At 40.1% G+C, this 57671-nt stretch carries 52 protein-coding genes and 1 tRNA gene (2 of these 53 only partly in view); 20 read left to right on the top strand and 33 right to left on the bottom strand.

The window, feature by feature from the left end; all coding sequences use genetic code 11:
• The 19 genes from MTF66_RS17965 to MTF66_RS17875 all read right to left on the bottom strand — a co-directional run.
• On the bottom strand, positions 1-1408 hold the 5' portion of the coding sequence (locus MTF66_RS17965) for a heavy metal translocating P-type ATPase (protein ID WP_138621499.1). The gene continues 833 nt to the left of window position 1, outside the view; only the first 1408 of its 2241 coding nucleotides appear in the window; its start codon is at positions 1406-1408; the stop codon falls past the left edge of the window.
• Positions 1405-1842, bottom strand: a complete 438-nt coding sequence (locus MTF66_RS17960) for a MerR family transcriptional regulator (protein WP_138596719.1) — start codon at positions 1840-1842, stop codon at positions 1405-1407. The genes MTF66_RS17965 and MTF66_RS17960 overlap by 4 nt, the downstream gene beginning before the upstream one ends.
• A 158-nt stretch (positions 1843-2000) precedes the next feature.
• Positions 2001-2495 carry a DUF2059 domain-containing protein gene (locus MTF66_RS17955; RefSeq protein ID WP_055011750.1) on the bottom strand — a complete coding sequence of 165 codons (495 nt, stop codon included), beginning with the start codon at positions 2493-2495 and terminating at the stop codon, positions 2001-2003.
• A 132-nt stretch (positions 2496-2627) separates the two neighbouring features.
• Positions 2628-2960 (bottom strand): Na+/H+ antiporter subunit G, encoded by a 333-nt coding sequence (locus MTF66_RS17950; RefSeq protein ID WP_008114566.1) that lies wholly within the window; start codon positions 2958-2960, stop codon positions 2628-2630.
• Positions 2961-2969: 9 nt separating this feature from the next.
• Positions 2970-3239, bottom strand: a complete 270-nt coding sequence (locus tag MTF66_RS17945; protein WP_008114565.1) for a K+/H+ antiporter subunit F — start codon at positions 3237-3239, stop codon at positions 2970-2972.
• The gene (locus MTF66_RS17940) at positions 3233-3769 is read right to left on the bottom strand and encodes a Na+/H+ antiporter subunit E (protein WP_054202162.1); all 537 of its coding nucleotides are present in this window, start codon (positions 3767-3769) and stop codon (positions 3233-3235) included. Before MTF66_RS17940 ends, MTF66_RS17945 begins: the two co-directional genes overlap by 7 nt.
• Positions 3769-5286, bottom strand: a complete 1518-nt coding sequence (locus tag MTF66_RS17935; protein WP_138621497.1) for a monovalent cation/H+ antiporter subunit D — start codon at positions 5284-5286, stop codon at positions 3769-3771. The genes MTF66_RS17940 and MTF66_RS17935 overlap by 1 nt, the downstream gene beginning before the upstream one ends.
• Positions 5283-5630, bottom strand: coding sequence for a Na+/H+ antiporter subunit C (locus MTF66_RS17930; RefSeq protein ID WP_054202160.1), 348 nt, complete (start codon positions 5628-5630; stop codon positions 5283-5285). Before MTF66_RS17930 ends, MTF66_RS17935 begins: the two co-directional genes overlap by 4 nt.
• Positions 5630-8422: a monovalent cation/H+ antiporter subunit A gene (locus tag MTF66_RS17925; RefSeq protein ID WP_248527723.1), complete on the bottom strand. Its 2793-nt coding sequence runs from the start codon at positions 8420-8422 to the stop codon at positions 5630-5632. Before MTF66_RS17925 ends, MTF66_RS17930 begins: the two co-directional genes overlap by 1 nt.
• 254 nt (positions 8423-8676) lie before the next feature.
• Entirely contained in the window at positions 8677-9816 is a 1140-nt protein-coding gene (locus MTF66_RS17920) for a hypothetical protein (protein ID WP_248527722.1), read from the bottom strand.
• Positions 9800-10672 carry a lipoprotein NlpI gene (nlpI, locus tag MTF66_RS17915; RefSeq protein ID WP_248527721.1) on the bottom strand — a complete coding sequence of 291 codons (873 nt, stop codon included), beginning with the start codon at positions 10670-10672 and terminating at the stop codon, positions 9800-9802. The genes MTF66_RS17920 and nlpI overlap by 17 nt, the downstream gene beginning before the upstream one ends.
• A 348-nt stretch (positions 10673-11020) precedes the next feature.
• Entirely contained in the window at positions 11021-13147 is a 2127-nt protein-coding gene (gene pnp, locus MTF66_RS17910; RefSeq protein WP_138621490.1) for a polyribonucleotide nucleotidyltransferase, read from the bottom strand.
• A 350-nt stretch (positions 13148-13497) separates the two neighbouring features.
• Positions 13498-13767: a 30S ribosomal protein S15 gene (rpsO, locus tag MTF66_RS17905; RefSeq protein ID WP_006793376.1), complete on the bottom strand. Its 270-nt coding sequence runs from the start codon at positions 13765-13767 to the stop codon at positions 13498-13500.
• Between the two features lie 109 nt (positions 13768-13876).
• On the bottom strand, positions 13877-14821 hold the full coding sequence (gene truB / locus MTF66_RS17900; protein WP_054202156.1) for a tRNA pseudouridine(55) synthase TruB: 945 nt from the start codon (positions 14819-14821) through the stop codon (positions 13877-13879).
• Complete coding sequence (gene rbfA, locus MTF66_RS17895) at positions 14821-15228, bottom strand: 30S ribosome-binding factor RbfA (protein WP_008467148.1); 408 nt, start codon at positions 15226-15228, stop codon at positions 14821-14823. The genes truB and rbfA overlap by 1 nt, the downstream gene beginning before the upstream one ends.
• Positions 15229-15385: 157 nt before the next feature.
• Entirely contained in the window at positions 15386-18043 is a 2658-nt protein-coding gene (gene infB / locus MTF66_RS17890; RefSeq protein WP_054202155.1) for a translation initiation factor IF-2, read from the bottom strand.
• A 25-nt stretch (positions 18044-18068) separates the two neighbouring features.
• Positions 18069-19568, bottom strand: coding sequence for a transcription termination factor NusA (nusA, locus tag MTF66_RS17885; protein ID WP_138621488.1), 1500 nt, complete (start codon positions 19566-19568; stop codon positions 18069-18071).
• Positions 19569-19606: 38 nt separating this feature from the next.
• Complete coding sequence (gene rimP / locus MTF66_RS17880; protein ID WP_008114543.1) at positions 19607-20062, bottom strand: ribosome maturation factor RimP; 456 nt, start codon at positions 20060-20062, stop codon at positions 19607-19609.
• A 280-nt stretch (positions 20063-20342) separates the two neighbouring features.
• Positions 20343-20419: transfer RNA gene (locus MTF66_RS17875), tRNA-Met, on the bottom strand.
• A 225-nt stretch (positions 20420-20644) separates the two neighbouring features.
• Between MTF66_RS17875 and MTF66_RS17870 the strand changes: the two genes are divergently transcribed.
• The 4 genes from MTF66_RS17870 to MTF66_RS17855 all read left to right on the top strand — a co-directional run bounded on the left by MTF66_RS17870 (position 20645) and on the right by MTF66_RS17855 (position 25074).
• Positions 20645-22198 carry a cryptochrome/photolyase family protein gene (locus MTF66_RS17870; protein ID WP_138621486.1) on the top strand — a complete coding sequence of 518 codons (1554 nt, stop codon included), beginning with the start codon at positions 20645-20647 and terminating at the stop codon, positions 22196-22198.
• 160 nt (positions 22199-22358) lie between these two features.
• Positions 22359-23372 (top strand): phospholipase, encoded by a 1014-nt coding sequence (locus MTF66_RS17865; RefSeq protein ID WP_010391390.1) that lies wholly within the window; start codon positions 22359-22361, stop codon positions 23370-23372.
• Positions 23372-24562 (top strand): peptidyl-prolyl cis-trans isomerase, encoded by a 1191-nt coding sequence (locus tag MTF66_RS17860; RefSeq protein WP_138621484.1) that lies wholly within the window; start codon positions 23372-23374, stop codon positions 24560-24562. The genes MTF66_RS17865 and MTF66_RS17860 overlap by 1 nt, the downstream gene beginning before the upstream one ends.
• Positions 24559-25074: a hypothetical protein gene (locus tag MTF66_RS17855; RefSeq protein WP_138621482.1), complete on the top strand. Its 516-nt coding sequence runs from the start codon at positions 24559-24561 to the stop codon at positions 25072-25074. Before MTF66_RS17860 ends, MTF66_RS17855 begins: the two co-directional genes overlap by 4 nt.
• A 59-nt stretch (positions 25075-25133) precedes the next feature.
• Here the strand turns inward: MTF66_RS17855 and MTF66_RS17850 are convergent, their stop codons facing one another.
• The gene (locus MTF66_RS17850) at positions 25134-25580 is read right to left on the bottom strand and encodes an Hsp20 family protein (protein ID WP_010391385.1); all 447 of its coding nucleotides are present in this window, start codon (positions 25578-25580) and stop codon (positions 25134-25136) included.
• Positions 25581-25871: 291 nt separating this feature from the next.
• Between MTF66_RS17850 and MTF66_RS17845 the strand changes: the two genes are divergently transcribed.
• Both MTF66_RS17845 and MTF66_RS17840 read left to right on the top strand, forming a co-directional pair.
• On the top strand, positions 25872-26135 hold the full coding sequence (locus MTF66_RS17845) for a GrxA family glutaredoxin (RefSeq protein ID WP_008114535.1): 264 nt from the start codon (positions 25872-25874) through the stop codon (positions 26133-26135).
• Between the two features lie 160 nt (positions 26136-26295).
• Complete coding sequence (locus MTF66_RS17840; protein WP_054202149.1) at positions 26296-28125, top strand: DEAD/DEAH box helicase; 1830 nt, start codon at positions 26296-26298, stop codon at positions 28123-28125.
• A gap of 1052 nt (positions 28126-29177) precedes the next feature.
• Here the strand turns inward: MTF66_RS17840 and MTF66_RS17835 are convergent.
• From MTF66_RS17835 to MTF66_RS17815, 5 genes are all read right to left on the bottom strand, one after another.
• Positions 29178-30737, bottom strand: coding sequence for an AbgT family transporter (locus MTF66_RS17835; protein ID WP_010391381.1), 1560 nt, complete (start codon positions 30735-30737; stop codon positions 29178-29180).
• A 143-nt stretch (positions 30738-30880) separates the two neighbouring features.
• Positions 30881-31156 carry a YfcL family protein gene (locus MTF66_RS17830; RefSeq protein WP_010391380.1) on the bottom strand — a complete coding sequence of 92 codons (276 nt, stop codon included), beginning with the start codon at positions 31154-31156 and terminating at the stop codon, positions 30881-30883.
• Between the two features lie 3 nt (positions 31157-31159).
• The gene (locus MTF66_RS17825; RefSeq protein WP_109875528.1) at positions 31160-32302 is read right to left on the bottom strand and encodes an ATP-NAD kinase family protein; all 1143 of its coding nucleotides are present in this window, start codon (positions 32300-32302) and stop codon (positions 31160-31162) included.
• Complete coding sequence (locus MTF66_RS17820) at positions 32292-32846, bottom strand: elongation factor P hydroxylase (RefSeq protein ID WP_054202145.1); 555 nt, start codon at positions 32844-32846, stop codon at positions 32292-32294. The genes MTF66_RS17825 and MTF66_RS17820 overlap by 11 nt, the downstream gene beginning before the upstream one ends.
• A gap of 165 nt (positions 32847-33011) precedes the next feature.
• Positions 33012-36197, bottom strand: coding sequence for an HD domain-containing phosphohydrolase (locus MTF66_RS17815; RefSeq protein ID WP_138621480.1), 3186 nt, complete (start codon positions 36195-36197; stop codon positions 33012-33014).
• 196 nt (positions 36198-36393) lie between these two features.
• Between MTF66_RS17815 and MTF66_RS17810 the strand changes: the two genes are divergently transcribed.
• On the top strand, positions 36394-37092 hold the full coding sequence (locus MTF66_RS17810; protein ID WP_054202143.1) for a 2'-5' RNA ligase family protein: 699 nt from the start codon (positions 36394-36396) through the stop codon (positions 37090-37092).
• A 45-nt stretch (positions 37093-37137) separates the two neighbouring features.
• On the opposite strand, the gene MTF66_RS17805 is transcribed toward MTF66_RS17810, so the two are convergent.
• Positions 37138-37524 (bottom strand): DUF4112 domain-containing protein, encoded by a 387-nt coding sequence (locus tag MTF66_RS17805; protein WP_010391373.1) that lies wholly within the window; start codon positions 37522-37524, stop codon positions 37138-37140.
• A gap of 290 nt (positions 37525-37814) precedes the next feature.
• Here MTF66_RS17805 and MTF66_RS17800 point away from each other — a divergent pair, with 290 nt between their 5' ends.
• The 5 genes from MTF66_RS17800 (at position 37815) to MTF66_RS17785 (ending at position 40425) form a co-directional block, all read left to right on the top strand.
• Complete coding sequence (locus MTF66_RS17800; RefSeq protein ID WP_248527719.1) at positions 37815-38069, top strand: DUF6795 domain-containing protein; 255 nt, start codon at positions 37815-37817, stop codon at positions 38067-38069.
• Positions 38015-38365, top strand: a complete 351-nt coding sequence (locus MTF66_RS38600) for a DUF6795 domain-containing protein (protein ID WP_308200103.1) — start codon at positions 38015-38017, stop codon at positions 38363-38365. The genes MTF66_RS17800 and MTF66_RS38600 overlap by 55 nt, the downstream gene beginning before the upstream one ends.
• Positions 38362-38571, top strand: coding sequence for a hypothetical protein (locus tag MTF66_RS17795; protein ID WP_138621478.1), 210 nt, complete (start codon positions 38362-38364; stop codon positions 38569-38571). The genes MTF66_RS38600 and MTF66_RS17795 overlap by 4 nt, the downstream gene beginning before the upstream one ends.
• A 71-nt stretch (positions 38572-38642) precedes the next feature.
• Entirely contained in the window at positions 38643-39257 is a 615-nt protein-coding gene (locus MTF66_RS17790) for a DUF6795 domain-containing protein (protein WP_055011736.1), read from the top strand.
• 13 nt (positions 39258-39270) lie between these two features.
• On the top strand, positions 39271-40425 hold the full coding sequence (locus MTF66_RS17785) for a lipase family protein (protein WP_138621476.1): 1155 nt from the start codon (positions 39271-39273) through the stop codon (positions 40423-40425).
• A gap of 62 nt (positions 40426-40487) precedes the next feature.
• Here the strand turns inward: MTF66_RS17785 and aroC are convergent, their stop codons facing one another.
• A complete protein-coding gene (gene aroC / locus MTF66_RS17780; protein ID WP_138621474.1) occupies positions 40488-41585 on the bottom strand; it encodes a chorismate synthase in 1098 nt (365 codons plus the stop codon).
• 91 nt (positions 41586-41676) lie between these two features.
• The gene (gene prmB, locus MTF66_RS17775; RefSeq protein ID WP_076918988.1) at positions 41677-42612 is read right to left on the bottom strand and encodes a 50S ribosomal protein L3 N(5)-glutamine methyltransferase; all 936 of its coding nucleotides are present in this window, start codon (positions 42610-42612) and stop codon (positions 41677-41679) included.
• Between the two features lie 298 nt (positions 42613-42910).
• On the opposite strand from prmB, the gene smrB reads away from it, so the two are divergent.
• Together smrB and MTF66_RS17765 are read left to right on the top strand one after the other, a co-directional pair.
• Positions 42911-43468: an endonuclease SmrB gene (gene smrB / locus MTF66_RS17770; protein WP_138606237.1), complete on the top strand. Its 558-nt coding sequence runs from the start codon at positions 42911-42913 to the stop codon at positions 43466-43468.
• A gap of 17 nt (positions 43469-43485) precedes the next feature.
• Positions 43486-44409: an AEC family transporter gene (locus MTF66_RS17765; protein WP_138606239.1), complete on the top strand. Its 924-nt coding sequence runs from the start codon at positions 43486-43488 to the stop codon at positions 44407-44409.
• A gap of 54 nt (positions 44410-44463) precedes the next feature.
• Here the strand turns inward: MTF66_RS17765 and sixA are convergent, their stop codons facing one another.
• Positions 44464-44940, bottom strand: a complete 477-nt coding sequence (gene sixA / locus MTF66_RS17760) for a phosphohistidine phosphatase SixA (RefSeq protein ID WP_171043249.1) — start codon at positions 44938-44940, stop codon at positions 44464-44466.
• 183 nt (positions 44941-45123) lie between these two features.
• On the opposite strand from sixA, the gene MTF66_RS17755 reads away from it, so the two are divergent.
• Together MTF66_RS17755 and MTF66_RS17750 are read left to right on the top strand one after the other, a co-directional pair.
• Positions 45124-47847 (top strand): insulinase family protein, encoded by a 2724-nt coding sequence (locus MTF66_RS17755; RefSeq protein ID WP_138621472.1) that lies wholly within the window; start codon positions 45124-45126, stop codon positions 47845-47847.
• A 51-nt stretch (positions 47848-47898) separates the two neighbouring features.
• Positions 47899-50139 (top strand): EAL domain-containing protein, encoded by a 2241-nt coding sequence (locus MTF66_RS17750; protein WP_138621470.1) that lies wholly within the window; start codon positions 47899-47901, stop codon positions 50137-50139.
• Here MTF66_RS17750 and MTF66_RS17745 read toward each other — a convergent pair.
• Together MTF66_RS17745 and yeiP are read right to left on the bottom strand one after the other, a co-directional pair.
• Entirely contained in the window at positions 50136-50339 is a 204-nt protein-coding gene (locus tag MTF66_RS17745; RefSeq protein WP_075170587.1) for a hypothetical protein, read from the bottom strand. The two genes, MTF66_RS17750 and MTF66_RS17745, sit on opposite strands and share 4 nt — an antisense overlap.
• Positions 50340-50486: 147 nt before the next feature.
• Positions 50487-51059, bottom strand: coding sequence for an elongation factor P-like protein YeiP (gene yeiP, locus MTF66_RS17740; protein ID WP_010391355.1), 573 nt, complete (start codon positions 51057-51059; stop codon positions 50487-50489).
• Positions 51060-51252: 193 nt separating this feature from the next.
• On the opposite strand from yeiP, the gene MTF66_RS17735 reads away from it, so the two are divergent.
• A complete protein-coding gene (locus MTF66_RS17735; protein ID WP_010391352.1) occupies positions 51253-51639 on the top strand; it encodes an MmcQ/YjbR family DNA-binding protein in 387 nt (128 codons plus the stop codon).
• 87 nt (positions 51640-51726) lie between these two features.
• Here the strand turns inward: MTF66_RS17735 and fadJ are convergent, their stop codons facing one another.
• Positions 51727-53919 (bottom strand): fatty acid oxidation complex subunit alpha FadJ, encoded by a 2193-nt coding sequence (fadJ, locus tag MTF66_RS17730; protein WP_138621468.1) that lies wholly within the window; start codon positions 53917-53919, stop codon positions 51727-51729.
• The gene (gene fadI / locus MTF66_RS17725; protein WP_010391348.1) at positions 53919-55229 is read right to left on the bottom strand and encodes an acetyl-CoA C-acyltransferase FadI; all 1311 of its coding nucleotides are present in this window, start codon (positions 55227-55229) and stop codon (positions 53919-53921) included. Before fadI ends, fadJ begins: the two co-directional genes overlap by 1 nt.
• A 329-nt stretch (positions 55230-55558) precedes the next feature.
• Between fadI and MTF66_RS17720 the strand changes: the two genes are divergently transcribed.
• The 3 genes in view from MTF66_RS17720 to MTF66_RS17710 are tightly spaced (at most 3 nt apart) and all read left to right on the top strand, a layout consistent with a single transcriptional unit that may run on beyond the window.
• The gene (locus tag MTF66_RS17720; RefSeq protein WP_054202134.1) at positions 55559-56515 is read left to right on the top strand and encodes a MoxR family ATPase; all 957 of its coding nucleotides are present in this window, start codon (positions 55559-55561) and stop codon (positions 56513-56515) included.
• A 3-nt stretch (positions 56516-56518) separates the two neighbouring features.
• A complete protein-coding gene (locus tag MTF66_RS17715) occupies positions 56519-57463 on the top strand; it encodes a DUF58 domain-containing protein (RefSeq protein ID WP_054202133.1) in 945 nt (314 codons plus the stop codon).
• Positions 57464-57466: 3 nt separating this feature from the next.
• A protein-coding gene (locus MTF66_RS17710; protein ID WP_138621466.1) for a DUF4381 domain-containing protein crosses the window boundary here: on the top strand, positions 57467-57671 show its start. It continues 230 nt past the right edge of the window; only the first 205 of its 435 coding nucleotides appear in the window; it begins with the start codon at positions 57467-57469; its stop codon lies off the right edge, out of view.

Here is a 57671-nt window from a genome sequence, read left to right as displayed (position 1 = left end):
CAGAACTACTTTCAAGACTAGCTGCTAACTTTAGCACCTCGGTACTGTCGCTTTGGTTGAACGTAACCACATCGGTCACGGTTGGCTTACCAGCGGTTATAGTGCCTGTTTTATCTAAGATCATGGTGGTGATTTTAGCTGTTGTTTGTAGCGCTTCACCGTTACGAATAAGTATACCCGACTGAGCAGCTTTACCTATGCCGACCATAATTGACATCGGTGTAGCTAAACCTAGTGCACACGGGCAAGCAATAATTAAAACTGTAGTTATTGCAACAACCGCATAAGCAATACTCGGCTGTGGGCCAAAGTTAAGCCATGCTAAGCCTGCTAGTACCGCAATAATCATCACTGTGGGTACAAATATGCCTGAAATAACATCAGCTAAGCGTCCAATTGAGGGTTTAGAGTTTTGTGCACGTTTAACCATATTAATAATATTCGCTAAGGTGGTTTCGCTGCCTATATGGGTTGCTTTAAACAACAAAGTACCACTTTTATTAATACTGCCAGCAATAACCTTGTCACCCTCACCCTTATTAACCGGCATCGGTTCACCAGTGAGCATTGATTCATCTAGTGTACTGCTACCTTCAATAACATCTCCATCGACTGAAATTTTCTCTCCAGGGCGGACACGAATCAAGTCACCTTTAATAACTTGGCTTATAGCTACATCTTGCTCTTGGTTATCTCGGATCACCCGTGCCGTTTTAGGCTGTAAACCAATTAAGCGTTTAATCGCCTCAGAGGTTCGCCCTCGCGCCTTTACTTCAAAAGCTAAGCCAAGACTTATTAAGCCTATGATCATTGCTGAGGCTTCAAAATAAACATGTCTAGCCACCTCTGGTAATAGACTTGGCATGAGCACCACCACCATTGAATATAGCCAGGCTGTTCCCGTACCAAGCGCAATCAAGGTATCCATATTAGCCGTATGATTTTTAAATGACTGCCATGCGCCAGTATAAAATTGCTTACCCGACACAATCATTACGACCAATGTCATCATTCCAACAATAAACCAGCCAATACGCTGGGCATTGCTAGTGACACTCATATCAAAGATTAATCCATAAAGCATTAATGGCGCACCCAAACCCAATGCCAATTGCATATTGCGCATAAGTTTTTTGTAGTGCGCGTTATCAGCTTCGGCTTTTTCATCTAGGGCGTCTTGTTGAGAATCACTATTCATAGGTTTAGCTTGATAGCCAATATCAGCGACAGCGTGCATTAGCTCCCCAGCCTTAGCCGAACCTTCTACTTGCACAGTTCGATCGGCAAAGTTCATTTCAACGCGCTGCGCACCCTTTACATTTTTCAGTGCTTTCTCTATTTTAGCCACGCAACTGCCACAATTTGCGCCTTCAATCATAAAGTTTTGCGTGGTGGATTGATTACTCATAACGCTTCCTTAGTATTTTTAACTTCAGAGATTGGATCAACAAAGGTCTCTATTAAGCTACATATATCTGCACTTACAGCCCCATCAGGCGATTTATCCCACTGTTTAACCGCTGCTTGCATTCGCGTGCGTAATTTAAGTGTTTCTTGAAAGTGCTGCTCTGTTTCCTCTAGTCGCTTTGCTATTAATTGTCGTGTGAGCGGACAAGGGCACTGCCCTTGCTCCGACTGTGCAATAATTTGTTGAATATCTTTTATTGAGAAACCGAGTTGACGCGCACTAATAATAAACTTTAAACGTTGCTGATCGGCTGCGGTATACACTTGATAACCATTGCGCTCACCACGAATAGGATTAAGCAGCTTTATTCGCGTGTAATGACGAACTGTGTCTTGGGTCACGCCCATAGTATTGGCTAATTGCTTTACGTACATCATTAAACCTCTGGCTGGCTATGTAATGACAACATAATAAACCTATGTGTAACACATAGGTCAACAATTAATTAAGCATATGGCTGGGAGTGTGGAAGAAAGTTAAGATAAGAGCAGCCACCATAAGTGACTGCTAAATTTGAGAGTTACTGTAGTCCTTAGTTTGCTTTGCTTCGAGATTGCTTAAGTGCTTCACCAAGCTCACCCGCAATTGCTTGAATTTCAGGCATAGCGTCTTGTACTAAGGCTTGTGACATTTGCATTGATTCTTGCATTACTTGTGGCATTTTCTTCAAAATAGCCTGCCCTGACTCTGTCTTATAAAAAGCTAACATGTCGCTAATTTCTTGTTCAGTAAATTGTTTATCGTAGAGGTTAATCATCATCGGCTGCATTTTTTGCCAGCTCATTTTTGTTTTTAATACCTCGGTCATATCAGCATAATATTTGTCGAAAATTGCTTTCTCATCTGGCTTTACGCCCATTTGCACTGACATATTTTGCATCATGCCCTCAACTTGCGCATACATAGAGTCAACCATGGCATCCATGTTCATCACCTCTACCAGCTCATCAATTTTTTGCTGTTTGGCAGTTTGCGCTGCAAGGTTAGTTGAAAAAATTAAAAGTGAAAGCAGTATTACCTTACCCATATTAATATCCTTTTTGTATTTGAATTAGCGTCATAATCACATGTTCAACAAGTGTTGTAAATGGGGACAACCAAAAAACGAAAAAGCCGAATAACAGGTGTTTATTCGGCTTTTAATCGTTTATTCCCAGAACTAATCTTTTTCGATATTATCGAGCCCTTTCGTTCCCTCTTTAGCTTTAAGCTTATGATGAATAGCGGTTTTAATCAGCATATAGCCACTAATAGGTGCAGTGATTAATAGAAATATAGTGATTAATATTTCTTTTACACTTAAGCCACTGACTGAATTAGCAAAAAATACCATAGCAGCGGTAAGTATACTCGCCATACCTAAAGTGGTGGCTTTTGTTGGCCCATGTAAACGCATAAAAAAATCAGGTAATTTAATTAAACCAATTGAGCCAATTAAAATAAATAACCCGCCTAACAGCAGCAATATTGATACGATCCATTCACTTATCATTTTAATACCTTACTCAATTATGTCGCCACGAAGTAAATACTTACATACAGCTACCGTACTTATAAACCCAAGCATGGCAATAAGTAAGGCTGCTTCAAAGTACAGCCCCGTGCCCATACTAATGCTATATAAAATAATCAAGGCAATCACGTTAATGTACATAGTATCGAGCGCTAAAATACGATCCGGTACTGATGGGCCAATAATAAGTCGCCATAGATTAAGTAATAACGACAATCCAACCATTGAAAAAACAATCAGTAATACTGTATCTAACATTGAAATATCTCCTTTAGGGGAGCTTCGTAACGTGCTTTTATTTGTTTAATAAGCGCTTGCTCATCATCTAAATCTAACACGTGAATTAATAAATAACGCTGTACCGGTTCATCGTCTTCATTAAGCGATTTAATCAGCGGGTAAACCTCGGCACTTACCGTACCCGGCGTTAAAGACACGCAGCTTGCTAAAATAGTAATTGGCATTTCATGCATTAAATCTATAGGCACTTTAACAAAGCCTGGACGCAGATTTTTTGAAGGGCCCAGAATTAATAATGCCACTTGCAAGTTAGCCACTATAATATCGTAAAGTACGATTAGTAATTGCTTAAGTGCTAGCCCCGGCTTTAATATCAGCGGTTGCGGGTCTCTAAACGACATACTAAATAACGGTATTAGCAACGCGAGTAGCGCCCCTAATATAATATGCCCTACCGACACACTGTTATTTAACAAGAGCCATACTATAAATAAAAATAGACTACGAAACGGCGTAGGTAACCAACCAAAACGAGCTTGTAAGCGCATTACATACCTCCCTTAAGTACCGCATTAATACCACCACTAATGTCGTGAAGCTGTGTTGCCGCCTCGAGGGCGTACTGTGTTGCCACGTCACCAAAAATAACCAGTAGTATTGAACTTGCCAATAAACCAACTAACACGGTCACTTGTAGCGGGTGGGCATTGGCAGCATCGCTAGCATCACCTGTTTTGTCTTTACGTTCCCAAAACAAACTAGTACCCGCACGTGATATAGCCACAATTAACGCTAAGCTCATAATTAAGTAAACAGGCCAAAATACCAGTGCTTGTTCGCTATTTAAGGTCGTTTTTAAAATCCAAATTTTGCCAACAAAGCCCGAGAAAGGTGGCATACCAATAACGGTTAAACCGGCAATAATAAAACACGCACCTAATAAAAATGGTTGTTTTACTGCACGACCTCCAACTAATCGATCACCAGCTTTACCTCGTTGTGTTGCAATTAAATCAGCAAGTAAAAATAGCGCCGCAGTCACTAACGTTGAATGCACTAAATAGTAAAGCAATGCAGCGGTGGCATTTATGTTTTGGAGTGCGACTAATGCCACCAACGTCCCTACAGAAACCAGTACTAAATTAGCGGTAAGCTTACGTAAATCTTGTGCGGCTAACACCCCTATTGCGCCAATCACTATGGTGGCAATAGCCAGCGCCCATAACCAAGACTGCGCCATATGCTCAAGTTCGCCAGCTTGTTCACCAAAAATAACCGTGTAAACACGTAAGGTCGCATAAACACCAACTTTAGTCATAATCGCAAATAATGCAGCAACCACAGGTGTGGCACTTGAGTAGGCGTTTGGTAACCATAAATGCAATGGTAATAACGCACTTTTAAGTGCAAACACCACCAATAGCAGTAAACCACCTGCCTTCGCTAAATAAACATCATCACCAGTTAGTTGCGGTACTTTATTGGCCATATCAGCAATATTTAAGGTGCCTAATACTCCGTATAAAATACCTAAACCAATTAAAAATACGCTTGAACCAACTAAATTTAAAATAACGTAATGCAGAGCAGCGCGCGTTTTGGGTTTACCGCCACCGTGCATTAACAGCGCATAAGAGGCAATTAATAACACTTCAAAAAATACGAAGACGTTAAATAAATCCCCAGTTAAAAATGCACCATTTACCCCTAGTATTAAAAAATGGATTAAAGGGTGAAAAAAGCTACCTTGTTCATCATCACCAGCACAGCCATATAAAGCCACGCCAACCCCCAAAAAGGCGGTTAAAGTGACTAACAAGGTCGAGAGCATATCTGCAACCAGTACAATACCAAACGGCGCAGACCAGTTACCTATTGCATAAACAATAATACCGTTATCTTTAACCTGAATTAGCAGTAATACTGTGACTGCAAAGGTTAGAATAGCCATTAAACTAGACATAAATCGGCGTGCAAATAAGCTTTTGCCACACGGTGGAAGCAACAAAATAATTGCCGCTAACATTGGCAGTAAAATAGGCAAAGATGCTAAATGCTGAATCATTTTCTCTCCTTGCGTTTATTTTTAGTTAGGGTGCCATCAACATGGTCGTTGCCTAAATCTGCTCGGCCTCGAATAGATAAAATAACCACAAACGCAGTCATCGCAAAGCCAATTACAATGGCTGTTAACACTAAGGCTTGTGGTAGCGGGTCAGCGTAATCAGCGCCAGTCCCTAGTACCACGGCTTTATTAATTGTTAAGCGCCCTGATGAGAATAAAAACAAATTAACCGCGTAAGAAATCATTGTCAGCCCCAGTACCACTGGGAATGTACGCGCTCTTAGCAATAAAAACACGCCACAGGTGACTAACACGCCAACGCAAGATGCGTATAACAGTTCCATTAAATATTTACCTCTTCTTTCTCTGCGTTCGCGGTCATATTACCTAAGCTCGCAAGGATCATCAGCGTAGCGCCAACAACAGTTAAGTACACGCCCAAGTCAAATACAATGGCGCTGGCAAACTCTGTTTTACCAACAAACGGAATATCAAAGTAATCAAACCAGGTAGTTAAAAATGGCTTGTCAAAGAACCAACTTCCCACACCTGTAAACATGGCAATAGCAATACCTGATGCAATAATTTTTCGATAGTTAACATCAAAGCGTTCATTTATCCACGCAGTACCATGCGCCATATATTGTAAAATAAAGGCAATAGAAGTTACGAGGCCTGCTATAAAGCCTCCTCCAGGTAAGTTATGACCGCGTAGGAAAATATAAGCAGACACTAATAGCGCTAATGGCAGTAAGCTTTGAGAAATACAAGCCAATAAAATAGGATGGCGATCTTTAGACCATGGACGCCCTTCACTATCGCTCGCTGGCATATAAAGTGGAATTCTTGATAACAGTTTAAATATGCCCAGTGCGGCAATACCTAGTACGGTAATTTCACCTAAAGTATCAAAGCCCCTAAAATCAACCAAAATAACGTTAACTACATTAGTACCACCACCGCCTGTTTTGGCGTTAGCAATAAAGAACTCAGAAATTGAATCAAGCGGACGAGTCAGTAAGGCGTAACAAATACTGGCAATAATGATCCCCACGGTAGAGGAGATAACCACATCACGTAAAATACGCAATGAGCTTGACTCTCTTGGCGTGCTTTGAGGTAAGAAAAACAGTGCCAACATTAATAGTATAATAGTGGCTACTTCTACAGTAAGTTGCGTTAAGGCCAAGTCAGGCGCTGAAAAACGGGTAAACGCCACCGACACCATTAGTCCCACAATCGACAGCATTAATAACGACACCATTCGAATTCGATGCCAAATAACGGTAGCAATTGCACCTATTATGAGTAGTCCTGCACCAATTGCGTTTTGAATATCAACCGGGGTATTAGGCACGCTACCAGCTAGCTGCTTCATTTCAAATAATGGCCAACCAGAGGCAAGTAATACAACGCCTAACATTATAAATACATAACGTTGTAATGAGCCATTTTCTGTTGATTGGATTTTGTTTTGACACCAATTGACCACTACCGCTAAAAAACGCTCGAAGATTTTTTTAGCGTTAAAAGGAGGTAACGACGCTTGGAACTGGAACAAGTACTTTCGATTAACGTAAATAAATAAACCACCAATTACCGCCATACCACTCATAAGTAGAGGTAAATTAAAACCATGCCAAATAGTCAACTTGTACTCGGGCATAGCTTGACCAAGTACAGCCAGTGACGCGGCTGATAAAATACCGTCAACGACAAAGTGTGGAAAAATACCCACTAAAATACACAGTACCACTAAGATTTCTATAGGCACACGCATATAACGCGGCGCTTCATGAGGGGTACGTGGTAAATCAATTGGCTCACCATTAAAGAACACGTCATGAATAAAGCGTGATGAGTACGCCACCGACAACGCACCCGCTACAGTTGCCAGCACCGGAATTAGCCACGACATAGAGCCAAGCACTTGCTGATGCAGTGTCTCAGCAAAGAACATCTCTTTTGATAAGAAACCATTTAACAACGGTACACCAGCCATAGCGGCAGCAGCCACCATCGCCAAGGTAGCAGTATAAGGTAAGTAGCGCCACATGCCATTGAGTTTGCGCATATCACGAGTCCCGGTTTCATGATCAATAATGCCGGTTGCCATAAATAGCGACGCTTTAAACGTCGCGTGGTTAATAATATGAAAAATAGCGGCAACGGTTGCAAGCTGTGTATCCAGACCAAGTAATAATGTAATTAAACCCAAATGACTAATCGTTGAATAGGCTAACAAACCTTTTAAATCATGTTTGAATAACGCGATATAAGCGCCAAATAATAACGTGGTTAAACCGGTCAAACCGACTAATAAAAACCAAGTATCGGTACCCGCTAATGCGGGATAAAAACGCGCAAGTAAAAAGATACCTGCTTTTACCATGGTGGCAGAGTGTAAATACGCACTTACCGGCGTAGGTGCAGCCATAGCGTGAGGTAACCAAAAATGAAACGGAAATTGTGCAGATTTAGTAAAAGCACCCAGTAAAACTAATACCAGTGCTAATTCATATAAGTTGTGAGATTGAATAATCGCTTTGCTAGCTAAAATGGTGTCTAAGTCGTAGCTTCCAACAATATCGCCTAACAACATTAAACCACCCAGCAAGGCTAAACCACCTGCGCCGGTTACTGCTAATGCCATGCGCGCCCCCTTGCGCGCCTCTGATTTGTGCCACCAGTAACTGATCAACAAGAACGAGCTAATACTGGTTAGCTCCCAAAATACCCATAACTGAATCACATTGTTTGACATAACAATGCCCAGCATGGCGGTCATAAATAACATTAAGTAGCTAAATAGCTTTGGCAGCGAATCATTTTGACTTAGGTAATAACGGGCATACAAAATAACCAGCAGCCCTATTCCTAAAATCATAAATAAAAACAGTAAACTCAAGCCATCTAAGCGTAAGGAAATATCCAGCCCTAAAGCAGGTATCCACTGTGCGCTAAAACGAATGGTTTCTCCCGCGAGAACCGCAGGCGCATGATAAAGTGTAATTGCAAGCGCGGCTAATGGCGCAATAGCCGTTAGGCTCGTTGCCTGATTTCGAGAAAGTTTGCCGGTGCATGCAGAAATAACACTGCCTAATAAGGATAACAGGGGTATCCAGAGCAAAGTCATAATGAAGGGCCTTTTTGAATCATAAAGTTTATCAATTCGCTACTTGTTATTATTAAATACCAAAGTGACTTGGGTATACGTTTTATGTCTGTTTTTTAACAACATTAATACGTACAGTTATACTGATAAACGCAGTTTTTGTCTATAGAAAGCGCCGCTAGCGGGATAATAATCAAACAAAAATGCCTATAAATTCATGAACTGAAGTAAAACAAGCTTAGCTTTTAAACAGTTTACGGCAGAGTCTATAACCACTAAAATCGTACAAATAAATCAGCATTGAGTGCTATATGGGTCTGCCACAAAACACGGTATTGCGCTGATAGCCCTAACTGTTGATATTGCATAATTGACCACTGTGCACTGGGCTTATAAGCAGTGCCACCTTGTTGGCAACTTTGGCTTTTGTGCCACCCTTTGGGAGCAACTGATTTTTTTGCAATAAATAAGTTAGGAGCAACAAACCCATTAAGCTGACATAACCACGCTTGCTTTTTTGCTGGTAAAGCGTACTCATCTTCAAAGCCATTAAAGTGCATTAATTCATGCAAAAAAACCGCGTAGCTAGCCTGTGAATTAATATGCATTAAACCATTTTTTACACTGGCAGTACCTTGCTTAGGCATCATAACAGCAAAATCGAACCCAGTGGGAAGCCGCTTTTTAAGCGATGATTGCTGCCAATCGCACTTCGCACGTTTGGATTCAGTACTATTACAGCTAATTGCATTACCCACATAAACTGGTTTTGAAAAACAAAAGGTATTGGGGCTAGGCTCTGGGTTTTGTAAGTACGCGTTACGAAATCGGTTAAGCCTGTATAATCCATCACGGTGATCGCTCAGCATTAACACATTAAATGTACACTGCTTTTGTATCTCAACTTGCTCGCTTGCAAGTAAAAACCCTAACTTATTCATAAATGATTTACTTAACGTTTCTATGGGTGCTTGTTGCTGTAAATGCAGGTGATAAAAGGTATCGCCTTTAGGAAGCTTATTTTGATTTTTTAATAGCGCTAAATCCTGCCAACGCTGTTGCGAAAATAACGAGTCGGCGAGTTTTTTTTGCTGTGCTCGTGTAATTTTATCCAAACTTGCTTGCCAAAATAGTTTAGCCGTTTCAGTTTGATTATTGCTTAATAATGACAACCCATAGCCATATTGAGCATCCGCTATTTTATTGCGAGCTAAGGTTGCTAAGGCTGTGGTGGGTAATTGTAATATGTGGTTTGTAAAGTAACGAGGGAATTGCCAATAACTGTCAATCACATTGGCCTTGGCATGTAATACTTGCCAAAAGCCAATGCTATTTTGTTTATTACTCGAGCCACTAATAACGCTAGCGCACAGTAATAAAGCACTTAGTTTTAAATAATTAGCCAGCGCTTTCACTGGCCATCAACTCAAGCTCTAAACGCGCATACTTATATTCTATAAATTCATGTACGTTCGTTGCTAGCGCCAATTTAAAGTAATCTGTGGCAATTGAGAGCTCACCTACGGCTTGGTGCTGTTTAGCTAAGTAAAAATAAGCTTCACATAAACGCTGAGCGTATTCTTGTTGTGAACTTACACCATCGGCTATGCCTGAAAAAAAGGCTTGTTCGCTCATATCACCCACATATAAAGCAATAAGTTGGTACGCCCATTCATTCTCATCAAGAGCCGCTGCATTGGCTTTTAACGCAGCAAGTGCCGCGGTTTTATCTTGTGCTGCTTGAGCTAAATAAAGCCACAATACACGGTAAGGATCGTTAGGAGAGCGCTCCAAGAATGTTTTAAAGTCATCCTTTGCAAGCGTGGCTCTATCACCATAGTACAAAGCAATACCACGATTTAAATACGCATATTCATGTTCTTGGTCTAACTCTATGGCTGAATCAAAATACTCGTATGCTTTTTCGTATTGCTGCATCAAGGTATGCTGAATACCCAAAAAGTTATAGACTTCAGCCAAATCAGGCTTAAGTTTAACCGCTCGGTTAAAATCAATTCGCGATAAAGTCGTCATGCCTAAGCTATCAAACAGTACTCCACGGTCATAATAGAGCTTTGCTTGTTGTTCTGTACTCAAGTCCGCTCTGTTTAATAGCTCTGAAAAACGTGCAATGGCAATTTCATTTCTAAAATCTGATGCAAGCGGTGCAGTAAATGGCACATTAATAATAGCAGCGGGTTTAGTAGTAGCCTGACAAGCGCTTAAAGACAAAATAGCAAAAGATGCCAAGGCTAAATGTTTAAGTCTCATTAAAATCCTTAATACCGAGGTAAGTAGCAAATAGATAAGACATAAGCTGTCTTGTAAGGTTCATTCCTGTTATGTGTTATTAATATCAACCGGCATAAATATTTGAACAATTTAACGAATTAAATACCCCTATAACGTTGTTAAAATTCTTTTATTTAGAACAACTAGATATCAAAAATTTTGCCTAGTTATAGAGCAATTTTCTTATCGTTAAAATAAGTCCCATATCCAAGCAGGTTGGTATAAGTATGATGAACACAATTAATTGCTAACATTAAAGCATAAAAAAAGGGGCTAAACAGCCCCTTTTTATACTATCCAGTAATTATCTGGATGAAAGTTTAGCAATTACGCGTCTTTAGACTCGTCAGCTGCAGGTGCTGCTGATTCCATTGCTTCTTTAATACTTAGACGTACACGGCCTTGACGGTCTACTTCTAGTACTTTAACTTTAACTTCTTGACCTTCGCTAAGGTGATCAGCAACGTTGTTAACACGCTCAGTGCTGATTTGTGAGATATGCACTAGGCCATCTTTACCAGGAAGAATGTTTACAAACGCACCGAAATCAACGATACGTACCACTTTACCTTCGTAGATAGTACCTACTTCAAGCTCAGCAGTTAATTGCTCAATACGGCTAATTGCATTTGCTGCACTTTCACCGTCTGTAGCAGCAATCTTGATTGTGCCATCATCACCGATTTCAATCGTAGTACCCGTTTCTTCAGTAAGCTGACGGATAGTTGCGCCACCTTTACCGATAACTTCTGCGATTTTCTTCTGTGGGATTTGCATCGTGTAAATACGCGGAGCAAACATAGATAACTCTTCAGAAGGTGCAGAAATCGCTTCGTCCATTACATTTAGAATGTGTAAACGTGCAGCTTTCGCTTGTTTAAGCGCGATTTGCATGATTTCTTGAGTAATACCTTCAATTTTGATATCCATTTGCAGTGCAGTGATACCGTTAGTTGTACCCGCTACTTTAAAGTCCATATCACCTAAGTGATCTTCATCACCTAAGATATCTGAAAGAACAACAAAGTTTTCTTCTTCTTTAACTAAGCCCATTGCGATACCCGCAACTGAGGCTTTAATTGGAACACCTGCGTTCATAAGCGCTAAAGACGTACCACAAACCGATGCCATTGAAGATGAACCATTTGATTCAGTAATTTCAGATACAACACGGATTGAATATGGGAAGTCAGTCAACGTTGGCATTACAGCTTGGATACCACGCTTAGCTAGGTTACCGTGGCCGATTTCACGACGCTTAGGAGAACCAACAAAACCAGTTTCACCTACACAGAACGGAGGGAAGTTATAGTTAAGCATAAAGTGGTTTTTGTGCGTGCCAGTTAAATCGTCGATTAACTGTGAATCACGTTCTGTACCAAGTGTTGCTGTTACTAATGCTTGCGTTTCACCACGTGTGAAGATTGCAGAGCCGTGAGTACGTGGAAGTACGCCCGTCATTACATCTAGAGCACGGATCATATCTGGTTCACGACCATCGATACGTTTTTCGCCAGCAGCGATACGGCCACGAACGATTTTCTTCTCAAGTGAACCGAATACTTTACCTACTTCTTGCTTATCAAGCGTTTCGCCTTCAGCAAGTTCGCTTGTTAGTGCTTCAACAACCGCATCTTTTGCAGTAGTTAATGCTTCTTTACGCGCTACTTTATCAGTAATACGGTAAGCTTCGCCTACTTTATCAGCAGCAAGAGTTGCTACTTTCTCTTCTAATGCAACGTTTTTCTCAGGTGCAGTCCAATCCCAAGTAGGCTTGCCTGCTTCTGCTTTAAATTCGTTAATTGCATTGATGATAGACTGTGATTGCTCATGGCCGTATACAACCGCGCCTAGCATTACGTCTTCAGCAAGTACGTCTGCTTCTGATTCAACCATAAGTACTGCGTTATCAGTACCAGCAACAACTAAGTCAAGTTGGCTCTCTTCAAGCTCTTTTAGTGTCGGGTTAAGTACGTATTCACCGTTAATGTAACCAACACGTGATGCACCAATTGGACCGCTGAACGGGATACCAGAGATAGCAAGTGCTGCTGATGTACCAATCATCGCAACCATATCAGGTTGGATTTCAGGGTTTACAGAAACAACAGTCGCGATAACTTGTACTTCGTTTACGAAACCATTTGGGAAAAGTGGACGAATTGGACGGTCAATAAGACGTGCAATAAGTGTTTCGCCATCGTTAGGACGACCTTCACGCTTAAGGAAACCACCTGGGATACGACCAGCAGCGTACATACGCTCTTGGTAGTTAACTGTTAGTGGGAAGAAGTCTTGACCTGGTTGAGCTTCACGCTTACCAACAACCGTTACTAGTACTGACGTATCGCCAATGCTTGCTAGTACTGCGCCGTCAGCTTGACGAGCGATAGCACCTGTTTCTAGCGTCACTGTGTGTTGACCTAGTTGAAATTCTTTTATAATTGCTTGCACTTAAAATATTCCTTAAATGTATTTTTAGTATTAATTAAGTTTTCATCAAAGTACCAATTACAGTACATAATTGTATTCAGTTGGAAATCAATTAAGTACTACAATTGGCAATGATGTAAATAACCGTAAATAAACCTTTTTATCTACGCGCCATAGTATATAACAAAGTCAGGTAAAATTGCGAGCTTAGTCCAGAGATAAACGCGTTGCTAAATTATGTACTTTGCTGTTACTTACAATGTGGCTTTTAGCTGATATTTCAAGGGGATTAATCGATGTGGATAGTGGGTATGGGGAAGTTTAGACACAAAAAAAGGAGCTAAAAAGCTCCCCTTTTGATAATCAAGTTCTTAGCGACGTAAGCCAAGCTCTTTGATTAACGCAGTGTAACGCGAGATATCTTTACCTTTAAGGTAATCAAGCAGTTTACGGCGAGTGCTTACTTTACGAAGCAGACCACGACGTGAGTGGAAGTCATGCTTGTGATCAGCAAAGTGACCTTGAAGCTTGTTGATATCAAAAGTAAGTAATGCTACTTGTACTTCAGGTGAACCAGTGTCGCCTTCAGCGCGTGCGAATTTAGCAATGATATCGATTTTTTCTTGATTGCTTAGTGACATAATAACTCCAAAAGTTAAATTTAATAGGTGCTTTAGCCGATCACTAATTCAGCCAAAACGATTAAGCGGGCGTATTCTACCAATTATCAGCATAACTACAAGTTAAACTTTACTCTGGTTGTTGATTAGACAAGCCACGCTTTGATTTTAAATGGCCATCAGGATTACGTTCGCCCGTACCAATAAATATTCCGTCAGCCAGTACCTTTATTGCACCTTCAGGCAGGGCTTTACCCAACACCACAGCTTGACCATGGCTAAATGCCATTCCCTGCTCTTTAGTAATTTCCACAACGGGTAAATCAACTAACGCAGTATCCATTGGCAATAATAATTCGTCAAGGTAAGTGGAAGGCGCAACGTCTTGTTCTTTCGCTTGATTTAATAACGCTTCTAACTGCTCAAGTGTGACCATTTTATCTGCAGGGTAATGCCCTACAGCACTACGATGCAGCATAATCACATGCGCGCCGCAGCCTAAGTTTTCACCTAAGTCATCAACGATAGTACGAATATACGTACCTTTAGATACATGTGCAGTCATTTGTATTTCGTTAGCTTGCTCATCAAACTCATCAAGCGTTAAGCTAAATACGTTAATTTTTCGACATTTGCGAGGAACTTCTATGCCTTCACGCGCATATTTATATAAAGGTTTACCTTCATATTTAAGCGCTGAATACATTGATGGATATTGGTCTGACTCACCTAAAAACTTAGCAATCTCTTCGCTTAGCAATTGGGAAGTAACATTCACATCGCGAGTTTCGACCACTTCGCCATCAGAGTCTGATGTGGTAGTACGTTCACCTAGCTTAGCTCGAACAACATAGGTTTTATCTGTATCGAGTAAAAACTGGGTAAACTTAGTCGCTTCACCAAAACAAATTGGCAGCATGCCGGTCGCAAGCGGATCAAGCGCACCTGTGTGCCCCGCTTTTTGCGCAAAATAAATACCTTTAGCCTGCTGTAATGCCTTGTTTGATGAAATGCCTTCTGGTTTGTTTAACAACAAAATACCATCAACTGGACGGCCTTTACTGCGTCTTGCCATTAGTCTTTAGTGCCTTCTTCGCTATCTGTTTCATCATCAACATGCTTAGCATTATCTTCACGAATGATAGAGTCCACTAAGTTAGAGATGCGCATCCCTTCCATTAATGAGTTATCAACCACAAATTTAAGCTCTGGCATAATACGTGCGCGAATACGTTTACCTAGTAACGAACGGATATAGCCCGTTGCTTCGTTCAGTACTTTTGCACTCTGTTTTGCTGCATTTTCGTCTTCAGTGTTAAACACCGTGATAAAAACTTTGGCATAAGATAAATCGCGTGATACTTCTACCGCAGACACTGTCACCATGCCTAAGCGCGGATCTTTAATTTCGCGTTGTAGAATCACAGCAATTTCTTTTTGAATTTGCTGAGCAACACGATCAGTGCGAGAAAATTCTCTCATTTCACTTTCCTAAAATTATAACTTATTGAAAAACAATAATAAGTTAACTAAATAATGGATACACAAATGGGGGCTGAGCCCCCATTTAAAATCTTAGCATAGGGTATGTTGGGCTATCGAGGTACGACCTTGAATGTCCAACACCACCTAACAACAATTAAAGACTACGTTGTACTTCAACTGTTTCAAATACTTCGATTTGGTCACCAACGCGAACGTCATTGTAGTTCTTAACGCCGATACCACATTCCATGCCGTTACGAACGTCTTGTACGTCATCTTTAAAGCGACGTAATGACTCAAGTTCACCTTCGTAAATAACCACGTTATCACGAAGTACACGAATTGGTGCGCTACGTTTGATAGTACCTTCAGTAACCATACAACCAGCAATTGCGCCAATTTTTGGAGACTTAAATACATCACGTACTTCAGCAAGACCAATGATCTCTTGTTTAAACTCAGGAGCAAGCATACCAGACATGGCTTGCTTAACTTCTTCGATAAGTGCGTAAATTACGCTGTAGTAACGAAGGTCTAAGTTTTCAGAGTCAATCACTTTACGCGCTGATGCATCGGCACGAACGTTAAAGCCAACTACGATTGCGTTAGACGCTGCAGCAAGAGTTGCATCTGTTTCAGTGATACCACCAACACCAGAACCAACAATCTTCACTTTTACTTCATCAGTAGAAAGTTTAGTTAGTGAGTCTGAAATTGCTTCAATTGAACCTTGAACGTCTGCTTTAAGTACTACGTTAACTTCAGACACGTCGCCTTCAGTCATGTTAGTAAACATGTTTTCAAGCTTCGCTTTTTGCTGACGCGCTAATTTAACATCGCGGAATTTACCTTGACGGTAAAGTGCAACTTCACGTGCTTTACGCTCGTCTTTAACTACTGTCGCTTCATCACCTGCAGCTGGAATACCAGAAAGACCTAAAATCTCAACAGGGATAGAAGGACCCGCAGATTTAATGTCTTTACCGTTTTCATCGCGCATTGCACGAACACGGCCATACTCAAGACCACATAATACAATGTCACCTTGGTTAAGCGTACCTGATTGAACAAGAATAGACGCTACTGGACCACGGCCTTTATCAAGACGTGATTCAATAACAACACCTGCAGCCATACCTTCGCTAGGTGCATTTAGTTCTAACAGCTCAGATTGCATTAATACTGCTTCTAAAAGGTCATCAATACCAAGACCTGTTTTAGCTGAGATGTGAACGTATTGCGTATCACCGCCCCAATCTTCTGGGATAACGTCTAGCTGAGCTAGCTCGTTTTTAACACGGTCTGGATCTGCGCCTTCTTTATCCATTTTGTTAACAGCAATGATTAAAGGAACGCCAGCTGCGCGAGCATGCTGTACCGCTTCTTTAGTTTGTGGCATTACACCATCATCGGCTGCAACTACTAGGATTACGATATCAGTCGCTTTTGCACCACGAGCACGCATAGATGTAAATGCGGCGTGACCCGGAGTATCTAGGAAAGTGATCATGTTGCCGTTAGTTTCAACGTGGTATGCACCAATGTGCTGCGTAATACCACCGGCTTCGCCTGAAGCAACTTTAGCTGAACGAATGTAATCAAGCGTTGACGTTTTACCGTGGTCAACGTGACCCATAACAGTTACTACTGGAGCGCGAGGCTCAGACTTACCATCTTCATGGCGGTCGTTAAGTACTGTTTGCTCTAATTCGTTTTCTTTAACGATGATAACCTTATGGCCCATTTCTTCTGCAACAAGTTGCGCAGTTTCTTGGTCAATAACTTGGTTAATCGTAACCATGTCACCCATTTTCATCATTGTTTTTACAACTTCAGCGCCTTTAACAGCCATGCGTGACGCAAGCTCAGCAACTGTAATTGTTTCACTAATACGCACTTCGTTTTTAACATCAGCCGTTGGTTTTTGGAAACCGTGCTGTAATGACGCTGGCGCTTTTAGCTTACCTTTTTTACCTTTAGACGCTGCAAATTTATCTTTTGCTGGCGCTTTTTTCTTTTTCTTCGCACGGCGGGAGCCTTGCTCTTCGCGAGCATCTGCTACATCTTCTGCTTCACGTGCGTAAGTTGAAGTCGTAAGGTGGTGATCCGCGGTTTCTTCGCGTTTCTTACGTTCTTCTTCTTCTTTCTTCCAGCGTGCTGAATTCTCTTCAGCTAGCTTTCTTGCCTCTTCTGCTTGACGTTTCGCTTCTTCTTCAGCTTTCTTCAATGCGGCCTCTTCTGCTTCTTTTTGCAGACGCTCAGCTTCGATGCGATCTTTCTCAGACTTAGCACTTTGCTCAGGGGTCATCTGCTGTTGTTTCGCTTTACGCTCAGCATCTGCTTTGCGTTTAGCTTCTTCTTTGGCTTTACGATCAGCGTCTTCTTTCGCTTTACGTTCTGCCTCTTGTTTCGCTTTCAATTCTGCGGCTTCTTGTTCAGCTTTTTGCTGCTCTTCAAGACGCGCTTTTTCTTCAGCGGCTAGACGTTGCTGTTCTTGCTCTTGCTCAACAGCACTTTTTTTCACGTAAGTGCGGGTTTTGCGAACTTCAACTTGCACAGCCTTTGCTTTACCCGTAGAGCCAGTCACACTTAATGTGCTTTTGCTCTTACGTTGCAATGTCATACGCGCTGGACCTTCAGATCCAGTACCGCCATGTTGCTTGCTTAGGTGATCAAGTAACGTTGCTTTTTCAGCTTCTGTTACATTATCGCCTGCTTGTTTAGTAATACCGGCTTGTGAAAACTGCTGTAGCAATTTATCAACAGTTGTACCTATATCACCGGCTAGTTTTTCAACATTTACTTCTGCCATAGTCTCTAATACCTCCGTTAATAAATTACTCGTCTGCAAACCAACAAATATTACGTGCAGCCATAATTAGCTCGCCCGCTTTCTCTGCAGATAGCTCTGTAATATCTACAAGCTCATCAATGCCTTGCTCAGCTAAGTCTTCAAGTGTTATTACACCCTTGCTTGCCATAACAAATGCTAAATGACGCTCTAAGCCTTCAAGCGCAAGTAAGTCTTCAGCAGGCTCAGCGCCTTCTAAGCTTTCTTCCGTTTTAAGGGCTTTCGTTGTTAATGCATCTTTTGCACGTGAACGTAATACGTCCACTGTTTCTTCATCTAAGCCGTCGATTTCTAAAAACTCAGAAGCAGGTACATACGCAACTTCTTCAAGTGTTGAGAAACCTTCGTTGATAAGTAATGACGCAAACTCGTCATCAATATCTAAGTTTTCAGTAAATAAGTTAATTAACTTATCTGACTCAGCTTCGTTCTTAGCGCGCATTTCATCAACGGTCATTACGTTTAATTCCCAGCCAGTTAACTGGCTTGCTAAACGTACGTTTTGACCATTACGACCAATAGCTTGTGCTAAGTTATCAGCTTCAACAGCAATATCCATTGAGTGAGTGTCTTCATCCATTACGATTGAAGCCACTTCTGCTGGTGCCATTGCGTTAATAACAAACTGTGCTGGGTTGTCATCGTAAAGTACGATATCAACACGCTCACCGCCAAGTTCTGACGATACCGCTTGAACACGTGCGCCACGCATACCAACACACGCACCTACAGGGTCTATACGCTTATCATTAGACTTAACTGCGATTTTAGCGCGTGAACCTGGATCACGAGCTGCGGCACGTAATTCAATCATCTCTTCGCCAATTTCTGGCACCTCAATGCGGAATAATTCCATCAGCATTTCTGGTTTAGAACGGGTTACAAATAACTGTGCACCACGTGCTTCTGGTTTAACTTCATATAGAAGACCACGAATACGATCGCCTGGGCGGAAGTTTTCACGTGGCAGCATGTCGTCACGGTAAATAACCGCTTCTGCGTTATTACCTAAATCAAGTACGATTGCATCACGCGTTGCTTTTTTAACAACACCCGTTACTAGCTCGCCTTGCTGATCTTTGTACGCTTCAACCACTAAGGCACGCTCTGCTTCACGTACTTTTTGTACGATTACTTGCTTAGCCATTTGTGTTGTTATGCGGTCAAATTTAATTGATTCAATCTGCTCTTCTACGTAGTCGCCCATTTTCAAGTCTGGTTCTTCAACTTGAGCAGCTTCTAACGTGATTTCGCTGTATGGATTCTCTAAAGAACCATCTTCTAATACTTCAGCTATTTGCCAGCGACGGAATGTATCGTAATCGCCAGTTTTACGGTCAATTGCAACACGTACATCAATTTCACCATCATGCTTTTTCTTTGTCGCTGTCGCTAATGCGAACTCTAGAGCTTCAAAAATCTTTTCTTTTGGAACCGCTTTCTCATTGGAAACGGCTTCAGCAACCAATAATATCTCTTTTGCCATGGGTAATGCCTCGCTTGCCCTATTCCTTCGCACTCGAATTAAAACTTTGCGATTATGTTCGCACGTTCAATGTTACTAAGCATGATTAAATGCTCTGCACCATCGCTAGATAGTGTGATCATATCGCTGCTAACTGCTATTAAGTCGCCTTTAAAATTACGGCGACCGTCTTGTGGAAGCTTAGTACGCACGCGTACTTCCTCTCCTTGCGCCTGCTCGTAGTGATCTTGTTTGAATAATGGACGATCAACACCAGGAGACGACACTTCCAAATCATATTCGTTTGTAATCGGGTCTTCGACGTCTAAAATCGCACTAATTTGACGACTTGCATCTGCGCAGTTGTCAACTGAAATTCCATCCTCATGAGCAATGTATACTCTTAAGGTAGAATGGCGACCCGCTTGTACAAACTCAAGACCATGTAATTCAAAGCCTAGCATTTCTACCGCAGGCGTTAACATGGTTACTAAATCTTGTTCAAGTTTTGTCACGAAAATCCTCCATACAAACAAAAAAAGGGCTTATAGCCCTAAAATACTGAGTTTAAATTTTGATTTAATCGATAAACATTAAATCAAACGGTGCAGATACAACAACGCCCCGAACCAAGCGGGGCGTCACACCAAAAAACGCAAAAACTGTGTGGCCTAGGGCCAAGCTTGGTTGCGAGTCAGTACCCTGACCAAATTAAACTTCATTAGCTTAAACGCAAAACGCGCATTACTTAGAATGCGCGATATAAAGTAGTAAGTTTAAACCTACTATTAAGATTGGTTGCGGGAGCCGGATTTGAACCAACGACCTTCGGGTTATGAGCCCGACGAGCTACCAGACTGCTCCATCCCGCGCCAATAGATAAAAAGTTAATAACTTAATATCGCTGTTAGTAAATTTTATAACCTACTAAACAATGGCCGCTATTATAAGGATGTGCCACTAAATTAGCAACCATAATAACTAATAAGTTGATAAAAAAAGCAATGCTGTTTATTGCTTTGCTCTATGATTAAAACGACATGTAGAAATCGATCGCTTTTTTAAATACAGCGTATAAAAATAAATTTTGGCTAATTATGAAAAAATACAACACTCTAAAATTGATTTTAGGTGATCAGCTCAACCCTGCTCATTCGTGGTTTAAAGACAAATCAGACGACACCGTATTTGTAATTGCTGAGCTTATGCAAGAAGCACACTATGTAAAACACCATGTGCAAAAAATATCAGCCTTTTTTAAAGGCATGGAAAACTTCGCTAATGCGCTAGAAGATGCTGGCTTCAATGTATTACATCTCACGCTAGATGACACCAAAGACGATGATGACTTACCCGCTCTTTTAACGCGTTTAGCCAAACAGCATGAATGTACCTCTATAGAATATCAATACCCAGATGAGTACCGTTTAAAAACACAACTTCACGAATTCGCGACTAATAGCGAGTTAACGGTGAATGCCTGCGACAGCGAGCACTTTTTATTGGCATTTAACGACATAGACAAACGCTTTAAAAAAGATAAACACGTCACTATGGAGCATTTTTATCGGGCAATGCGTAAGCAGTTCGATATTTTAATGGAGGATGAAAAACCTCACGGCGGTCAATGGAACTTTGATGCAAATAACCGTAATAAGTTCTCAAAAAACGACTTAGCCGATATCCCAAAACCAAAATTATTTAAAAATGATGTTAGCGCCATTATTGAACGTTTAGATAAACATAAAATAAATTACTTTGGACAAATAGAAACTCAGTTAAGCTGGCCAACAACCCGTAAACAAGCTATCAGTACACTTGATCACTTTTGTGCACATTTACTGCCTCGTTTTGGTCAATTTCAAGATGCGATGACAGATCAATGTCCTGATAAAGATACCTTTTATCACAGCCGGTTATCGTTTGCGTTAAATGCCAAAATTTTACACCCTCGCTATGTTATCGACCGTGTTGTTAAAGAGTTCCACCAACGCCAAGATGAAATATCGATTTCTCAGGTTGAAGGCTTTATTCGCCAAGTACTGGGTTGGCGCGAATATGTGCGTGGCGTGTATTGGAAAAACATGCCCGATTACGCCAACAAAAACCAGCTTAATGCAACTCGAGCACTACCGAGTTATTTTTGGAATGGTAAAACAAAAATGAATTGTTTAAGCCACTCATTAACACAAAGCTTAGACAGCGCGTATGCCCATCATATTCAGCGCTTAATGGTAATAGGTAATTTTTGCTTATTAACCGCCATAAATCCTGATGAAGTGGATGAATGGTATTTAGGCGTGTATATCGATGCTATTGAATGGGTAGAAATGCCTAACGCACGAGGGATGAGCCAATTTGCTGACGATGGCATCATTGCCACTAAACCTTATGCGGCCAGCGGCAACTATATAAATAAAATGAGTGACTACTGCAAAAGCTGCCAATACAAAGTGAAAGAAAAAGTGGGTAAAGACGCGTGTCCGCTAAACAGCCTTTACTGGCAGTTTATGCAAAAACACCGAGAGCGACTTGAGAAAAACCCACGAATAGGCATGGTTTATCGTAATTGGGATAAACAAGATGAATCATTACGCCAAGAAACCTTAGAGCAAGCTAACAACTATTTAAATAATATTGAAAAGCTATAAATATAAATGCCGTCAATTGGCGGCGGTATCCTTGATAGTTAATATTAAAGTACCAAAATCAGGTAATATTGTTAATTAAATGTTTAATTTATTTGTCATGTCAGTGTAATGAGCTTATTTTTTAATAGCACCTCTTACTCCAAACTATGATGAGAATAAAATGAAAAAACAATTAATTGCAGCGACACTTTTATTACTCGGTACAAGCCAAGCTCAAGCTTTTAGTCAAGAAACTCACAAACGTATTGTTCTAGATGCCGTAAATTATATGCAGCAACACCCAGCCAGCACCGAATATGCTGCCCTACGTCAGTACGCTGCACAAAACAATCTGACAATCTCTGAATTAGCCGAGCTGCTGGGACAAGCTGCTTATGACGTAGATGACTTTGAAGACACCTTTTTCTGTGGTGCTATTACAGGTTCATGTGTTCAAGCGCCAGTATGGGGAGCAGCGCAAAGTATAGTTAAATATACAAGCTATTGGCATTTTCAAAATCATACCCAAGGTGCAGACCAACATGGAAACGATTTTGGTGGTTATAATTATGAGAAGCTCACCGTTTGGGGCACTATTGATAATCTTGCATCTGCTTGGCTTAAAGGTGACTATCTTGATGATGGTAAAGGGGGGGAAACAGGTTGGTTCAATGCCGACTCTTCAAAATATAACAGTTATGGTGTAACAGAATCTCACTACAGAATCGATAGCAACTCAACCTATTCTATGTACGATGACTTTGAAGAAATGCCATTTCAACCTATCGATAATTTAGGCCAATATTGGTATCAAAGTTACTTACAAAGCGGAAATCCTCAAGTGTTAGGGTTTGTATTTCATACTACTGATTTATTACAACCTCACCACACATGGACCACATCAGACCTTAACCACTCTAGCTGGGAAAGTTGGGTAAAAGATTACTATGATCAAGAGCAGCTCAACGATTTATCACTCGTTACTCAAGCAATGCAAACGTTCTCGCCTTTAGATAAAAATAGCCAAGATGTTCGCCCATTATTAACTCAAGGCGGTTCATTTTCTTATGCACAAGGTGGGATTGTACTCAACTCAGAAGATCATTTTGATCGCCTTAATATAGCTAAGCAAGTAGTGCCCCATGCAATAGCAATGGTGGTGCACTTATTAAACCACGCCATGGTTGCTCGCTAATGAAAAAAATGGCTATTTTAGTGATTACATTACTAGGGGCTTTTTACCACTCCCTAGTAATGGCCTCATTTACACAATACAGTAGTGATGAAGTTAACTTTATGCATCGTGCTTATTTAAAGCACAAACCTGAAATTACAATCAATGAAGTTAGAACTCGTCTGTATGAGAATCAGTTTTTGTTACAACAAGCAGCGCTAAAAACACCTGCAATAATAAAACGACAATCTGCCGTTGGTTTTAGCACTCAATACCATGTTGAACGTTACTTAAAAAATCTGTTCGATTCGCAATTAGCTATAAAGGCACAGTCAAGTCAGGTAAAGCTTGACACTTATGATAGCCAATGGCTTAAACACACATTAGGGCCGTACCCTAAAAATGGTCAATATGTGCAAAGCTTGATTAAAAAAATGCAGCAGATCGATTTAACCCCTATTTTGTATAACTCTATTAATTTATATGAATTTATCGATACACTATCAATGCAGGTACGTTTTAAACTCCATAGAGGAGATAGTGAACTATTCAAAAGTGAATTAATAAAAAAACGGCAATTCAATATAGCGCTTTTAAAAGCCAAACCGATTTTGGCAAAGCAGAATATTGATATTGAACATCTGTATGAAATAGCTAAAGGAGATATTTTGCGACCCTCCATTCAAAGCTGGCTAGGCATAAATACAATGATGCACATGCAGAGCCCCGTTCTTGAAAAGCTAGAGAAACAAGTAAACAAAAGCGAAATTAAAGCGTTTTATCAAGCAAATAAATCGCAGTTTAAATTTTTAAGCCAAGTGAAAGCCCACGGAGCCCAATTTGCTAGTCGAACCAATGCTGTAGACTTTCGCACGTTGGCGGATAACAAATCACTTAAACAAGCATTAGTAATATCAGGAAAACAAGATATATATGCTCAATACAATAGTGAATTAAATCGCAAAAACAAAAGTAGTTGGGTTGTACAACTTGCGTTCACAACTAAAGAAAACACCATTTCTGCTGTTATACGTACACCTAGAGGTGAATGGGTGGTGATACACAGTTATGAGCATCAGTTTGATTACTTTTCGCCAGAAGATGAAACCGTTCGATACCAAGCAACAAAGGCCATCGCAAAACAAAAAGCGGCACAACAGTATGAAAATAACTGGCTCAAGTGGCAAAATAAGACGAGAGTAATTTTATGAGTAAAAAAAATTTCGTTTCTGTCATTGCTTTAGCTTGTGTTGGTATTTACACACTTTTCACTCATTATACTAGCAAACCAACAATAGAGAATATTGATGGTCTTAACCAAGCTAAAAGTGTCAAGCAAATAACGTCCCTTGAACTTACTGCTGCTGACATGACTCAAGAGTTGGAAAGCACGCAATTGAAAACGGTTGCAACTAGTAATACTAGCTCTCAGCCCTTACCAACAATAACCTCTGTGGCCTATTTACCCAACATAGTAAAAAATACTCAGCCAGTGGCTCAGTACAATGGTGATCTAAATAATCACCAGGCATATCAAGATTTCCACCTTGAACAGCAAAGACAGCTCGAACAACGTTTTGTTGTTGCTGCAAAAGCCAAAATATTAAAACTTGAAGACTTACTTGCTAAAGGCCGACAAAAAAAGCTTTCACAAGAACAACTACAAGTTGCAATAGATAAAATTAACGCTTTAAAACAAATGCAAATAGATTTAAAAGACTAACAACGCAAAAAGCCGCCAAATGGCGGCTTTTCACAGGGAAAATACGTGTGCTATCTAAGCTATTTACTTTCTAGCATATTGCCTGAGCCAATTTCAATTTTACGTGGCTTCAGCGCTTCTGGGATCTCACGTTCAAGGTCGATGCTTAGTAAGCCGTTAGCTAGGTCTGCGCCAAGTACTTTAACGTGGTCACCTAACTGGAACTTACGCTCAAAGTTGCGCTCGGCAATGCCTTGATGAATGAATTTACGTTCATCGTTTTGATCTTTACCTGCTTTAGTGCCTGATACAACTAACGTGTTGTTTTCAGATTGCAGGCTTAACTCGTCTTCACTAAATCCAGCAACTGCCATAGTGATACGGTATTTGTCTTTATCAAGTGCTTCGATGTTGTATGGAGGAAAACTTGGCTGCTTGTCAGTTCGTGCAGCGGCATCCATTAATGATGCTAAGTGATCGAAACCAATGAATGAACGGTATAGGGGTGATAAATCTACTGTACGCATAATAATATCCTCATATTTAAGCGATATATTGCTGCCACTTTTCGTTTGAACAAGTAACGGCAAAAATTAATTAATAATATAATTTTCAAATAGTTCTGTTTAAATGAAGACCCATCAGGCGTCCTCAAATAACTATTTATGGGCGGACAATTTTATTTCAAGATTTTTTTATAAAATATTTTTTATTTTTTTTACAGACCCTAAAAAAAGCGAACACAATAATCGTTTTTTTGCACTGTAATAAATAATGAAATTAGTTACACTAGGATCAATTAATTTGAGGAGAGCGTTATGTTAACAGTAATTTTTGGCCGTGAAGGCTGCCCTTTTTGTGTTCGCGCTAAAGATGTTGCAGAGCAACTTGCTAATGACCGCGATGATTTTAAATACCGCTACATCGACATCATCAAAGAAGGTATCAGTAAAGAAGATTTAGAGAAATCTGCAGGCAAACCATGCCCGACTGTGCCACAAATTTTTGTAGACCAAACACACATTGGTGGTTTTACAGAATTTGAAGCCTATGCCAAAGAAAACCTAGGCCTTTACCAGTAAATTTGTAGGTATATTGTTAACCAGCTTAATTAACGCACAACTTGAGCTGGTTAAATTTCGACCAACATCAACCACATATAAATTAGTTGTAATTTATACAAGCATTTGCCTCGTATTTCCTATACAATGCGCGCCTCTTTAAATTCGTTGAGGCGTATTAATGTCAGAACCAGTCACGTTTGAATCTCTAAATCTTTCTCCTGCAATTTTAAAGGCAGTTGAAGAGTTGGGTTACAAGACACCATCTGAAATCCAAGCTCAATGTATACCGTTATTGCTAGAAAGAAAGGACGTACTGGGACTAGCACAAACGGGTACAGGTAAAACAGCAGCATTTGCACTGCCATTACTAAATAATATTGACCCGTCTGTGAAACAGCCACAGATCCTTGTACTCACACCAACCCGTGAGCTTGCGATCCAAGTAGCTGAGGCATTTGAACAATATGCAAAACACACTCGTGGTGTTGAAGTACTGGCACTATATGGTGGCCAGAGCTACAGCATCCAGTTGAGCGCACTTCGTCGTGGCGCACAGATTATTGTTGCTACACCGGGTCGTTTAATCGATCACATAAACCGTGGCACTATCAAGTTTGATGCTTTACAAGCACTTGTACTTGATGAAGCCGATGAAATGCTACGTATGGGCTTTATCGATGATGTTGAAAACATCATGGAAAAAACGCCGCGTGAAAAGCAAACATGTCTTTTCTCTGCGACTATGCCTAAGCAAATTCAAAACATCAGCAGCAAATATATGAACAATCCTGAACAGGTTCATATTTCTGCACGCAACTCAACTGTATCGTCAGTAGAGCAAGTGTTTTGGAATGCACACGTACATAAAAACAAAGCCATTGTTCGTTTCTTAGAAGCAGAACAATATGAAGGTGCTATTGTTTTCGTACGTACACGTAACGATACAGTTCAACTAGCTGAGTTATTAGAGCGCGAAGGTTTCTCTGCTGCTCCACTTAACGGTGACATGAACCAGCAAGCGCGTGAGCGCACAGTTGATCGTTTAAAAAGCGGCATGCTAAACGTTGTTATTGCAACAGACGTAGCGGCACGTGGTCTTGATGTAGACCGTTTAAGCTTAGTTATCAACTACGACATTCCACAAGATTCTGAAGCCTACGTTCACCGTATCGGCCGTACAGGTCGTGCTGGTCGTACTGGTAAAGCGATTCTTTTCGTTAAGCATAACGAGCGTTATTTACTTAAAAATATCATTCGTCATACTAAATCTGAAATCGCACAAGTTGAATTACCAACAGCTAAAGTTGTTGAAGAGAAACGTATCAATGCGCTTCAAGAAAAGCTTACGCTTGCACTTGAAAACAAAGATATTACTTTCTTCAACGAAGTGGCTGCCAACATGGCACAAAAACTTGAGCTTGCTCCTGAAGACTTAGCGGGTGCATTACTGTGTTTAGCACAGCAACAATCACCAATTAAAGTTGAAGAAGTTAAGATTCAACCGCGTGAGCGTAACGAACGCAACCCTCGCAACGACCGTAATGATCGTGGTGATCGTGGTCGTCGTAACGAACGTGGCGGTGAGCGCGCTGAGCGTAAACCTCGCGAGCGTAATAGCCGTGATGCAGGTCCTATGGATACGTACCGTATCGAAGTAGGTCGTGAGCATGGTGTTCAGGTTAAGAACATTGTTGGTGCAATTGCTAACGAAGCAGACATTTCAAGCAAGTTTATTGGTGACATTCGTCTTCACGACAGTCACAGTACGGTACAATTACCGCAAAACATGCCTAAAGATGTACTTGATCACTTCCAAAAAGTGTTTATTTGTAAACGCCCAATGGGTATGACATTAACACAAGATCAAGGCCCTTCTGAGCCACGCGGCGAGCGTTCTGAACGCCCTGCTGGTGACAAGAAGCGTAGCTTTAATAAAGATGGTCAACGCCCTGATAAGCGTAGTGGCCCTCGTAAAGAACGTCGCCCAGTTAGCTTCACCGCTAAGTAAGCAACGACTCTTTAGTAAAAAAACCTTGGCATGAAAGTGCCAAGGTTTTTTTGTGTCTGGAATTCAGGTATCAGGTCAGCTTAAATTCCGTAACTTGAAGCCGCAAGCCAGTATTAGATACTTAATTAAAATATTGAATTAAAAATATTCTGTTTGTTTTCTCTAACCAGAGATTGCAGTGAAAACAAGGCGAAATTACGCGTCAATAGCTAGCTTATTGTAAGTAAATTCAACGCAATTAGCGTTGAAAAAGCCGCTTGAGATAGCTTTATTATCCAAAACTCAGATTACTTAATGTGTATAAACATGTTTTCTTTGATTTTTAAAACAATAAAATTTATGTAAACTAAGCAAAGGCTATAATTCACGGACGAATTAAAAATTGAAAAGAAATTACGACAACTTACTCTTTGTAGTAATAATGTTACCTATTTTATTATGCATCATTATTCCTATTTTAATGGACTTTACAGATCCACCATTTATCACAAATGAAATATACGACGTTATTTTCTTTATAGCATTCCCTATTATTTGTGGCGCATCATTCATCTATTTAAATATACTTGTATTCAATAAATATAGACGCTGCAGTAAATACAGAGAGCACCTTAAATATAGTTTTTCAGATACAAAAACGAAATTATCATTAATATTCGCGTACCCATTAATCCCTTTGTTAATCTATGCAAGTCTCTATTTTTTATTCTCTGGCCCCATTAAATTATGGGCTTACTACACGCAAGGCGACTATTGGTATAAGGAATATATCCTAACTGATGTGCAAAAGTGTGGTTCTGATTATGAAGATAATTGTACTCGTTTATATTTTAAAGATCCTAAAACAAACGAAACTCATGATTTTAGGTGGTACGACGATAAGCCTACAATAATGAATAACAAAAACGATTATGTTTATATTTTTGGTGAGGCTAGTTTGTTTGGCTATATAGTGAGAGATTTAGAAAGGTAACTTAGACTTGCTTTGAATATTACAGCACTTTTATATAAACCTCACTCGAGTGAGTGAGGTTTATGAATCAAGATATAAGTTAAGGCGCCACTGCGGGATACACGTAGCTGGCATCAAGTCCTAATGGGATACCGAGTGCCCAGTAGCCTAGCAAGAAGATACTCCAACCGATCATAAAGGCGATTGAATACGGTAGCATCATCGCGATAAGCGTACCTATGCCTGTGCCTTTAACGTATTTTTGACAGTACACCACCACCAGCGGGAAGTATGGCATTAGCGGGGTGATAATATTAGAGCTAGAATCTCCCACACGGTACGCTGCTTGCGTTAAGTCTGGCGAAATACCGAGCTGCATTAGCATAGGTACAAATACCGGACCTAATAGTGCCCACTTAGCCGAGCTTGAACCAACAAACAAGTTTACAAAACCAGTTAGGAAAATAATCCCTACTACCGTTACAGAGCTCGGTAACTCCATTGCTTTTAATACCTGAGCCCCTTCAATTGCCAGTAAAGCACCTAGGTTTGATTTACTAAATGCAGCAATAAATAATGAACAAAAGAATGCCATAACAATGTAATACGCCATACCATTCATGGCTTTGCTCATCGCGTCTATCATGTCTTTAGAGCTTTTAAAGGTGCCTACGGTAAAACCATATACTGCGCCTGGGATCCAAAATAATAAGAAGATTAGCGGCACTATTGATTGCATTAATGGTGAACTAAAGTTTGTTAACGAGCCATCGCTGCTGCGCATAGCTGAATCAGCGGGTGCAGATACATAAGCTAATAATGCAATACCTGCAATCATTACGCTACTGGCAATAAGAAAGGCGCGCTTTTCGTCACTACGGGCATCTTCAAATGCTGGTAGGTCTTGAGTTTCGCCATCAACTGGTGAATTTTTTAAACGTGGTTCAATAATTTTATCGGTGATATACCAACCTAACATCACAATAAATAAGCTTGATGCTGAAGCAAAGCCCCAGTTATTAAGCGGGTTAATGCTCATTGTTGGATTAATAATTTGTGCTGCACTTTGCGTAAAGCTTTGCAGTAATGGGTCAATTCCAGATGGAATAAAGTTAGCACCAAAACCACCACTTACCCCTGCAAATGCCGCTGCAATACCGGCAAGCGGATGACGACCTGCTGCAAAAAATATTACCCCAGCAAGTGGAATAACCAGCACATACCCTGCATCGGTAGCCGTATGGCTCACAATAGCTACCAAAATAATTGAGGGTGTTAGTAATTTTCTAGGCGTTACTTTGAGCATTAATTTAAGGCCGGTATTAATAAAGCCCGAATGCTCTGCAACGCCTACACCTAGCATAGCAACCAGTACTACACCCAGTGGCGCAAAACCGGTGAAAGTTTTTACCATAGAAGATAAAAAAGTGGCCAACGAATCGCTGGCAAGCATGTTATTAATGATAATGGCTTCGCCAGTACGAGGGTCTATTGCATCAAATGTGACGCTTGAAAACCACCAAGACAAAAACCAGATTAATAACATGGCAAACAAAAAGATAATTGCTGGATCAGGAAGCTTATTACCTACCCGCTCAACAAAATTTAAAAATCGCGCAACTATGCCAGTTGGCATTGTCGCATCATTATTGTTATTCATTTCACTTGTTCCCTAGAATTTAGACTGTGCTACTTTAGCGTATCTAAGGAATGAGGTAAATTTTAACTGAATAAACAAGTTCTTTTTTAGGCACAAAAAAACGCGGCTCAGTAGCCGCGCTATTTTTAATGAATAAAAAAAGCTTATGCGAGTGCTTTTACTTCATCCCATATTCTTACTACGAGTGCTTTATCATCTTCATTAAGTTCGCCATTGCGATAAGCTTTTACTAAGCTTTTTTCAACCGTGTCGTTTAGTTCTGCAATTTCTAGATTTAATTCTTCAACTTGTGCATAACCTACGGCTAAATCAAAGTGGCCGCGTAAATAACCGCCGGCAAATAACTCGTCATCGGTTGCTTTTATCACTAAATCATCAAAATATTGCTGCGCAGCATCTATGTAATTTACTAAACTCATGTGTTACTTCTCCTCTGGGTGCAGCCCATCTTGATGACCTACTGCATACATAATATGGTCGTTAAACCCACTGGTTACACGTATATAACCGCTTAATTCATCATCTAATTTGCTATCACCGGTATCGCAAATCAGCGGTCGGCCATTTAAAGCCTGTAATTTTGTTTTAGTAGCCACCACAATAATATTATCGCGGCCTATCGCTTTAATTAACGCAGGGCTGAGTTGTTGATTGCCTCGACCAAAAATATGCCCTTGGCCGCCAATTAGGGTGATCACTAACTTTGTTTCACGTTCTTTGGTAAGTTCAAGAAGTTGCTGGGCTGTTAGGTCTTGGCCTACTAAGGCTTGATCTTCAACGAGATCAACACCGAGTAAGGTGTTTTCAAGCCCCATCTCTTCCATCACTGCGCCAACGGTAGAGCCACTACCCATGACATAGAGGATATCGGCATCCATTTCACTAACGACATAAGCAGCTATATCTGCTAGCACCAGCTCGTCGGTTTCTTTACCGCCATTTTTAACCGCTTGTACATAGCGCACTTCACTTGGCACTTGCATTTCACCATAACGTTTTGCTTTTACTGTTCCTTGGCGAAAGGCCACTTCATCAATGTCCATCACATCAGCATCGCTTAATGTTACCAGCTCACCTTTTACCAGCATTTCAACTACACGGCCTGCGGCTTTTGGCGTAATGGCATATACTCCTGAGTGAATTTTACACCCTGCTGGAATGCCCAACACGGGTACCGAGTCTTCTACAGCATGGCAAATGTTGCGCGCCGTTCCGTCGCCACCAGCAAATAAGATTAAATCAACACCTTGTTGCTGTAATAAACGAGCTGCAGCTTCGGTATCGTCACTGGTTGTGGGTGAGTTACTTTGATAAACCACTTGCGTATTAAAGCCCAGCGCTTTTGCTGTTTGCTCCCCCATTTCATCATTAACAGTATAAATAGTAATGTTTGATTGATGAGGTACAAGCACTTCAAGTGCAGCTTTAGTGCGGCTATTTGACTTAGGCTCTGCACCTAATGCAATGGCTTTAGCTGCGGTATCTTCACCGTCACTGCCCTTAAGCGCCACAGTACCACCGAGCCCTGCGACCGGATTTACAATCAATCCTAACTTAAACTGCATCTTTTAACTCCTCGGGAGAACGCCATGTAAACTGCGCAGCATGTAATGGCCACGTGGTGTTATAAAATTTACATAGTGCTTTTAATAGTAAGGTTGTTCTTGGGTTAAACCCGTTTTGCAATAACTCTAATAACTTTGCATGAACGCGAGACTGAAACGCAAATCGACAAGTTTGCTCACCATTTAAATTATCTACCGATACGTTAAAATCAAACCCGGCAGCCACACTCAATGCCCACTCTATTGCTTGAGGTTTTACCTCTACTGATTCAAATTCCGCTTGCTGTGTAGCATCGCGCCCATCAGGGCAATACCAATAACCATAGTCTTCACTTAAACGGCGCTGAGAACCTGCCACTAACCAATGAGCTATTTCATGCAATGCACTAGCATAAAAACCATGGGCAAACACAATTTGATGATGCGGGGTTGTATCATTTGCGGGAATGTAAATAGGCTCATGCTCACCTTTTACCAAACGCGTGTTATAGCTTTGGTAAAAAGTGTGTTCGAAAATAGAAATCAGATCAGCTACTTGGTGCATAAATACTTCGTATACTCGTTTGAACCCGATGCTTTAAAGACAGATGAAATTAGTATAAAGCACACTAAAAACGAAGCGAATTGTACGTACTTTTATCTACAAAGTAAAAAACAAGTGATTAAAAACATTGTTAGCGCTAAGCGGTTTAATTTTAACGCTTTGGCCCTAGGTTATATATTTAGAAACATCTACTTCATCTATTTGTTCAGCATTGAGATAGCGCTTAGCATAATCAAGATAAATACCTGAACTTAAAAATAATTCAAATACGGCTTTATCAACATGATGATCGGCCACCATTTTAGCTAATATACCAATGGACTCACTGAGTGTTTTTGCCTTTTTATAGGGCCTGTCGGCTGCAGTTAATGCTTCAAAAATGTCAGCAAGTACCAGCACCCGTTCAGGTATCGATAAATCATCGGCACTTAGTTTACGAGGATAGCCAGTTCCTTTTAATGTTTCATGGTGAGTAGAGGCAAAACGCGGGACACGCTCCAACTCTTTAGGAAATGGTAATGTATCGAGCATACGTATGGTACTTATAATATGCTCATTAATTTTAAACCTATCTTCTGCGGTAAGGGTGCCTCTAGAAGTTTGTAAATTATAAAGCTCCCCTAAATTATATTTATATTTACACGGAGCAATTTTTATTCCTAAACGCTCGTCATATTCAATCGGTTTATCATGAGGAATTAAATGCCAAGGCTTATCGCTGAGTAGCTTTTCAGTAGCAGGCAGCGTGTCACTCGTTTGTGCATAGCGATACATTTCGACAGGTGAAAGCCCTAGCTTATCGTCAAAGTGCCGCACCCAAGTAACATTGCTTAGCAAGGTTAAACGCTCAAGCGAGGCTGCTGTGATTTTTTCGCCGCCAATATTACACTGTGCAATAAAGGCAAAATCGTCCAGTAATTGTTGATGTTTAGCTGCCAACTGCTTAGCTAGCTCACTCTGATTTTTTGGGGTTTGTTGCAATGACTTGTAGTAATCAAGCTCGGCATCTCGCCAAAGGACTTCAAACCGTGTTCTTACTTCATGAATACGATTATAAATCACTTCCAACTTAGTGCCTTTATCGACAATGTGCTCTGGAGTAGTTATTTTACCGCAATCATGTAACCAAGCAGCTAAGCTAAACTCTTCAATCTCCTCATCACTTTTAAATTTAAACGTTTGAAAGGCAGGTAACTCTGATTCTGAAGCGGCTTTAGCAAGCTCAATACCTAGCTCTGGGACACGTTCGCAGTGTCCCGCAGTGTAGGGAGACTTATCATCAATTGCTTGAGCTATAAGCTCAACAAACGAAGCCATGAGTGCTTTTTGGCTTTCTTCATGTTGTTGTATCGACTTGCTCATTTCGACCATAGAGCTGGCTAAAGTATTAATTTCTTTAATATGACTTTTTAAGGTTGAGACTTGCTTAAACTGACGATTTTTAATTTTATTATTTTCACCCACCAGCGTTTTAATTGGGGCAACAATGGGGGATGCAAAAAACCACGACACAGGTAATATCAAAATAAGGCAAACAGCAGTAATGATAAGAGAAAGCTTTATTTTTTTCCGTGTAGAACTCAATACATCTTCTTTAGAAACCATAATGGCTAAGTAACCTGTACTGGCTAGCGATAAATAGTCAGATAAAGGCTTAATAAATACATACTGTTCTTTGCCATTAATATGCACTAACTTTAAATTAGAGAAATTACTATCATCGTCTAATAAAGTAATTAATTGCTCATAGGGGACAGTGCCCACAACTTTTGATTTTTTCTCTGGATTAGTATTAAGCCATTTATCACTAAGTTGTTGTTTAAATTGCATAGGCAGTTGCGTGGCTGCATAGTCAAACAAGGCTTTTAATTGAGCGTCTTGGTTATGAAATAATAAGTGATAGTCATTTGAAAAAAGCGCGGCACTTTCTTCATCTAGTTGATTATACTGAACCCCATCAATAAAAAATTGTTGTTGGATATATTGTAATACCGCCTTGCTGTCTATTCCCGCATAGGTATCACCATTGGCTACATGCGTTAACAACGCTTTTGTATTGGGAACCTCTACTAAGTTAATTTCTGGAAATTGCGCTTGCAATGTTTTTACAATTGACCAGCCCTCACCCACTGCAACTGACTTACCAGCAAGTTGCTGTATGTGGGTGATTGGTGGGTTGCTCTGATGGTTAACAATACTCAAAGGCAAATTTACCATGGGTGTACTAAGCATACCTAAGGTATTATTCGTTGTGGTATTAACTACAGGATGAAGTACATCTATCTGATTATTTTTAAATAAATTAAGTAACTCTTGCCAACTAAGTCCATTAACATAATTTATCTTAATACCCAGTAGCTGCGCAATCGCATTGATATATTCAATACTGTAGCCATTGGGCGTACCACTAACACTAAAGTCCATAGGGGCCCAATTTGTTTCGTTTGATACTGTAATAGTCGGGTATTGTGCAATTACTTTTTGCTGTTGCTCGCTTAGCGTTAATTGTTTCAAGCTTTTGTTTTTATCAACCTTATCTTTCTGATTTGAAGCAACAATCTCTCCTTCGCGATTATATATAAATAACTGCGCAGAGTTATGCATACCTAACTGCTGCTGTTGTGTTATTAAGTAATTAGAAATATTATCGACCATAACTCCAAGAGCTAACACATGGTCTTCGCCTTTGGTTTTAATCGAGTAGGTTTGACCTGAAGTTTGTAAATGCGAGAGTAAGTAAGGTTTAGTTTTATTCACCTGCTCTGAATTTGCTTGTTTAAACCACGTTTGCTCTCGAGGATCAAAAAACGTCGGTTTATTGGTTTGTTCTCTTAAGTTAAAATCAGCATCAAAGTAGTACCTGTGTTCTACCCTTTGCCCTTTTTCGGCTTTAATATGAATCACAACCCACCGGTCATTATCAACCGTATTTAAACGCTCTCTGACTATTTTACCACTCCCAAGATTGATAATTTCATAAAAGTCTCCATTGCTATAGCCCATAGAAAATGCGTAAAACACAGGGTTTAATTCCATTATTTCGCTCAATACATTACGCAGCTCTGTTTTATCTGAAAAGTTATTACCTACTAGTGAAGTATTTTTAACCATCATATTTAAAGTATTTTCAGATTTTTCATTGATGCGTGATAGGTAATCAGCAACAGATTGCGTGGTCATATTGAAATGCAACAAGTTAGACTCTAGTGCCATTTTTTCGCTGAAGTAATACTGTAAGCTAGTGGCTATAATGGCGGTAATGGACGTTGCCAATACAAATACCGCCACAACCGTTAAACGAATAGAAAAGCGCACTGTTCTTTTTAACTTATTTAACGCTTTAAATATCATTGAACTTTCCTTGAAGCACTTTTAAGAGCAATAAATACAGAGAGTTGAATACTGCTAGAAACAATATCCATAATCCGTATGGAGCTAAAGTAATATTAGTCACAAAATCAAAAATATAAAACTTTATGCACTTATTTACTGATCACTTAATTGCGCTTACCATATGCCAACCAAAAACCTGAATTGACTCACTCTTATGGTTAAACAACACAGCTCTTTATCGTGGCTATTTATCTCTTTTACTTTTTTAACACTCTTGGCTACTTCTGCCAGCAGTTATGCAAAAAGCATAAGTATTAACGTATTTGCTATTCCTTCTAAGCCTATTGTTGAGCTAGTCGCTAACACCAGCGATGAATTGGCTACGCACCAAATTACTACGTTTTACCAACAAGGGTTACCCGTGCATGCCACCTTGTATTTAACGGATTACCCACTTGAAGCACAAAACGAAATTAAGCAAATGGTTGAGCGCATTGTAAAAGAACATCAGTCGTTTGAGATAAAAGCCAATGGATTTAGTGTATCACCAAGTAATTGGGCATTTATAAACTTAGAAAAATCATATCAATTACAACGATTGGCAGATGAGGTTACTCTCAAGCTTGAGCCGCTTCGCGATCATCAAGCACCAGTGCCAAGTTGGGTAAAGCATTACCCTAATAAACTTGTGGCTTTTGAACGTTATGGCAGCCCTAATGTATTTCAAAATTTTCAGCCGCATTTAACCCTACTTGCAAATGAGAAAAATCCTGCATTAGCGTTAGTACAAAAAGCGCTGCACGCTGAGCCGCCGCAGGCACAAGGGGAAATAATTGGGATTGGAATTGGAGTGTCTGATCAATTTGGTCAACAAAAAGAAATACTCGCTAAGTACTTTTTTGATGCCAAATAAATAGTTAATAACAGGGCTAATTACACACTTATTAACTTAAATGGTTTATGGGTTTGTAGTTAGCTTATCTGTTAAATGTTTTTTAAGTATGCGGGTGTTACGCGTATTTGCTTTAAACATGGCATCAAAAATATCTCCAAAAAATGGAATGAGCCCGCCAACAAAATCAATCAACATATTTATAATAATACGGCTTTTTACTCGCTTGCTAACACCTAAGCGCTGCGCTTCAATTAGTACATAGCCAGATAAAATAAGCCCTGCTAAATCACCTATCACAGGTAAAAGCCCAATCAGCGACTCTACACCAAATTTAAATTTAGTAAACGGAATACCAATGCTGCTATCGGTAAAGCGGCTAAACTCTTCGAGTCGTTTTATGGTGGCTTTATATTCAGTTTGTGAGATGGAAGCTTGATTGTTTTTTTGCATACTAACAGCTCTCTTATTTTTAGGTGCGCTGAGCACATTTAAATTATTGAGCGGCAATAAAGATGTATAGCCTGTATATACTAAACGCAATACTTTACACTAAAAGTATCAAAGTTCGAGGCTATATAAAAGCTTACTGTAGATTCATTTTAAATAGTGTACTCTCATCTTTAAAGTCCAATAATATGCAAGGATTGCCTATAAATAAATCTAGTTACAGCTCTCAATTCACTATTTTGTTTATTATTGCATATTTGATTATTTTCCCAGTCATTAGTCAAGGAGGAGATATGTTTAGCTGGTTCAAAAAGAAAAAAGAAGTATTTCTAAGCCCTGAAGTCAATGGTGTTGTTACAGACAATGGTACACCGGTTGCCAACTTAGAAATCATTCGCTCATTAATCTACATAGATGAAAAAGTCCACCGAGATACTGCTAACACAGATCAAAATGAGCGCTTTCATTTTCCCAAAAAAACAATTTTCCCTCGATTCCGAATAAACTTATCGTTGAAAACCGTATTTCCCAAGAAATATTTATCCTAAATGATGATAATAAAATTGAGCTCTGGAGTGCTAATCAGTCTGGAATTAAAGAAATACCTGAATATACCAACAGATTAGCATTCATAAATTGCGAAATAACAAATAAATTAGTCAGGTTTGAATTCAAAAATTACAATAATGAGCATTTAAATAGGATAGCCTCCAGTATTTGTAGATGGGAAGATGACTATATACCAACACATATAATAGAGAACGGAGAGATAAAGTACAAAATACATGATGGAGATTTCAATAAGATTACAGAGCTTTTTACAGAGAAGGAGGTTGAGTTATGAATAATAAGTTGGCACCTAGCACAGCTGCGAGCGTTGCGGCAAGAGTATTTAATATAAGAAAAAGTAACAGTTATAAAAGAGAGTTTGAAATAGATTTTATTGAAAACTTTAAAGTCACCAACAAACAAATAAAAGACGTTAGTGGCGGTTTAATCAAGCAACTGCTAAATCTGGTTACTCAAATTACAGGCTCTCTGAGAGGTTAAAAAGAGGGCATTTCACTTTACATGTGTTTTATTCTCAATTAGAGTTCAATAAAAATATGCAAGGATTGCCTATGAATAAATCTAGCTATAGCCCTCGATTCATTATCTTATTAATTCTTGTTTGTGTGATTATTTTTCCAGCCATTAGTCAAGGAGAAGATATGTTTAGCTGGTTCAAAAAGAAGAAAGAAGTATTTTTAAGCCCTGAAGTCAATGGGGTTGTTACAGAGAATGGCACACCAATTGCCAACTTAGAAATAATACGATCATTAATCTACATAGATGAAAAAGTCCACCGAGATACTGCAAGCACAGATCAAAATGGACGTTTTCACTTTCCCAAAAAAACGATCCTTTCCTCAATACCAAATAAGCTAATAGTTGAAAACCGTGTTTCGCAAGAAATATTTATTGAAAATAATGACACCTTAATCCCCCTTTGGATTGCAACTCAGTCAGGTATTGATGAAGTCCCTGAGTATAGTAAAAAACTATCACTTTTAAATTGTGAAATAACTAATCCTCACGTTGTATTTGAATTTAGAAATCAAAAGAATATACACCGTAACTATGTAGCACAAAGTATTTGCCGATGGGAAGAAGACTTTTTACCTTATAAACTTTTAAAAGGTGGTAAAGAGTACCAGATAAATAACTACGACTTAACAGATTTAACTGAAAGATAGAAGGAAGATTGACATGGAAAAAGTCCAAGCAATATTACCCCCAAATATAGCTGCCACTATAGCGGCTAGAGTTTATGATATAAGAACATCTACGTCATTTACAAAAGAATTAGGACAAAGTTTTGATAGAGATTTTAAAATCACCAACAACCAAATTAAAGGTGTTAGTGGTGGCTTAATCAATCAACTTCTAAACCGCACTACAGGTTTCGCTTTAACTGCAGAAGGTGCATCACAACAATTTGAAGGCCACCATATTATTGGCATTCGTGGTACCGTTTTTACTTCCTGCGCTGATTGGCTAACAAACTTAAACGTAGCAATTACCCATGGCCCTAAAAACTTAGAAGTGCACTCTGGCTTTGAAAAAGCCTTTACCAGCATGAAGCCGATGTTTGCAAGTTATGTCAAACAGCATAAGCCTAAATGTTTGCACCTTGTTGGCCATAGTTTAGGTGGTGCGATTGCCCAACTATCAGCAATATGGGCAAGTGATCAAGGTATTCCCACCAATTTATATACGTTTGGTGCGCCAAGGGTAGTGCTAAATCATTCGGTGCATTCAGCTGCACACAATGTTGGTCAGTACCGTGTAACGCACGGTGCAGATCCTGTACCCTGCGTACCAGCTTGGCCATTTAGTCATACCTCAAGCGAATACCAAACGGCGATGAATGAAGGATCGTTTTTTAATATTGGTGCACACTCTATGGAAGAAAACACACCCGGTTATGTTAATACTGTAGCTGCACACAAAGATTATGGAAGCATGGAAAGCTCACTAAAAACTCTTCACTATAATCATACAGTTTTAAAATATGCTCTGCGCTATAACGTGACATTCTCACTTAGATGGCAGCGAATTATTACCGATGGCTTAATTACCTTTTTAAAGAAAACTGGCCAATACGCCTTTATTTCTGCACAAGCAGGTCTTAGCGTTGGGTTAACTTTTTATGATATTTTAGCGCGATGCTTACATGAATCTGTGGTTAAGTTTGTAGAGCTTACAGAAGAGTTAAAGGGTTTAATTGGCCATATGCTTGCTTTTGTAGGTAAAGCGTCATACGAGGTAGTAGAGCTCACAACTCAATTTATCCGTTGGGTGTTAGGTTTAATGATTAAAAAACTCTATATGGTTGCGAAACAAGCCATTGACCGTATTTAAGTATAGTCAGTTATGTAAGTGCGGCATCAAATATCAGCCGCATTTATTATAATTAAAGGCGCTTAAATAGCGCCTTTAATTGGCCCATGTTCGTGGTGTACATGTGGGTTTTGACCGCGTTGACGAAGTAAATGATCCATTAAAGTAATAGCCATCATTGCCTCAGCAATCGGAATAGCACGAATGCCTACACAAGGATCGTGACGACCTTTGGTGATCATTTCAACCGCTTCATTTTCGGTGTTAATACTATTACCGGGAATAGTAATGCTCGATGTCGGTTTAAGCGCAATTGATGCGATTATATCTTGCCCCGTTGAAATACCTGCAAGCACGCCGCCGGCATGATTTGAGGTAAACCCATCAGGGGTTAACTCATCACGATGTTCTGAGCCTTTTTGCTCGACTACATCAAAGCCATCACCAATTTCAACGCCTTTAACAGCATTAATACTCATTAATGAATGTGCAAGTTCGGCATCTAGCCTATCAAATACTGGCTCACCTAAGCCAACAGGCACATTTTTAGCTACTACTTTTACTTTAGCGCCAACCGAGTCACCTTGTTTTTTAAGGTCACGCATATATTCGTCAAGCGCTTCAAGCTTGCTAACGTCTGGGAAGAAAAACAAGTTATTTTCCACTTCGTCCCAATCGTAGTTTTCGGCTTTTATTGGCCCTAATTGGCTCAAGCATGCTTTAACTTCAATACCATGAAACTGTTTTAAATACTTTTTAGCAATGGCGCCTGCGGCAACTCGAATAGCGGTTTCACGCGCAGATGAGCGGCCACCACCACGGTAATCGCGCAGGCCGTACTTATGCCAGTAGGTATAGTCACCGTGACCTGGACGAAACACGTCTTTAATTTTGCCATAATCTTGTGAACGTTGATCGGTATTTTCAATTAATAAACCAATGCTGGTACCGGTGGTTTTACCTTCAAAAACACCCGCTAAAATTTTAATTTGGTCGCTCTCACGGCGCTGCGTGGTATAGCGGCTTTGCCCTGGTTTTCGTCTATCTAAATCGTGTTGTATGTCGGCCTCTGTTATCTCAAGGCCTGCTGGCGTGCCATCCACAACGCCGCCTAATGCAACGCCGTGGCTTTCGCCAAAGGTGGACACTTTAAATAACTGCCCTATGCTATTACCTGCCATTAACTTTCCTCATTCCTAATGACTTATAGCCGAGAATTATCTCGGCTATAGTGTTACCCAGCCATTTGGGATGAATGGCTAGTATTAATAATTACTGTGCAAAGTAGGCATCTAGTTGTTGCTTGCTAATAACAAACACCCCTAATCCGCCTTGTTCAAACTCAATCCATTCAAATGGTGCGCCTGGATACAGTGCATCCATATGTACCATAGAGTTACCTACTTCGACAAATAACAAACCGTTATCTGTTAGATGCTCACTAGCTTGATCTAAAATAGTACGTGTTACATCAAGGCCATCGTGACCCGATGCTAACCCAAGCTCTGGCTCGTGATGGAATTCACGTGGTAAATCAGCCATATCTTCAGCATCAACGTACGGTGGGTTTGCTACGATTAAGTCGTATTTTTGCCCAGGCACACCACTGAATACGTCAGACTGGATCGGTAATACGCGCTCACTTAGTTGGTAATCGGTGATATTGATATCAGCCACTTCAAGCGCTTCATAGGATATATCAACCGCATCAACTTGCGCATTTTCGAATGCTTGTGCCAATGCAATCGCAATACAACCCGATCCCGTACATAAATCTAAAATACGCCCTACTGACTCTGGCTGCTCTAGCCAAGGTGTAAAACGATTATTAATAAGCTCAGCAAAAGGCGAGCGAGGAATTAATACACGTTCATCCACATAAAATGGCATATTGGCAAACCATGCAATGTTGGTCAGGTATGGAACTGGGGTAAAATCGTTAATGCGCTCGGCAATTAAGCCTGCTAAACGGTTTTTTTCAGTGCTAGTTAAACGGGCATGCATCAGCTCTTTGGGTGCATCAATTGGCAAGCTAAGTGCTGGTAATAACAAACTTACCGCTTCATCCCATGCGTTATCGGTGCCATGACCAAAGAAAATACCGCTACTTGCAAATTGACTTGTCGTCCAACGAAGCCAATCATGTAAGGTTGAAAGTTCTGCAACAGCTTCATCCAGGGTTGCTTCTTCTATTAGTAATTCACTCATCAGTATTATCTGCCTGCTACTTTCAAAAAATAAACTCAATCGAGGCACAACTATGGGCCCCATGATTGCCCTATTGTATACCCAAGCCACCTCTAGGTGCGAGTGACAGTTAGAATTAAAGGTAATTTAAACAAGGCATTGATTGCAAGTGTAATAGTCACTCTGTTGTTCAAATCAATAACGCAGTATAAATCGCTTTTAAATTAACCTTATTGGCGCTGCACTATGCACCTCAAAGCTACTTGGGTATCACACCTTTTTACTCGATTTTTACCACTTTTTTGTTTAGACTGCCGCTATGAAAAAAGATCCCCACTCAAACAGCCTAATTAGTCCTGATGACATTGACTTGTTTCGTCAAAGTATCAGCGGTGCGCGCGTGTTCAAACAAGACACTCACCGTTTTAGTAATAAACCTAAAGTGTCACAAGCGAAGCAATTTGCCCAGCAAAAAAAGCAACAACAATCAGAATTTTTCTTTTCTGATGAATATGTGCCAGATATAGACACTAACGGTACTGTTAATTATGTGCAACAGGGTCAGGATCGTTTTTTAGCGAAACAACTTCGTCGAGGGGATTTTATACCTGATTTAACTCTAGACCTGCATGGCTTAAATAAAGAAGTAGCCAAAGATGAACTCGCAGGGCTTATTCATGAGTGTAAAAAAAAGCATTATTACTGCGCCTGTGTTGTACACGGAATTGGCGGCCATATCCTCAGGCATAAAGTGCCGCAATACTTAGTGCAACACCCCGATGTTATTGCTATGCATCAAGCACCGCTCGAATATGGCGGTAAAGGTGCGGTACTGATATTAATTAATTTACCGCAAAGTGATGAGTTTAGACGCTAATCAACAAGAGCCTTTTAGTGCATATATTTTCGATTATATTCCCGCTTATATTTATTGTGCTATGTGGCTACATTGCTAGCCGCAGTGGCTTTTTAGAGCGTATCCATATAGCGGGATTAAGTAAGTTTACTTTTTATATTAGTGTGCCGAGCTTTTTATTTTTAAATATGGCCAAAGCAGACTTACAAACCAGTGTCAGCTTAAATGGCTTTTTAAGTTTTTACATTCCGGTTATTTTAATTTACCTTTTTGCCCTAATTATTGACCGCTACATTCTCTCTAAAAAACTTCAATACGAACGCCATAGCGTGTTTGCTCTTGGCAGTAGCTATTCCAATACTGTATTGGTGGGGTTACCTATTATTATTGCAGCATTAGGCGAGCAAATGATGGGCATTATTTTTATGATCATTACCTTTCATAGCGCATTATTGTTCACCCTTACTTTTTTAATTAGTGCAAACAGCGCTAGTCATGTGTTTTCCTGGTCAGCATTTTCCAAAAATATGCTACTCAATCCAGTGGTGTTAAGTATTAGCACTGGTTTATTGGTTAATTTGGCAGGGATTACTTTATTTGCTGACTTAACTAAGGGCTTAGCGCTTTTAGCCGAACCAGCTATTGCTTGTGCGTTATTTGTATTGGGCGCTAACTTAGCTTTTTATAAAATTAGCGATAACTGGCAAGCAGCGGCCATTGCCAGTCTATTAAAATTAGTCATATTACCTGCCTTGGTATTATTGCTAGGCACACACGTATTTACACTTAATGAGTCACTGTTAAAAGTACTGGTGCTATTAAGTGCATCACCATTAGGCGTTAATGCCTATTTAATTGCATGCCAAATAAAACAACACCAAGATACCCTAGCCAGTGCGGTAGTTTTATCTACAGTATTAAGTGTGTTGAGTTTTAGTGTGTGGTTAACCATTTTACTTTAGATATATGCCTAACCACGTTTTATTGTCAGGCTTTAAGCTGGGGAGGTTCGTAGTTTATACGGTTACATTAGCTGGCGCATTTATGGTGATGTAATCACTTTTATGGCTCGCTTCATCATAACTAATTTGGGCAACAGCACCAGTATTAAAAATTGGCATATTACCAGCGCATAGCTGATCAACCAAATAGCTCACCATAGGCATGTGGGCAACAACAAGCCAGGTATCGCATTCTGGGTGAAGCGCAATTAACGTTTCTAAATAATCTGCAGCAACTTGAGGATTGCCCTCAGGAATAACATCGTGACAAGTTTCTTCAAATAAAAAGGTATTATTTTTTTTAACAGCCTCAGCCGTTTGCTGCGCTCTTACATAGGGGCTAACTAACAGGCCACTGGGAGCGTGCATTTTTTGCAACCATAGCCCCATTTTTTCAGCTTGCTGCTGACCCACAGAAGTCAAATTTCTACTGACATCATCAGAGTGCATCGGTGTTGCTTCACCATGACGCATTATCAAGATTGTTTTCATAAAAAATCAACCAATTAAAGAATATAAAACAGTAGCCAATTTGCTCGAATTTCCGCTATATTAATAACTCAAACCTATTTATTTTCTTAAAATAGTTCTTTCATGATGTTCAGGTAAATAGCGTCGCATTCCTGAAGTTATCATCTGTTGTTAACAATTTACGTTTAGTTTCAGGAGCATCATTTGAAAATCAGCACCAATGATAACAGAGCTTACCGCACACTAACACTGGACAATGGTCTAAAAGTGCTTTTAGTGCGCGATCAGGACTCAGCAAAAGCGGCAGCCTCTATGGCAGTTAACGCTGGTCACTTTGACGATCCTCTTGATAGGCAAGGCTTAGCGCACTTTTTAGAGCATATGTTGTTTTTAGGTACGGATCTGTATCCTGAATCCGGTAGCTTTAATAATTTTGTCTCTCAATCTGGTGGTAACACCAATGCCTGGACTGGTACGGAACATACCTGCTACTTTTTTGATATTAATAACAATCATATTGAATCGGCGTTAGCACAATTTAGCCGTTTTTTTATAGCGCCCGCCTTAAATCCCGCAGAAACCGAAAAAGAACGTAATGCGATTGAGGCTGAGTTTAAATTAAAGATTAAAGATGATGGCCGGCGCATCTATCAAGTGCATAAAGAAACGGTTAACCCTGCACATCCGTTTGCTAAGTTCTCTGTAGGCAACCTACAAACATTAGCTGATAGAAAACGCTGTATTAGTGATGAGTTACGCGACTTTTTTAATCAGCATTACCAAGCTCAATGGATGACTCTAGTGATTTGTGCCAGTGAATCATTAGATACACTAGAAGCATGGGCAACTCAGCATTTTTGCCAAATTAAAGGCAAACAAGGTAAATTAAAACCACCTATAGAGGCACCGCTTTATCGCAGCCAAGACTTGGGTAAGTTGCTCCATATTGAGCCACACAAGCATGTACAAAAGCTGATTATTAGCTTTGCTATGCCAAACATTGACGATTTTTACCGTCATAAAACTGTTAGTTTTATTGCCCACTTACTAGGGTATGAAGGACAAGGCTCGTTGTATTCAGTACTAAAAGAACAAGGCTGGATCAATGCTCTTTCTGCCGGAGGTGGCATCAACGGTAGTAACTTTAAAGATTTTAATATTAGTATGGCGCTGACCGATGAAGGCATTGAATACTACGAAGATATTATTGAAATGGTATTTGAATACATTTGCTTAATAAATAACAACATCGGCAAACTCCCTCGCCTTTATCAAGATAAGCAAAAGCTGCTGCAAATCGCATTTGATAACCAAGAAAAATCTCGGCTGATTGACTGGGTCAGCAATTTAAGTATTAACATGCAACATTACGATGAAGTTAATTACTTACAAGGCGACTATTTAATGGAAGGCTTTAAAGCCACCACTCATGAAATGGCGATGCAATGGTTAACCCCTCATAATATGCGTTTAGTGCTGATTCATCCGGGTGTAGAGCCTGAACACACAGCCGCTTGGTATAACACACCGTATAAAATTGAAAAATTGTCACTGCATTGGCTCGAAGCGCTGGCACAAATTAGTCAGCCACAAGGTGAAATGTTATTACCTACCGCAAACCCTTATTTAGCTAAAGATGTTGTTCTATATCCAATAGAGTCGCAGCAAGCTCATCCAACGTTACTGGTGAAAGAAGCTGGCTTTGATTTTTGGTTTAAACAAGATGCCACCTTCAGAGTGGCTAAAGGGCATTTTTATTTAGCCATGGACTCTGACTTTGCAGTTAAAGATGTAAAGCATATGGCATTGACTCGATTGTTTTCTGATTTGTTTATGGATAGTGTTGGCGAACAATTTTATCCAGCTGAACTCGCGGGCTTAAGTTATCACTTAACCTCTCACCAAGGCGGCTTAACCCTGCATACTGCAGGGCTATCTTCAAGCCAACTAGAGCTGGTTGATCAGCTAATTGATGCACTATTTAACGTAAAAATTTGTGCTAAACGCTTTGCTGAATATAAAAAACAACTGGTAAGGCACTGGCGTAATAGCAACCAAAACAAACCCGTTAGTGAGCTCTTTAGTATTTTAGGCGCTAAAATAATGCCATGGAATCCACAGCCTGACGAGTTAGCAAATGCACTTAAAGATACCTGTTTTCATCAGTTTAATGAGTTTAGACAGGCGTTTTTTAATGCACTTCATGTTGAGTCTTTTTTACATGGCAATTGGCAACAAAATGAAGCGCTTGAGTTTCAGAAAAAGGTGGCACTGCACCTTAAAAAGTCAGCCGTTATAGAAGATTTAAAGCGCCCACTCTTTGAAATTACCAAAGTGACTCGTTACGAATTAGAGCTCGCTTGTAGCGATAATGCCATGGTGATTTATTATCAAGCATTAAGCGATGATGTTGATGAAAAAGTAAAAATGATGGCGCTTAATCATTTAATTAACCAAGATTATTTCAATGAGCTACGGACCACACAACAACTAGGTTATTTAGTTGGTGCCGGTTATGCGCCCTTTAACACCCGTGCCGGAATTGCTTTTTATATTCAGTCACCTAAATTTGAACCAAGCACATTACTGCACAGGCATAATGTGTTTATTAGTCAATATTTATCAACCATTGATGAACTGACAGAGCAAACCTGGCTGCAACAAAAACATGGGCTAGTGACGCATATTGCCGAAAAAGACAAAAATTTGCGTTTACGTTCACAACGTTTATGGCTTGCAATTGGCAATGGCGATCATCAATTTAATATGCAGCAACGCCTGCTAGATTCTTTAAACGCATTAACGCTTGAAGATTTAAAAAACTATGCAGCTGAAATTTTTGATGCTGATCGCCCAAGATATGAGCTTTTAAGCGCTAAATCTGTGAATCAATCGGAGAATCTACCACTTTATTCGCATTCTCTTTGACTCTTGCTCGCGCTTGATTTAGATTGTCTTTTGTAAATAAGAAGTAAGACAATGAACAAAATAAAAATAATAAAATACATTCTGTTGTTGGCCACTTTGGTCACCGCCTACTCTGCTAGTGCATTCGAGTCATCATTTAGCTTGAACTTAAATGCGCTAGTCGTTAGCGTGTGTGCAATAATGTCATTACTGTTAATTTACTTTTTAACAGTTTTTCACTCACTCAAGCGCTCACATTCCCAATTACAGCAATCTGAAAAACGCTTAAAAAGTACCGTAGAAGGTAGTGGTGACACGCTTTGGGACTGGAATATAAAAACCGGCAAAGTTATTCGTATTAACGACAAGTACGTGTTGAATAACAACAATCTAGTAGAATTCCCACCTAATAAAAGCCTTATACACCCTCGTGATTTAACTCATGTAGATTACCTACTAAAAAAACACTTTGCTGAAGAGAGTACTTTTTTTGAAGCTACTTATAGAATTAAAGATAGCTTTGGTAAATGGCATTGGGTACTCGACCGTGGAAAAATAATTGAAAAAGACGCAAACCTTAGCCCACTGAGAATGACTGGCACGGTGAGAGATATTTCTCAGCTCAAATCAACCGAAGAACGACTAAATCTATTTGCAAAATGCGTTGAGTCACTCACGGATGCACTGGCTATTTATGATAAAGATTTTAAGCTTGTTGATATTAATCCAAGCTTTTTAACTTTGTTTGGCGGTGTGCGTGAGCAATACCTTAAAAAAGAATTTCATTTAGCCGGTTACGACAAAAGCTACATAGAAACCATAAAAGACACCGTTCGAAAGCACGAGCATATTCAAGAAGAAGTAAAGCTGCGCAATAGCGACCATGCCCTACTGCCATTTGAAATTTCGATAGATGAAATTAAAAACGCGCAAAATCAAATAACTAATTACGTGGTGGTGTACTCTGATTTAACCGAGCGTAAAAAAACGGAGTCAGAGCTCAATAATTTATCCAATCGAGATCGCACCACCAGCTTACCTAACCGTAATTTATTTTTTTCTGATTTAAAAAAACTAGCAAAGCAGCATTCACACCATGCATTGTTAGTATTTGATTTAGATAACTTTAAAAAGATAAATGACTCATTGGGTCATCAGTTAGGTGACAGCTTGCTGGCAAAGCTTGCTATGCGCTTAAATAAGCTTACCCGTGAAAATGATGTATTTTATCGCCTTGGCGGCGATGAATTTGCGCTGGTTATGTCAAACACCAACGATATTCTCACTATCACCCGTATGGCTAAACAGTTTTTAGCGGCAATAGCTACACCGTTTAAAATGGCAGGTCATGAACTTGCTATCACCTCAAGCGTGGGTATAGTACTGTTCCCTGAAGATGGTAACACCCCCGAAATACTATTAAAGAACGCCGATACCGCTATGTATCATGCGAAAAAGAAAGGTAACAGCTACTTGTTCTTTAATGACACCATGAACCGCCAAGCAGTAAAGCGACTACAAATAGAAAACCTAATGCGCTTTGGCTTAAAAGAAGATCACTTTGAGGTATATTATCAGCCTAAAATGAATATTCGTACTGGTAAGCTTGCTGGAATGGAAGCGTTAGTGCGTTTTATTACGCCGAAAAAGGGGGTTATTAGCCCGGGGGTATTTATTCCAATCGCCGAAGAAACAGGGCAAATTATTGAAATTGGTGAAGTGGTTTTAAACAAAGCTTGTCGTGACGTAAAACAATGGTTAGACGCTGGATTATTTAACGCTCGTGTTGCGGTAAATTTATCAGCAAAACAATTTAGCCTACCCGATTTAACTTCGCGCATTGATGTGATTTTACAAAAAAATGAACTGCCCTCTTACTTTTTAGAACTTGAGATCACCGAAGGCACCGTAATGGACGACCCACAAGAAGCCATTGCGATTATGCGCTCTTTAAGTGCCCGCGGCATTCATTTAGCTATGGATGATTTTGGTACTGGGTATTCGTCGCTGGCGTATTTGAAACAGTTTCCACTAAATACGCTTAAGATAGATAAAGCCTTTATTGATGATATGAAGACAGAGCGTGGCCGCAATATGGTGGACTCTATTGTCACTATTGCACATAACCTTGATTTACATGTAGTTGCTGAAGGTGTAGAGCAAGCCTCACAAATAAGCATACTGGAAGAGCTTAACTGTGAAACACTTCAGGGTTATTACTACTCTAAACCACTCTCAAAAGATGAATTTACTGCGTTTTTAAAACAACAACAAAGCCAATCAAAACTCAGTTTAATTAGAGCAACAAGTTAGGCACGCCATAGGCACGTTTTTATGCCGGTATTGCGTATTAATGCACGTCGGTAATGTAGATTAAATAAACACCACGCTGCAGGTCCCAACAATCCGCCTAAAAATAACCAGCGCTTCACAGGCATACCTTTTTTGATGGTTTCAATATACATAAGTGCGATAAACACACCGCTCAGTAAAATAAATAATACCATGGTCATCAAACTGCTTAAAAATTGAGGCGCGTATAATAGCGTTTAACTGGCTAAAATTAAAGCAACGTATTATTTAATTGTAGTCCTTTAAATCAGACACAAAAAAGCCGAGCAACTTAAAAGCTCGGCTCTCAATTATCAATTCATCACAGCTTATTTGTCAGCACGACCCATAAACTTATGCTCGGCAGTATTAATGCGGATGCGATCACCCGTTGAAATATGCTCTGGTACTTGGATCGTTAAGCCCGTTGATAAGCGTGCAGGCTTTGAGCGAGCGCTGGCTGAAGCTCCCTTAATTGAAGGGTCGGTTTCTTCAACAACAAGTTCAACACTTGAAGGAAGATCAAGACCTACAGCAGTACCGTCAATTACAATAACGTGCACACCTTGGGTTTCTTCATTAACAAATTGAATTTCTTCCGCTATGGCGTCTTTATTTAAATTGTAAGGCGTGTAATCTTCATTATCCATGAAGACATACTCATCCCCATCAATATACGACAGCATGGCTTCACGACGGGTTAAATCAGCAAGATTAAGCATATCGCTGTCTTTAAATGTTTCGTCAACTTTACTACCCGTTACTACATCGTATAAACGCATACGGTATAAACTACCACCAGCACGACCTTGTGGTACTGAGCGTACGATATCTTTTACTACTAATACACGGCCATTAAAGTCAATAGCCGTCCCTTTTTTAACATCACTCGCCTTTGGCATGGGTGAATTCCTATTGTTTTTTTGATTGCGAGAAACATACCACGAAACTGATTTTGTTCAACAATAAAGTGATATGATTAGCTTCTTACTTCGTATTGACTTATAAATCTGTAATTTAGACTGAAACACGTGTTATCTAGTGGCAAAAAGCTGCTATGGTTAAGTTATCGATTATGACCTCAAGGAATGGCTCATGAACCAACAAACTGTACATACTTATTTAATGAACAAACCGTTAGTTAAACTAACGCAACCTTTTGCTAAAGATGTTGATGTATATAAAGTAAACCATAAGATGTTCGCCACCCTTGCACTGAGCAATGAGGGTGAAACCGATGAAAACGGCGAACCTATTTGGTGGCTAAACTTAAAGTGCGACCCTGATGAAGCACAGTCATTACGTGATATTTTTCCTTCGGTGATTCCAGGTTATCATATGAATAAACGCCTTTGGAATACAGTGATTTTAGACGGCTCAGTACCACAAGGTGAAATTGAGCGTATGATTGATAATTCATTTAATTTGGTGGTCGACAATATGCCAGATAAAGACAAACAGGCTATTGAAGCCTTACTGTAAATAAGCGTCTATATCTCTATATTTACTGATAATCAAACATAAAAAAAAGCCGCATAATTTGCGGCTTTTTTACGTTAACTTAAGACATTAATCTTTGTGTTCAGTCATCTCATTTTGAGTATCAGTCGATTTATTATCTACCTGCTCTGACTCAACTTCAGCTGTTTTAGTGGCTGTAGTGTAAAACTTATCGCCCTTATCAGCCATTGCAACCAGTGATTCACAGGGTGCAAAAATCGCATTGCTGTTAGCCAGTGTAGACATATCAGAGCTTATTTTACTCGCACCTAATCTGTCCATGTAGCTAAACGGGCCACCTAAGAACGGTGGGAAACCAATACCAAAAATAGCACCAATATCACCATCACGCGGGCTTGCGATAATACCATCATCTAAACAACGAGCCGCTTCATTAAGCATTTGTGAAACACAGCGCTTAGCAATCTCGTTTTTATTTAAACGTGGGGCTGGGGTTACACCTAGTAGCTCATAGACTGACTCATCAACCTTCTTACCTTTCTTGTCGTATTCATAAAAGCCACGACCTGTTTTACGACCAAGACGTTTTGAATCAATCATGCGTGAGAAAGCATCGGGTCCTTTAAAACGCTCACCCAATTCTTTTTCAAGAATTGGCGCAATTTTAGATCCAATATCAATACCTACTTCGTCCAGCAATGCCAACGGTCCAACAGGAAAACCAAACTCGACTAAAGCCGCATCTATTTTTTCAATCGGCTCACCAGCAAGCATTAAGTTAGCCGCTTCATTAAGGTATGGCGCTAAAATACGGTTTACATAAAAACCAGCCATATCTTTTACCACAATTGGCGTTTTACCTTGCTTACGTGCAAAGTTAACTACACGAGCAATGGTTTCTTGTGACGTGCCTTCGTGAGGAATGATCTCTACCAGTGGCATTTTCTCTACTGGCGAGAAATAATGTAAACCAATTACATTTTCAGGACGTTCTGCTTTTGCTGCAATTTGAGAAATAGGTAATGACGAAGTATTACTTGCGAAAATAGTATTCGCTTGGCATTGCTGCTCAACATCAGCAACCATACCTTGCTTAAGCTCTAAATCTTCAAATACCGCTTCTATCACTAAATCTATGTGCTTAAAACCGCTGTAATCAGTGGTGCCAGTAATGCGGTTCATGGTTAACTGCATATCGGCTTTTGACATAATACGGCGCTTAAGGCGTTTATCTAAGATTTTGTATGTGTAGTTCATGGCATTACTTATGCCCTGCTCTGCCACATCTTTAATACGTACCGGCAATTTAGCCTTAACCGCACTTACATGGGCAATACCTGCGCCCATTAATCCGCCACCTAACACAGCAGTTTTACTAATCGCAGGAGCGTCATCGTTGCGCCATTCTTTTTTCATTTCAGTGGTTGCAAAGAAAATACCGCGAAGTGCTTTAGACTCATCACTCATTACTAACGTAGCAAAGCCTTCGGCTTCGGTTTTATACGCTTTCATTTCATCAAGCTCTACGCTTGCACGAACCGCTTTAATAATCGCAAGCGGCGCTGGGTAGTGACCACCGGTTTTTTTAAGTACGTTTTCTTTAGCTTTTTTAAAGATAAAGTTACGACCAAACGGGTTTGATTCTAATAGCTTACTGATCTTATCAAGTTTAGGCTCTTTAGCTTGTGGCTTTTTCTTCGCCGCAAACTCTTTGGCCACTTTTAGCAGTACGCTTTGTGGTACACAATCATCCAATACACCGGCTTTTTTTGCTTGTTTTGGACGAATTTGCTTACCAGTTAGCATCCACTCAAGGGCTTTTTGAATACCCACGATTTTAGTTAAGCGTTGTGTACCACCACCGCCAGGCAATAAACCTAGTTGTACTTCTGGTAAACCAATTTTAGTTAAATCGCTATCTGTACCAACGCGATAATCACATGCTAAAGCAAACTCTAAACCACCGCCTAAAGCAGCGCCGTGAATAGCACTAACCGTGGTATACGGTAGTTTTTTCATATCAAAAAATGCTTGATGGCATAATTCGCTGATAGCTAATGCATCTTCGCGTTTTTCAACGCTGTCTAGCATTTTCACATCAGCACCGGCAATGAAGTTATCACTTTTGCCACTAATAAATACCATACCTTTCACTGCATGCTCTTTAGCTTGTGCTAATAATGCTTTTAAATCATCAGCAAAGCTGTCACGCAGGGTATTCATTTTTTCACCCGGCACATCAATGGTTACCACGGCTATTTTGTTATCATCAACCGTTAAATTAAATACTGAATCTGTCATTACGCACTCTCCAATACAAAGGCTGCACCTAAACCACCCGCAGCACAGGCAGTCGTTAACGCTAAACCACCGCCACGACGCTTAAGCTCGTATAAGCTTTGTGTAATTAAACGCGCGCCGGTTGCCGCAAATGGGTGACCATAAGCGAGTGAACCGCCGTTAACGTTAAACTTATCCATGTTAATTTCACCTATGGCTTTATTACGCCCTAAGTGCTCTTGTGCAAATTTATCTGAAGCAAACATTTTCATATTCGCTAAGGTTTGCGATGCAAACGCTTCATGCATTTCTATAAGGTCTAAATCAGCTAACGTAATACCTGCTCTATCAAGCGCAATAGGCGTTGAGTGGGCAGGCCCCATTAGCATGTCTTTTTCTACGCCTATAGCTGAAAACGCAAAACTGCGTACGTAGCCTAATATTTCGTAACCCAATGCTTTTGCTTTGCTTTCGCTCATCATTAACACTGCAGCTGCGCCATCGGTTAATGGGGTTGCATTAGCGGCAGTCACAGAGCCGTGCTGACGGTCAAATACGGGTTTAAGCTTAGCGTAGCCTTCAACCGTTGAGTTTTTACGAATATTGTTATCTTCTTCAATAAAGCTTTTATAAGGCGGTAAGTGCGCCGTCATTACTTCATCTTTTAACTTGCCATCGGCCCAAGCTTGAGTTGCTAATGAGTGAGAACGATGTGCTAAAGCATCTTGATCTTCACGGCTAATATTATGGGTTTTAGCCATTTGCTCAGCTGTTTGTCCCATTGATAAACCCGTTGAGTACTCAGCAACCGCTGGCGGTACTGGTAATAAATCTTTTAAACGTAGTTTTGAGAATATTTTTAAACGCTGACCAAGCGTACGGGCTTTGTTTAAATCGACTAAACTGCCGGCTAATTTTTTACTTACACCAATTGGCAATACAGACGATGAATCGGCACCACCAGCAATACCCACGTTTACAGAGCCTGCCATAATAGATTCGGCAACATTTGCAATTGCTTGAAAGCTAGTTGCACACGCACGTGACACTGAATATGCATCAACGCCAACTGGCATACCTGTACCTAATACAATTTCACGTGCAATATTTGGCGCTTCTGGCATTTGTACTACTTGACCAAAAACCAGTTGATCGATTTCTGACTTGTCGAAATTTAATCGCTCAAGCATTTCATTAACTACTAGCTTACCCATATCCAATGCAGGTACATGGTGAAACGCAGTTGCTTGCTTAGCAAAAGGAGTACGTAGGCCGCTTACAATGGCAATACGGTCGCCTTTTGGTGTTTTAAGTATGTTTTGCTCAGACATTTATTATTCTCTCCCGCTGACAGGTCAGACCTGTATGTTTTCCTCGATTCTAAACAACCCGTGTGATAAAGCCAATAGATAAACGTAAATTAATCATAAAGCGCCATTGTAAATCACTACATACATTGTGTAAGGGTAATACAATAGGCTTTTTTAGCAGGTTTTACAAAGTTTTGTGTTAGGCTAAAAAGCGTTAAAAAATAACGAACTATTTTCAAAAAATCAGTCTAACTCTTGAGTTATCCACTTATAAACCTTATAACTAGCTCAGTATTTGTTACCTAACCACTTTAGGTATTATTTAAGCTGACGAGGACAGTCCACTTATTATGGCAGCTAACGCATTTTCAAACTTAAAAACGTATTTAGACACCCAAATTATTGGCCAGCCAGCGCTCACTCAAGCACTCTTAATTGCTATATTAGCCGATGGTCATTTACTTGTTGAAGGCCCTCCGGGGCTTGCAAAAACGCGAGCGGTTAATGCTTTAGCAAAAGGTATTGAAGGCTCGTTTCAGCGTGTTCAGTTTACCCCAGACTTATTACCTGCCGATGTAACCGGCACTGATATTTATCGTCAACAAACCAGTGAGTTTGTGTTTGAAAAAGGCCCTTTATTTCATAACCTCATATTAGCGGATGAAATAAACCGAGCACCAGCAAAAGTACAGTCAGCTTTATTAGAAGCAATGGCCGAGCGCCAAGTTACTGTGGGCAAAAATACGTATCCACTTAGTGACCTGTTTTTAGTGATGGCAACACAAAATCCGCTTGAGCAAGAAGGGACCTACCCACTACCTGAGGCGCAATTAGACCGCTTTTTATTACATTTAAGTATTAATTATCCAGGGGCTGAGCACGAACTTGATATTTTACGCCTAACCCGTGGTGAAGCACTTAATGATGAAGTTCCAGTGCTTGAGCAAATTTCGCAAGCAGAGCTGTTTGCCGCTAGAAAAGCGATTTTGGGTCTGTATTTAGCAGAGCCACTAGAGCAATACTTAGTTCAGTTGATTATTGCTACTCGAGAAGGCGCAAACTTAGATGAGCAACTTGGCCGCTGGATTGAGTACGGCGCCAGCCCACGTGCCACCATTGCTTTGGATAAATGTGCCCGCGCTCATGCGTGGTTAAGTGGTCGTGATTTTGTATCGCCTGACGATATTCAAGCTGTGGTACATAATGTATTACGCCATCGTATTATTTTAAGTTACGAAGCACAGGCCGATGGTATTACAAAAGATCAGGTTATTAGCCGTATTGTTGAACTAGTAGCTGTACCTTAAGTTATGCAAACACACTTTGATTCTCAGGCATGGCTTAAATTAAGTCATAGCCATGGTGTTAATTTATCGCTTAAAGAGCTGATGTATTATAAAGCAAAAGCGCAACTGCTTGAGCTGGCACCTAAAGTTAGAATAAAAAACACCTTAGCGGGGCAATATCTAGCGCCGCATAAAGGCCGTGGCATGGAGTTTGCCGAAGTGCGCCATTACCAACACGGTGATGACATACGCTCTATTGATTGGCGGGTCACGGCTCGTACCGGTGAAACCCACACCAAACTTTTTCAAGAAGAAAAAGAACGCCCGGTATTTGTATTTACTGACTTTTCAAACTCCATGTTATTTGGCTCTCAATTATTATTAAAGTCGGTGCAAGCTGCACATATTAGTGCCTTGGTTGCGTGGTCTGCTTGCCAACGTGGCGATAGAATTGGCGGTGTTGTGTTTAATCAGCACTCGCATTTAGAGCTTAAACCTAGTGCCCGTGAAAAGGCCGTGTTAAAGCTGTGTCATAATTTATGCGACGCCCATCAGCAGGCACTTGAAAATATTGATAAACCTGCCAGTAATAACTTTAGTGACAACCTTAAGCGTTTAAATCACTTAGCTAAACCCGGTAGTTTGGTTTATATCGTATCCGATTTTAACGCCTTAGATGACGCCAGCTTTAAACAACTCGAATTACTTGCGCGGCACTGTGAGTTAATAGGCTGCCATATTAGCGACCCCTTCGAGCATAAGTTACCTGCTTTCCAACAAGCGGTTACGGTAAGTGCTAATAATCAGCAGTTTGCCCTCCCTTTGATGGATAACAGTTTTAGAGAACGATTTGCCAAAAATGCCGAGCAAGCATTTAGCGCGCGTATTAATCGTTTAACAAAATCTGGGCTTAACCTATTATCATTCGATGCAGCCACTGCGCTGGAACTGCAATTAGTGAGAAGATAAATCATGCAAACCTCTCCACTTGATGGCCTTCACGATATTATTGCTCCCTCTCACGTTGACTGGTGGCCGTTAGCCCCTGCTTGGTGGGTAGTTATTAGCATTGCACTGTGCTTAGTGTGTGGCTTAATTATAATTATGTACAAAAACTATCAATTTAAAAAACCAAAACGTAATGCGATTAAATTAGCTAATCAACAACAATCAGCGC

The sequence above is a fragment of the Pseudoalteromonas sp. 2CM39R genome (genome assembly GCF_023161845.1).
This window is presented reverse-complemented; position numbering and strand designations above follow the sequence as displayed.

Excerpts from the sequence above, each read along its gene's own strand:
- MTF66_RS17940 (WP_054202162.1), bottom strand. The coding sequence starts at position 3,769 with ATGCGCTTACAAGCTCGTTTTGGTTGGTTACCTACGCCGTTTCGTAGT.
- MTF66_RS17870 (WP_138621486.1), top strand. The coding sequence starts at position 20,645 with ATGAAAAAATACAACACTCTAAAATTGATTTTAGGTGATCAGCTCAAC.
- MTF66_RS17715 (WP_054202133.1), top strand. The coding sequence starts at position 56,519 with ATGCAAACACACTTTGATTCTCAGGCATGGCTTAAATTAAGTCATAGC.
- MTF66_RS17815 (WP_138621480.1), bottom strand. The coding sequence starts at position 36,197 with ATGATATTTAAAGCGTTAAATAAGTTAAAAAGAACAGTGCGCTTTTCT.
- MTF66_RS17810 (WP_054202143.1), top strand. The coding sequence starts at position 36,394 with ATGGTTAAACAACACAGCTCTTTATCGTGGCTATTTATCTCTTTTACT.
- fadJ (WP_138621468.1), bottom strand. The coding sequence starts at position 53,919 with ATGACAGATTCAGTATTTAATTTAACGGTTGATGATAACAAAATAGCC.
- MTF66_RS17795 (WP_138621478.1), top strand. The coding sequence starts at position 38,362 with ATGAATAATAAGTTGGCACCTAGCACAGCTGCGAGCGTTGCGGCAAGA.
- MTF66_RS17950 (WP_008114566.1), bottom strand. The coding sequence starts at position 2,960 with ATGATAAGTGAATGGATCGTATCAATATTGCTGCTGTTAGGCGGGTTA.
- MTF66_RS17835 (WP_010391381.1), bottom strand. The coding sequence starts at position 30,737 with ATGAATAACAATAATGATGCGACAATGCCAACTGGCATAGTTGCGCGA.
- MTF66_RS17840 (WP_054202149.1), top strand. The coding sequence starts at position 26,296 with ATGTCAGAACCAGTCACGTTTGAATCTCTAAATCTTTCTCCTGCAATT.
- rpsO (WP_006793376.1), bottom strand. The coding sequence starts at position 13,767 with ATGTCACTAAGCAATCAAGAAAAAATCGATATCATTGCTAAATTCGCA.
- MTF66_RS17825 (WP_109875528.1), bottom strand. The coding sequence starts at position 32,302 with ATGCAGTTTAAGTTAGGATTGATTGTAAATCCGGTCGCAGGGCTCGGT.
- MTF66_RS17735 (WP_010391352.1), top strand. The coding sequence starts at position 51,253 with ATGAACCAACAAACTGTACATACTTATTTAATGAACAAACCGTTAGTT.
- truB (WP_054202156.1), bottom strand. The coding sequence starts at position 14,821 with ATGGCAAGACGCAGTAAAGGCCGTCCAGTTGATGGTATTTTGTTGTTA.
- MTF66_RS17790 (WP_055011736.1), top strand. The coding sequence starts at position 38,643 with ATGAATAAATCTAGCTATAGCCCTCGATTCATTATCTTATTAATTCTT.
- nusA (WP_138621488.1), bottom strand. The coding sequence starts at position 19,568 with ATGGCAAAAGAGATATTATTGGTTGCTGAAGCCGTTTCCAATGAGAAA.
- MTF66_RS17800 (WP_248527719.1), top strand. The coding sequence starts at position 37,815 with ATGTTTAGCTGGTTCAAAAAGAAAAAAGAAGTATTTCTAAGCCCTGAA.
- MTF66_RS17930 (WP_054202160.1), bottom strand. The coding sequence starts at position 5,630 with ATGGAACTGTTATACGCATCTTGCGTTGGCGTGTTAGTCACCTGTGGC.
- rbfA (WP_008467148.1), bottom strand. The coding sequence starts at position 15,228 with ATGAGAGAATTTTCTCGCACTGATCGTGTTGCTCAGCAAATTCAAAAA.
- MTF66_RS17860 (WP_138621484.1), top strand. The coding sequence starts at position 23,372 with ATGAAAAAAATGGCTATTTTAGTGATTACATTACTAGGGGCTTTTTAC.
- MTF66_RS17925 (WP_248527723.1), bottom strand. The coding sequence starts at position 8,422 with ATGACTTTGCTCTGGATACCCCTGTTATCCTTATTAGGCAGTGTTATT.
- MTF66_RS17865 (WP_010391390.1), top strand. The coding sequence starts at position 22,359 with ATGAAAAAACAATTAATTGCAGCGACACTTTTATTACTCGGTACAAGC.
- sixA (WP_171043249.1), bottom strand. The coding sequence starts at position 44,940 with ATGAAAACAATCTTGATAATGCGTCATGGTGAAGCAACACCGATGCAC.
- MTF66_RS17720 (WP_054202134.1), top strand. The coding sequence starts at position 55,559 with ATGGCAGCTAACGCATTTTCAAACTTAAAAACGTATTTAGACACCCAA.
- MTF66_RS17830 (WP_010391380.1), bottom strand. The coding sequence starts at position 31,156 with ATGAGTTTAGTAAATTACATAGATGCTGCGCAGCAATATTTTGATGAT.
- prmB (WP_076918988.1), bottom strand. The coding sequence starts at position 42,612 with ATGAGTGAATTACTAATAGAAGAAGCAACCCTGGATGAAGCTGTTGCA.
- yeiP (WP_010391355.1), bottom strand. The coding sequence starts at position 51,059 with ATGCCAAAGGCGAGTGATGTTAAAAAAGGGACGGCTATTGACTTTAAT.
- MTF66_RS17850 (WP_010391385.1), bottom strand. The coding sequence starts at position 25,580 with ATGCGTACAGTAGATTTATCACCCCTATACCGTTCATTCATTGGTTTC.
- MTF66_RS17855 (WP_138621482.1), top strand. The coding sequence starts at position 24,559 with ATGAGTAAAAAAAATTTCGTTTCTGTCATTGCTTTAGCTTGTGTTGGT.
- MTF66_RS17955 (WP_055011750.1), bottom strand. The coding sequence starts at position 2,495 with ATGGGTAAGGTAATACTGCTTTCACTTTTAATTTTTTCAACTAACCTT.
- nlpI (WP_248527721.1), bottom strand. The coding sequence starts at position 10,672 with ATGAGACTTAAACATTTAGCCTTGGCATCTTTTGCTATTTTGTCTTTA.
- MTF66_RS17750 (WP_138621470.1), top strand. The coding sequence starts at position 47,899 with ATGAACAAAATAAAAATAATAAAATACATTCTGTTGTTGGCCACTTTG.
- MTF66_RS17945 (WP_008114565.1), bottom strand. The coding sequence starts at position 3,239 with ATGTTAGATACAGTATTACTGATTGTTTTTTCAATGGTTGGATTGTCG.
- MTF66_RS17820 (WP_054202145.1), bottom strand. The coding sequence starts at position 32,846 with ATGCACCAAGTAGCTGATCTGATTTCTATTTTCGAACACACTTTTTAC.
- MTF66_RS17805 (WP_010391373.1), bottom strand. The coding sequence starts at position 37,524 with ATGCAAAAAAACAATCAAGCTTCCATCTCACAAACTGAATATAAAGCC.
- fadI (WP_010391348.1), bottom strand. The coding sequence starts at position 55,229 with ATGTCTGAGCAAAACATACTTAAAACACCAAAAGGCGACCGTATTGCC.
- MTF66_RS17845 (WP_008114535.1), top strand. The coding sequence starts at position 25,872 with ATGTTAACAGTAATTTTTGGCCGTGAAGGCTGCCCTTTTTGTGTTCGC.
- MTF66_RS17745 (WP_075170587.1), bottom strand. The coding sequence starts at position 50,339 with ATGACCATGGTATTATTTATTTTACTGAGCGGTGTGTTTATCGCACTT.
- infB (WP_054202155.1), bottom strand. The coding sequence starts at position 18,043 with ATGGCAGAAGTAAATGTTGAAAAACTAGCCGGTGATATAGGTACAACT.
- MTF66_RS17785 (WP_138621476.1), top strand. The coding sequence starts at position 39,271 with ATGGAAAAAGTCCAAGCAATATTACCCCCAAATATAGCTGCCACTATA.
- smrB (WP_138606237.1), top strand. The coding sequence starts at position 42,911 with ATGAAAAAAGATCCCCACTCAAACAGCCTAATTAGTCCTGATGACATT.
- aroC (WP_138621474.1), bottom strand. The coding sequence starts at position 41,585 with ATGGCAGGTAATAGCATAGGGCAGTTATTTAAAGTGTCCACCTTTGGC.
- MTF66_RS17935 (WP_138621497.1), bottom strand. The coding sequence starts at position 5,286 with ATGATTCAGCATTTAGCATCTTTGCCTATTTTACTGCCAATGTTAGCG.
- MTF66_RS17960 (WP_138596719.1), bottom strand. The coding sequence starts at position 1,842 with ATGTACGTAAAGCAATTAGCCAATACTATGGGCGTGACCCAAGACACA.